Here is a 54,981-nt window from a genome sequence, read left to right on the forward strand (position 1 = left end):
CCGAGAAGCCGGAGGGCCGCCTGCTCACCGCCGAGCAGGCGAAGGCGGCCCTCCCGGCCGTCACCGATCTGCCGGGGCAGGGCTGGACGGTCACGGAGACCGGCACCGACACCACCCAGCCAACGGTGACACCGAAGTCTTGCAGTCCGTTGATGAACGAGTTCTCCACGGACTACCCCGGCTACAAGCCGAAACTGGCGACGAAGCAGACCATCACGTTCACGAAGGATTCCGCCGGTCAGAACGCGGTGGCGTTCGAGGTCACCTCGTGGAAGCAGGCGGCCGACAGCGGGCTGCCGCTCGCGGCCGGGCAACTCGTCGACAGCTGCCAGAAGTTCACCGCCAGTGACGAAGAGATGGCGATCGACTTCACCGCCGAGCGCGTGGCGCCGATCGCGATCGGCGAGAAGCAGACCGCAGTGCGTCTCACGGCGACCTACCAGGGCGCCAGCGTCCACCTGACGGTCTATGAGGCCCAGGTCGGCCACAACCTCATCTCGATGACGGTGTCCAGCCCCGAGCCCACCGACCAGTCCGCCGAGTACAAGCCCTTGCTCGACGGGATCATCACGAAGCTCCAGGCGTGAGCGGCTGGCCCGCCGATTCGTTCGGCGGGCCGCCGCCCGCTACAGGTCGTTCTCGATTACTACTTTGCCGAAGACGTCTCCGGACTGCAGGTGGGCGAACGCGTCCTTCGCCCGGGAGAGCGGGAACGTGGAGTCGACGATCGGGCGCAGGCCGGTGCGGGCGCACAGGTCGAGCAGCCCGGCCAGCTCGTCACGCGACCCCATCGACGTCCCGAGGATCGAGATGTCGAGGAAGAACACCCGCCGCAGGTCGACGCGCGGCAGGTGGCCCGACGTCGCCCCCGACACCACGAGCCGTCCGCCCGGCTTCAGCGACTTCAGCGAGTGGTCGAACGTCGCCTCACCGACGGTCTCGATCACGCAGTCGACACGCTGCGGCAGCCGCGCCCCGCTCTCCAGCGCGACCGCACCCAGCTTCTCGGCCCGCTCCCGCTTCGCCGCGTCCCGGCTCGTCGCGTACACGGTGGCCCCGAGCGCGGTACCGATCGCCACGGCCGCGGTCGCGACCCCGCCGCCGGCGCCCTGCACCAGCACCGAGGACCCCTCGCCGACCCGGCCGCAGGACACCAGCATCCGGTAGGCGGTGAGCCAGGCCGTCGGCAGACACGCCGCCTCGGCGAACGAGAGTTCGGCCGGCTTGGGCACCAGCGACTCCCGCGGCACCGCGACCTTCTCGGCGATCGTCCCGGGGAACTTCTCCGAGAGGATCGAGGTCTTCCCTGACGCGGGGTCGGCCACGACCGAGTAGACGACGACCTCATTGCCGTCCGGGTCGCGCCCGGCGGCGTCGCAGCCGAGGATCATCGGCAGCGCGTCGGCGCCCAGTCCGACGCCCTTCAGCGACCAGAGGTCGTGGTGGTTGAGCGCGCTGGCGACGACGTCGACCACGACCCAGCCGTCCGGCGGCGTCGGGTCGGGCACCTCGCCGGTCTCGAGCGCGGACAACGGATCGGCGTCATCGATACGTGCGGCGTATGCGGCGAACATCTCCCGACGCTACCGCCGGGTACTCGATTCAGGGCTGTGAGGCGGCGAACACTTCGGTGATGAACGGACGCAGCACGCGGGTGATCTCGCGGACCGCGTCGCCGCTGGCGACGGTGGCGTGGCTGATCGCGAGCCGGGCGACGGTCTCCGCGAACAGCCGGACGTCGCCGGGATCCAGGAACGGCCAGTGCACGCCGATCACCCCGATGAGCCGCTCGCGGGCGAGCTCGATCACCGGCAGGCCCTGGGTGGTGACCAGCGGCAGCAGGTCGTCGCCGCAGAGGATCGCCTTCACCATCGGGTTGTCAGCGGCGCCGGTGAGGAACGCGTCCAGCGCCGCCTCGACGGCCCGGTACGGATCGTCGGCAGAAGCCGCGACCGCGTCCTCCACCGTCCCCAGGAACCGGTCGGCCTCCCGCAGCACGTACTGCTGGGCGAGCTCGTCGCGCGAGCCGAACAGCTGGTAGACGGTCTGCCGGCTGACCCCGGCCGCGTCGGCCACGTCCGCCATGCGGGTGTGCTGCCAGCCGCGGTCGAGCACCAGCATCTCGACCGCGTCGAGTACGGCCTCGCGCATCCCCGCCCGGGCCCGCTCGACGTACCTCAAGGAGTCTCCGTGGCGAGGGTGCCGCCGGGGCGCGGGCCGTAGCGGGCGGCCAGGCGGGCGCGGGCCGGCTCGTGGAGGTTGGCCCGGTCGAGGTCGCCGTCGTAGTGCTCGATCACCCGCGGGTCCATGATGCGGCGCCAGAGCGGGGGGAAGAGCGCCACGACGATCATCGTGGCATAACCGGCGGGCAGCTGCGGCGACGTGTCGTACGTGCGCAGGATCTGGTAGCGCCTGATCGGGTTCGCGTGGTGGTCGCTGTGGCGTTGCAGCTGGTAGAGGAACATGTTGGTGACCAGCCGGTTGGAGTTCCAGCTGTGCTGCTCGTCGACCCGCTCGTAGCGCGAGCCGTTGAACGACCGGCGCAGCCCGTAGTGCTCCAGATAGTTGACGACCTCGAGGAACGAGAACCCGAGCACGGCCTGGGCCAGCAGGAACGGAATCAGGCCGGGGCCGAACGCCACGGTCAGGGCCACGAACAGCACGAGGGTCATCACCCACGCGTTGAGCACGTCGTTGCGCCACGTCCAGGGGTTGCGTTTGCGCAGCGTGAACCGGCTGAACTCGAGGTGCCAGGCCGACCGCGCGCTGCCGAGGACCGTCCGCGGCCAGAACCGCCAGAAGCTCTCGCCCAGGCGCGAGCTCGCCGGGTCCTCCGGGGTGGCCACCCGGCTGTGGTGCCCGCGGTTGTGCTCGACGTAGAAGTGGCCGTAGGCGGTCGGCGCGAGCGCGATCTTCGACAGCCAGCGTTCCAGGTTCTCCCGCTTGTGGCCGAGCTCGTGGGCGGCGTTGATCGCGATGCCGTTCACCGTGCCGACCGACACCAGCACGCCGGCCAGGCCGACCCAGCCGAGGTCACCGCGCTGCCACTGCCAGGAGCCGAGCACCAGGCCGCCGAGCTGCAGCGGCAGGTAGAGGTAGGTGAGCCAGCGGTAGTACCGGTCGGCCTGCAGGCCCTTCGCCAGGTCCTCCGGCGGGTTGCCGACGTCGTCGCCGCCGACCATGTCGACCAGCGGGATGAGCACGAACACCAGGCCGGGGGTGAGCCACCACCAGCCCTCCACGCCGGTCTGCGTCACGATGCCGTAGCTGAGGAACGGCAGGATCGGAACCACGACGGCCGACGGCCACAGGTAACGGCGCCCGTCGCGCCACGATGCGCTGGTCACTGGTCGTCCTCTCTCGAGAAAACCTCGACAACGCACGATGGCATCCGAGATACTCCGCTGACAAGAGGCAGCCAGATGTCAGCGACCCTGTCACGAGGAGGCGCCGTGTCAGACTTAGCCGGCGCGTATCGAACGCGCCCCGATCCGAAGCCGCCGTCCGGCCCGTGGCACGGCGCGCTCAGCTCCGCCCTGATCTTCGGCGGCGCCGTGTGGCTGCTCGTCTACACGCTGCTCGAGGTGCCGTTCGTCGAGGCACTCGGCCCCTGGAACTACGTGGGCGTGGCGGCCACCGTCGTCCTCACCACGCTCGTGGGCTACACCTGGCGCGGCTCCCCCTACGAACGCCCCACCCGCACCAGCCGGGTCTGAACACGACGGAGCCGCACCCGCGTCCGTGCGGGTGCGGCTCCGGACCGCTCGTTCTAGAGCCGGGCGACGCCGTCCGCGCGGGCCGCCGCGGCGACCGCGGAGGCGACGGCCGGTGCGACCCGGGGGTCGAACGGGCTGGGGATGATGTGGTCGGCACGCAGCTCGTCGGAGACCACCGCGGCCAGCGCGTCGGCCGCCGCGAGCTTCATGCCCTCGGTGATCGCGGTCGCCCGGACGTCGAGCGCGCCCCGGAAGATGCCCGGGAACGCGAGCACGTTGTTGATCTGGTTCGGGTAGTCGCTCCGTCCGGTCGCGACGACCGCGGCGTACTTGTGGGCGACGTCCGGGTGCACCTCGGGGTCGGGGTTGGCCATCGCGAAGATGAAGCAGTCCGGCGCCATCGTGGCCACCGCCTCCTCGGGCACCTGCCCGGCGGAGAGCCCGATGAACACGTCGGCGCCCTTGAGCGCGTCCTCCAGCGAGCCGGTGATCCCGGCCTTGTTCGTGATCGCGGCCAGCTCACCCTTGACCGGCGTGAGGTTGTCCCGGCCGACGTGGATGATGCCCTTCGAGTCCGCGACCGCGATGTCACCCACACCCGCGGCGAGCAGCATCTTCGTCACCGCGACGCCGGCCGCGCCGGCCCCGGAGACCACCGCGCGCAGGTCGCCGAGCGCGCGGCCGGTGAGCCGGGCGGCGTTCTCCATCGCCGCGGTGGCCACCACCGCGGTGCCGTGCTGGTCGTCGTGGAAGACCGGGATGTCGAGCCGTTCGGCGAGCATCGCCTCGACGGCGAAGCACCGCGGCGCGCTGATGTCCTCGAGGTTGATGCCGCCGAACGACGGCGCCAGACGCGCCACCGTCTCGACGATCTCCTCCGGGTCGGTGGTGTCGAGGCAGATCGGCACCGCGTCGACGCCGCCGAACTGCTTGAACAGGACGGCCTTGCCCTCCATCACCGGCATCGCGGCCTTCGGGCCGATGTTGCCCAGGCCGAGCACGGCGGTGCCGTCGGTGACCACGGCGATCGTGCGTGAGGCCCAGGTGTACTCGTCGAACAGCGCGGGCTCCTCGGCGATCGCGGTGCACACCCGGGCGACGCCGGGCGTGTAGGCGATCGAGAGGTCGTCCCGGTTCTCCAGCGGGATCGTGGCCGCGATCTCCATCTTGCCGCCGCGGTGGGCGGCGAAGACGGGATCGGGGACGGCCTCGGTGTCGCGGACGGACGGATTGATCTGCAGGGCGCTCACTTGGGGGCTCCTCGAATCGACTGTCGGGTGCGGCGACGGCGACGAGCCCGGGTTCATCAACAGGGCCCGTCGGCGATGCGGTGCGACAAGACCCCACGGTCTGTGGGTGCGGTCGCGTCACCCGGGGGTCGCCCGGAGATAACTCGAGATTCTCGCACGGTGGGACGATCAGGAGTACCACCGTGTGGGACTGCGTGCACTATTTCACTGCACGATACCGACCCGGCGCGGCGGCCAGCAGCGCACCACGACACGCCCGTAGACCTCGGCCGGCCCGTACCGGCGCGAGTCGTCGGTGACCGCCTCGTTGTCCGAGACCAGCCACCAGCCGCCGCCCTCGCGACGCACCGCACGCTTGACGACCAGCAGGTCCGGGCGGGCGGGGAACGACCCGACGACCACGTCACCGGGGCGGATGCGCCGGGTGCGGTGCACGACGACGTGGTCGTCGTGCCGGAGAGTCGGCACCATCGAGGGCCCGCTGACGAGGATGTGGATCAGCCGGCCACGCCCGAGAGACCGCTCAGCGGGCGTTTGCACGTCGTCCGCCGGGGTCACCCTGATTCACCTGCCAAGTAGCGGGAGTAGGGTTCTGAACGTAGTCGTTCGTAGGACGCTTCATCCCACCGGAGGACTGAGACCATGCGGTTGCCGCGCTTCCTTGCGCCGCGCACTGTCGCACATGCCCACTGCGACCTGCCCTGCGGCGTCTACGACCCGGCCCAGGCCCGGATCGAGGCGCAGTCGGTTAAGGCCATCATCGAGAAGTACCACGGGAACGAGGACCCGGTGTTCCGCACCCGGGCCATCCTCATCAAGGAGCAGCGGTCGGAGCTCGTCAAGCACCACCTGTGGGTGCTGTGGACGGACTACTTCAAGCCGCCGCACTTCGAGAAGTACCCGCAGCTGCACCAGCTGTTCAACGAGGCCACCAAGCTCGCCGGCGCGTCCGGCGGCAAGGGCACCCTCGACGTCGCGGTCGCCGACCAGCTTCTCGGCAAGATCGATGAGATCGCCGAGATCTTCTGGGAGACCAAGAAGGCGTGACGTCTCGCGCGGACGACACAGCGCCGGCCACCCCCGCGGAAGTGGGGGCGGCCGGCGCTGTTTCTTCGAGCCACCCCTCGATCTACCTGGTACGCCACGGCGAGACCGAATGGTCGAAGTCGGGGCAGCACACCAGTCACACGGACCTGCCGCTGACCGGGAACGGGGAAGCGGTCGCGCTGGCGCTCAAGCCCGTGCTGAGCGCGGTGCTCGGGGGCCGTCCCGCGGTGCTGGCGCTCTCCAGCCCGCTCGAGCGGGCCCGTCGCACCGCCGAGCTCGCCGACGTCGCGGTCGAGCTCGACGAGGACCTCCGCGAGGTCGACTACGGCGACTACGAGGGCATCACCACCCCGCAGATCCGTGAGCGCGACCCCGGCTGGTCGGTCTGGACCCACCCGAACCCGGGCGGCGAGACCGTCGAGCAGGCCGGTCAGCGCGTCGACCGCGTCCTGGACCGCGCCCGCGCGGCGCTGCCCGAGGGCAACGTCGTGCTGTTCGCCCACGGGCACATCCTGCGTGTGCTGGCGGCCCGCTGGCTGGGTCTGCCGGCCTCGGAGGGGCGCCTGTTCGCGCTCGACACGGCGACGCTCGGCGTGCTGGGCACCGAACACGACCTGCCGGTGATCCGCCGCTGGAACGCACCGGCGGTCTGGTGATCGTCCGCGAGGCGACACCGGACGACGTCGCCGACATCGTCGCGATGGTGCACGAACTGGCGGCCTACGAGAAGGCTCCGGACGAGTGCACGCTCACCGCGGCGCAGCTTCACACGGCTCTGTTCGGCTCCTCGCCCGCCCTGTTCGGGCACGTCGTCGAACGGGACGGTGCCGTCCTCGGGTTCGCGCTCTGGTTCCTGAACTTCTCCACCTGGCGCGGTGTCCACGGCATCTACCTCGAGGACCTCTACGTCCGTCCGGAGGCGCGCCGCGGCGGGGCGGCGCGCGCTCTGCTCTCCCGGCTGGCCCAGATCTGCCGGGAACGCGGGTACGCCCGGCTGGAGTGGTTCGTCCTGGACTGGAACACCCCGGCCCGCGACGCCTACGCCGCGATGGGCGCCACCGCGTTGACCGAATGGATCCCCCACCGCGTCGACGGAGCTGAGCTCGCCCGCCTGGCCGACAGCTGACCCACCGGACACGCCGATCACCACCGCTACTCGCGTGTGGACTCCCCTCCGACCCCGCCGGGTCGTAAAGTGCGGGCGGGGGAACACCGCATAGCGCGACAAACGGCCAGACGGCGACGGCGCACGGGGAGGGGTGGCGTGGAGGCGAGGGCGGCTCAGCACAGCGGCAGCGTCGGAGGTTCGGGCGTCTTGTCGCCCACGTCCGGCGCACTCCTGGCCGGCTACGTTCCGGGCACTCGTACGCCGGGCGACCCGTCGGCGGGCGACCCGACGTCGAGCAGCACGAAAGGGGACGGTGTGGATCCGGATGCGGACATCGTCCTGTTGACCCTGCCGGCGAACAGCGTTTACCTCTCCGTACTCCGTACCGCCACGGCCGGCCTGGCGGCGCGTCTGCACTTCACGCTCGACGAGATCGAAGATCTGCGGATCGCCGTCGACGAGGCCTGCGCGATGTTGCTCAACGGCGAGGAGCTCCCCGACTCGGAGCTGCACTGCCGCTTCACCCTCACCACCGACGAGATAGCCGTCACCGTGACGCTCCCCGGCGTCCGCCGCAGTCTGCCCCCGCAGAACACGTTCGCCTGGCAGGTGCTCACCGCACTGACCGGCGAAGTGGACGCCGAGGTCAGCGACGACCAGCTCACCATCGGGCTGGTCAAGCGGCGGAGCCGCACCTCGTGAGCGGCACCCGACGTCCCGCCGCCGCCAACCGAAGCTCGTCCGCCGAACCCGGGGTCAGACCGGCCGGTCGCCGTTCCACCCGGAGCGAGCCGACCGCGCACGACCCCTCCCGCGTCCCGGTACCGGCCGGGCCGGCCGACGACTGCGCCACCGACGAGACGCCGACCGACGTCGGCCCGCCGCTGCGCCGCGCGCCGATGCGGCGCCCGGCGCCACCCGACGGCGAGACGCTCACCCCGGCCGAACGCGACCGGCACGCCTCGCACGAGCTGTTCCGGCGGCTGCACGCGTGCGCGCCGGGAAGCGCGGAGTGGCGCACCCACCGCGACGAGCTGGTGCGACGCCACCTGCCGCTGGCGCACTACCTGGTGCGCCGGTTCGCCGGGCGCGGCGAGCCGATGGACGACCTCGTCCAGGTGGCCACGATCGGGTTGATCAAGGCGGTGGACCGCTTCGATCTCGAACGCGGGGTCGAATTCTCCACATATGCCACACCTACGGTGGTTGGTGAAGTCAAACGGCACTTCCGGGACCGCGGCTGGGCGATCCGGGTGCCGCGTCGCATGCAGGAGCACACGCTCGCGGTCTCCCGGGCCACCGGCGACCTGTTCGGCCGCCTCTCCCGCTCCCCCACGATCGCCGAGCTGGCCGGGTACACCCACCTGACCGAGGAGGAAGTGCTCGAGGCGATCGGCTCGGCACACGCTTACACAACCGTGTCACTGGACGTCGAGCTGGCCGACGACTCACCGGGCGGCGCCGCCCATCCGGCCGCGGGCGACGCCCAGGCGGCGCTCGAGAACGTCGAGCACCGGGCCTCGCTCCGCCCGCTGCTGAGCCGGCTCAGCTCCCGGGAACGACAGATTCTGGCCCTGAGATTCTTCGCGAACATGACGCAATCGGAGATAGCCGCGGAGATCGGCGTCTCACAAATGCACGTGTCCCGGTTGCTCAGCCGGACGTTGGCACACTTGCGTGAGGGTCTGGAGCACCGAGAGTAGTTGCCACTCGATGACAGAGGGTGATCGGTCGAACGGTCGATCACCCTCCGGTCGTTCAGGCGACCAGTGCTCGGCGGGACGCCGGAGCGACGACGAGCGCGACCGCGGCGACCACCGAGAGGGCGATCAGGGCGCCGACGACCCGCACCCAGGCGTCGTTGTCGCCGGTGATCATGAAGAACGCCACTGGGACCGCGCACAACTGGATCGTGACCGCGAGCCCCCGCCCGGCGAGCCGGCGGTTGATCAGCAGCCGTCCGGCGAAGAACAACGCCACCGCCGCCACCAGCGGGCCGGCGATGATCCACGCCGCCCACTCGAACTGGTCGGTGCCGTTGCGGATGAGCTGCACCAGCTCGACGACCGCGAGGAGCGCGACCAGCGCGGCCTGGATCCACAACACGAGGACGCCGACCCGGAGCGTCAGCGGGCCGTCGACGGCCTCGTCCTCCGGCGCGGTGGGATTCGGGCGGTCTGTCACAGCTCTAGCCTACCGACAAGTAGAGTCGCCACCATGCGTGCACTCCTGGTGGTCAACCCTACCGCCACGACCACCGGGCCGCGCACGCGTGAGGTGCTGGTCTCCGCCCTCTCGGCCCAGTTGCGCGACCTCGAGGTCGCGGAGACCACCCACCGGGGTCACGCGATCGAGCTGGGCACCAGGGCCACCCGCGAGGAATTCGACGTCGTGGTGGCGCTCGGCGGTGACGGCACCGTGAACGAGGTCGTCAACGGCATGCTCGCCGACGGCCCCGGTGAGCGCGTCCCGGCCCTCGGGGTGGTGCCCGGCGGCTCGGCGAACGTGTTCATCCGCGCGCTCGGCGCCCCCCGCGACGCCGTGGACGCGACCGGCCTGTTGCTGGAAGCCATCCGAGAGGGCCGTCGGCGCACGATCGGGCTCGGCCGGGTCAACGACCGCTGGTTCATCTTCTGCGCCGGCTACGGGCTCGACGCGGCCGTTGTCGGGCGGGTGGAGAAAGCACGCAGCCGCGGCCGCACCGCGACCCCCGGCCTGTACGTGCGTTCCGCGGTCACCCAATACACCGGTGGCACCGAACGTCGTGCGTCGAACGTCGAACTGAAAATCGAAACACCGGACCCGGGCCAGCCGGAGCCCAGCGGCCGTTTCGGCGCGGTGATCGTGCAGAACTGTTCACCGTGGACCTATTTGGGGCCACGCCCGGTCAATCCGTGTCCGGACGCGTCGTTCGAGACGGGCTTGGATTTGTTGGCGTTCCGCACGCTCGGCGTGACGACGACCCTGCGCACGGTCTGGCAGGCGCTTTCGCCGAGCCCCGACCCGCACGGCAGGAAAATTCTGCGTCGCCACGACCTGTCCGGCTTCGTCCTGCGTTCGGACCCTCCGCTCGCCGCTCAAGTGGACGGGGACTACCTCGGGGAACTGAGCGAGATGCGGTTCACTTCTGTGCCCGCGGCGTTGCGCGTCGTCGTCTGAGTCGGTCATTTTCCGACGCTTCAACAGATGACCACGGTGCGCTTATTCAGATGACCGCACAGTGTTGCGCACGCACACTGAACCCCGGACCTTAAAAATTCCTCGTGCCCGAACGTTTTAGGCGTTAAGAAGCGCGGAATCCCCCGCCGCATGAGCGTTCATGGCAGTGAGGGGCGTTACCGACACGGCAGTTGAGTCGGCTACTCCTCTGCGGATCAAGGTCGGCAGCCGACATCCGCGACACTCGGAGCCGCACACGCCTCGTGTCGGTACCGAGCGGAGCGGAGGCGGACGGTGGATGCGGAGCGTAACTCTCTCCGCGGCTTGAGCCTCATATGAGGGTGAAGTACACCGTTACTAGCGTATTGTCCGATCTAACCGCAGGTGAGTCGGCTCACGCACGGTTTAAATAAGGTTCACAACCCCTTGACATAGCCGTAGTTCGTGAAAGCATTCACAAGCAACACCACACATGAGCTTTTGAGTCCGCCGTCCGGCTCGGTGTGGGCAGGGACGGCGACCCAGATCAATACGAGGAGAGTTGGCATGGACTGGCGCCACCGCGCCCTCTGCCGCGACGAGGACCCCGAGCTGTTCTTCCCGATTGGGACGACCGGGCCGGCGCTGCTGCAGGTGGAAGAGGCGAAGGCTGTCTGCCGCCGCTGTTCGGTCACCGAGTCTTGTCTCGAGTGGGCGATCGAGTCGGGTCAGGACGCCGGTGTGTGGGGCGGTATGAGCGAGGACGAACGCCGGGCGCTCAAGCGTCGCAACCGGCAGCGGGCCCGCACCGCCTGAAACCTTCGCACGAGCCTGACCGGCCCCGGATTCCTCGAGAATCCGGGGCCGTTCACGTTCAGCGTGAGGGGATGAGCGGGACGACCAGGACGGCTTCGGTGCCGCCCTCGGAGCGGGGGCGCAGCTCGAGGGTGCCGTTGAGCTCGCCGGTGGCGAGCGTCCGGACGATCTGCAGGCCGAGCCGCTCGGAGCCGTCGAGCCGGAAGTTCGGCGGCAGCCCCCGGCCGTCGTCGGTGATGCGGACGTGCAGCCGCCCCCGCCAGCGGTGCGCGGCCACGATCACCTCACCGGCCTCCCCCGGCCCGTAGGCGTGCTCCACCGCGTTCTGCACCAGCTCGGTCGCGACGGTCACCAACGGCGTGGCGATCTGCGCCGACAGCACGCCGAACGACCCGACGCGCCGGACCACCACCTGCGACTCCGGCGCCGCCACCTCGGCCACCATCGAGATCACCCGGTCGACGATCGAGTCGAAGTCCACGGTCTCGTCCAGCGACGAGGCCAGCGTCTCGTGCACCATCGCGATCGACGCGACCCGCCGCACCGACTCCTCCAGCGCCGCCCGCGCGTCCGCCGTCGCCACCCGGCGGGCCTGCAGACGCAGCAGCGCGGCCACCGTCTGCAGGTTGTTCTTGACCCGGTGGTGGATCTCGCGGATCGTCGCGTCTTTCGTGACCAGCGCTTTGTCCCGGCGCCGGACGTCGGTGACGTCCCGGACGAGCACCAGCGCACCGATCGGGACGCCGTCGGGCAGCAGCGGGAGCGCCCGGATGAGCGCGGTCGCACCCCGCGCCTCCACATCGGTGCGGCCCTTCACCTCGCCCCGCACCGCCGCCTGGATGCGTGAGCAGACCTCTCCCCCGTCGAGCGGGTCGGTCGCCAGGCCGCGGGTGAGCGTCGCCAGGTCCTCGCCGACGAGGTCACCCGCCAGGCCCAGCCGCCGGTACGCCGACTGGGCGTTCGGGCTCGCGTAGGTGACCACCCCGAGCGAGTTCAGCCGCACCAGCCCGTCACCCACCCGCGGCGCCGACGCGGTCTTCTCCTCCACCGGCGGCGGCGGGAACGTCCCCCCGGCGACCATCAGGCAGAGGTCGTCGGCGGCCTGCAGGTAACTGAGCTCCAACTGGCTGGGCACGCGGGTGGCGGCCAGGTTGGTGACCCGGCCGACGACACCGATCACCCGGTCACCCCGGCGGACCGGGATCGCCTCCTGACGCGCCGGGACACCGTCGTGCCAGACCGGGTCGCCCTCCCGCCAGATCCGCCGCTCGATCATCGCGGTGGTCAGCTGGTCCACGACCGAACCGGTGGCCATCTTGCCGACCATGTCGTCGTGGTAGGCCGTCGGCGCCGTCGTCGGGCGGACCTGGGCGGCGCAGAGGAACCCGCTCTCCGCGACCGGCAGCCAGAGCAGGAGGTCGGCGAAGCTGAGGTCGGCCAGTAGTTGCCAGTCACCGGCCAGGCGGTGGAGGTGCTCGAGGTCTTCGCCGGAGAGCGACGTGTGTTCCTCGACGAGATCCCGGAGAGTCGACACCCCCCGATTCTGCACGTCCCGCTTCTGATCCTTCGAACGGGTGATTCCTCGTGCTTACGACCTCACGCTGTGTGTCGTCGCCCGTACGTTTGTGCCAAGTTTCCGAACGAAGGAGGGTGCGGTGCATGTCCGGAGCACCGTGACGGATCCCCTGCAGCGTCTGCGTGACGCGTATTCGGTACGGACGGTCTCGGGCCACACCCGCCGGCTGCGCCCCCGGACGGCCACCGGCGACGGTCTGGTCGACCTGGCCGGAAGCGACTACCTCGGGCTCAGCGCCGACGAGCGGGTGGTGTCGGCCGCCGCGGCGTCCGCGCTCACCTGGGGCGCCGGCTCGACCGGGTCACGGCTGGTCACCGGCACCACCGTTCTGCACGCCGACCTGGAGGCCGCGCTGGCCCGGTTCTGCGGGGCACCGGACGCCCTGGTCTTCTCGTCGGACTACCTGGCCGGCCTGGCCGCGGTGGCCGCGCTCGGCGGGCCGGACGTCCTGCTGGTGTCCGACGCGGTCAACCACGCCTCGTTCGTGGACGCCTGCCGGCTGACCCGGTCGCGGGTGACGGTCACGCCGCACCGGGACGTCGCCGCGGTGGAGCGGGCGCTCGCCGCCCGCCCGGAGGAGCACGCGGTCGTGCTCACCGACGCGCTGTTCGGCGTGGACGGCGATCTGGCTCCGCTGCCGGAGCTGCACGGTGTCTGCCGCCGTTCCGGAGCGCTGCTCGTGGTGAACGAAGCCCACGCGCTGGGTGTGGTCGGCGACCGGGGCCGGGGTGCGGTCTACGCGGCCGGCCTGGCCGGCGAGCCCGACGTCGTCCGCACGCTGACGCTGGCGACGTCGCTGGGCTCGCAGGGTGGGGCGGTGCTGGGTGCGCCGGAGGTGATCCAGGAGCTGATCGACCGGGGCCGGCCGTTCGCGTTCGACACCGGTCTCGCTCCGGCGTCCGCGGCGGCGGCGCTGACCGCGCTCCGGATCCTGTCGTCCACGCCGGAACTCGTCGCGGCCGTGCGCGCACGCGCGAGCGAACTCGCGTGGGCGGCCCGGTCGGCCGGCCTGCTGGTGACCAGACCCGACGGCGCGGTGCTCACGGTGCGCATCGGCGAAGCCGAGGATGCGCTGCACGCGCACCAGATCTTCGCCGAGTTCGGGTTCGAGGTCGGCTGCCTGCGCCCGCCCACGGTTCCCGACGGCCACGCCTGCCTGCGCCTCACCGCCAAAGCCACGCTGTCCGACGCCGATGTGGCCCGGGCCGCCCGCGCGTTCACCGCCGTGTCGCGCTCGCTGGGAACGCCCAGCCGCCACTGACGGCCCGCTACACCAGGGCCTTGCGGGACAGGAACGTGAAGGCGAGCCAGCCCGGGAGCACCGGGAGCCAGAACGTGAGCAGGCGGAACAGGAGAACGGACGAGACCGCGGTCGCGCCGTCGAGGCCACCGGCGGTCAGGCCGGCCGACAGCACCGCTTCGACCGCGCCGAGGCCACCCGGTGTCGGGGCCGCCGAGCCGAGCGCGGTTCCCGCGAGCACCACCACCGCGACGACCGACCAGGACAGCGACCCGCCGAAGCCCTCGATGCACGCGCTCATCACGAGCACCGTGGCCACCGACTGCAGGATCGTGCCGAAGACCCCGGCGCCGAGCCGGGCCGGGCGGGTGAACACGCTGGCCAGCCGGGGGGTGATCTGCGCCAGGTAGGGCCGTAGCCGGGCCAGCAGGAAGCGACGCCCCACCGGCACCATGAACACCGCGGCGACCACGGCCATGATGACCCCGAGCGTGATCAGCGCGCTGTCGGGCACCTCGAGGGAGCGCGCCTGGTCGTTGCCGGCGATCAGACCGACGACGATCAGCAACAGCACGGTGACCGCGACGGTGCCGATCTGCCAGAGCGCCACCGCGGCCACCGCGGCCGCCGCCGGCACCCCCGCCTGCTGCAGATAGCGGACGTTGAGCGCGGCACCGCCGACGCCGGCCGGCGCGACCAGGCCGAGGAACGACGACGCGATCTGCACGAGGAACGTCCGGGCGAACCGGAGCTTCTCGGCGACGAAACCGGTGAGCGCCACCGCCGCCCCGACGAAACGCACGGCACCGAGCAGCACCGCGACCGCGAGCCAGCGCCAGTCCGCGCTGGTGATGACCACGACCAGGTCGAGCCCGGCGATCTGGTCCAGGAGGACGTAGGCCGCGGCGGTGAGCGCGACGACCGAGATGATCGTGCGTGGACGCAGCCGCTCGAGCCGCACCGGTTCCGGCGGCACCGTGCCGATGACGTCGAGCACCCGGTCGCGCAGGGTGTCCAGCAGCGTCTTGTCGCGGCGGAGCGCCTGGCGGCTGGTGCGGCCGAGCGCCACCGGCTGCAGCGCCGACACCGCCTCGGCCAGGCGCCCGGTGCCCAACGCACGCAGCGCGCTGTCGACCGCACGATCGACGCCGACCTTGAGCGCGAGCGTCACCAGCAGCTGCGCCAGGTCGATGCGGAGCGCGGCGACGGGCGCGGCGATCAGGCCGGCACCGCTGGAGAACCGGAGCCCGGCGCCGCCGTCCGGCGGGAACACGATGCTCTGCCCGGCCAGGCCCCGGTGGGCGATCGCCCGGCGGTGCAGCAGCAGGATCTGCTCCCAGACCGCGTCCAGGCGCTCGTCGTCCAGTTGCTCGAGCGGGATCTCGTCGAGCGTCGGGCCGGGTACGTCCTCGTACGCGAGCACGACCGCGTCCGGCTCGACCGGCACCGCGGCCACCATCGCCTGCGTGCGTGCGCCCGCGGCGGCCATCGCGGCGCTGATCAGCGCCTCGTGCTCGACCGCGCGGCGCAGCGAGACCAGCGCTTTGCGCGCGGCCGGTTCCCGGAAGCGGACCGTGCGCCAGACCGCCTGCAGCACACCGGCGCCCTCGTGGTCGCGGTCGAGCACGTGGACGACGAGCGCGCGGCCGCCGGTGTCGAGTGCGTCGAAGTAGACCGGGTCCTCGGTGTCGAGGTGACGGGGCCGCAGCGACACCAGTTCCACCCCGGCCCGGCGCAGCTCCGCGACGACCGCACGCGGGCTCGGACGGGACGGGTTGGTGCCGGCCGCCCAACGCACGAACATGCCGACGACGCGGCCGATCAGCAGCGAGACGACGACCGCCACCGCGGTCGCGCCCAACGTGACCTGCGCGGTTCCGAACAGGACGAAGACGATGCCGGCCAGCACGCGCAGCCGGGGCTGACGTCCGATCTGCGCCACCGTGGCGATCGCGGCCACCCCGGCGCTGAAGCCGGTGATGCCGGGATCGGCGGCTTGCGCCGCGGTGAGCGACGCGGCGAGCGCGTCGGCGTTGGCGAGCTGGCGGAGCACCGACTGCAGCGCCGCGACCCAGGCGAGGCAGGCCAGGAACGCGAGCGTGCCGTCGGCGAGGATCCGCAGCCGACGCCGGATCAGCAGGTCGACGACGATCACCGCGGGCAGCGCGAGCATGAGCAGGCCCGAACCGGTCGTGATCAGGACGCCGAGCGCGGTGGGCAGCGGTTCGGTGGCGTTCGTGAAGTCCTTGTCGATGCCGGCCACGGTGTTCGTGGTGAACGCGCCGACGAGCATCGCGACGGCGAGGGCCACGACCGAGACGAGCAGGCGGACGAGGTCGAGAGGACGGTGGACACGGCGAGGCGGTTCGGGCGCCTCGATGACCGGCGCGGCGGGTTCGGCGACCTCTTCCTCGGTCCGCCCCGACGTCTTCATGGCAAGGATGGTGTCATCTGCCGTCGAGGCGGTGGCTCGGACCCTCAGCCGTCACCACTTTGAACGCTGCAAATCACGTCTGTCCGGATAGCCCCGCGGGCTACACGGAATCGACGGTGGAAGCGCTTTGCGACAATAGATTTGCGATCCCTATCTTGCCCACAGACATTTGCCGAACATCGACTTGCTCGCTGCATCTTGCACAGCGACAGATCCTCACCCATAATTCGAGTGAACGGGAGATGGGCAGCCCGTTGGAGGGGTTGAGTGCGATGAACACTCTTTGGGCACGCTTCCGCCGCGAAACCGTCTGGGTAGTCAGCGAGTCCCCGTCCGCACCGCAGGACGCCGTCGGGTTGCTGCGCCGGGTGGATCCACCTCGGCTTCCGCGCCGTACCGAGATCCACTGGCCCGCCGTGGAGAGCCGGCTCGGCACCGCACTTCCGGCCGATTACCGCCGGCTCATCGACGACCGCGGGCCGGGCGTCGTCGCCGACGTGGTGGTCCACGGTCCGAGCTCGCCGGGGGCCGCGCTCGACCTCGTCAACTGGTTGCACGGCATCGAGCGGATGGTGAGTGCCCTCCGCGCGATCACGTACGACCGCGTTCCGCCGCCGTTCCATCCCGAGCCGGGCGGCATCCTGCCGTGGGGTCTGCTCCACGACGGGCGGATCGCCGGCTGGGCCGTGACGTCCGACGACCCCGACGCGTGGCCGGTGGTGGTACTGAACAGCGAACTCGACGGGTTCACCCGGTACGAGACGTCCGCGACGGAGTTCCTGCTCGCGCGGGTGCCGGGGCCGGAGGTGCGAGAACTCACGATCGGCTGACCGGGGCAGTCGCCGCCCCGGTCAGCTCCGGCCCAGGGGCCGGGCCGAGAAACGGCTGTTCCCTCTGCGCAACCTCGTCCTGCGCAGAGGGAACAGTCGTTCGTGGTGCGGTGAGCCGCTCAGCGGCTCGGTGGGTCGAAGCGCCCGCCCTTCGTGTCCGCAAGGAAGTCACTCCATACCGACGTGGTAAAAGCTAAGACCACTCCACCCGGAACCGTTTTGGAGTCCCGCATCCGGACGCCGACGTTATCCACGGCGACTTCGACGCAGTTGCCGATGCCGCTGTAGGTCGACTTCCGGAATTCCCCGTCCTTCTTCGCCACGCTCCACATCCCCTCCTCATGACCCGGCGGCCACATCCCACCCCATGCGTGCCATTACGGGTCCTCGGACCTTCGAGTATCCCTCATTTCGAGCGTCGAGACAGCTCACCATCCGAATACTTGAACACAAGGAATTCAGAAACCTCACGCGTCACATCAGCGACTGGAAGAGAGGCGCTGCACTCGACTTTCCGGAGTTCTCTCGAATCCGCGAGATCCTCCGCGGTCGGCCAACTTCACGACACCTAGGATCATCTCATCGTACGCAGGCAATTACTCAGCGCAAGAGCTAGAAATATCGAGCTTACGAATTCACGACTTCACGCAGAACTCGAGCCGAATTCATGCGCAGCCGAGGCGGAACACCTCGCCGAACCCGTGCGGATCATCGGAGGCGTTCCACCCCGGCTGAACTGAATCAGCTTTCCTTTAGTGATTCGATCCAGGAACGGAAGATGGCCGGCGACACCGTGAGGTGGCCGGCGGTCGGACGCTTGCTGTCCCGGATGTCCACTTCTCCGGCACGCGTTCGCACTTCAACACAGTTCCCCAGCGCGCTCGCCTTGGCTTTACGCCATGGCCCAGCGAGCTCTTCCCCCCGAGACGATTCCGTGGACACGGTAACCAGCCCTTCAGCGTAGTGATCGAAAAATGCACCTGGCCCCGCCGCTCTCGACCGCAACAGGGCTCCTGTCACAGTCAGATACCGCTGGGGCCGGGCCCTCGATCTCGCCGAACGCCGGCACCCGCACAAATCCCCGCATAGCCGCGCCATCGCGCAGCTGTACGGGGACAGGTGTTCCTAGCCAGCACGGCCGACCGCCGGGTGCGGACGACGGAAGCTGGCAACTCTTCGACTCCACCGCCGGGCGACCGGCAGTCTCTCGAGAGTGCCGAAAAGCATGTTGCACAACGTAGCTTGCAACCGGTACGCGAAACAAGTACCGAGGGTAAGGTACCGACCGTTCGATCGAGAACGAGCCCACGGACGGCCCACCGGGTGTAGTTCGTCAGCCGACCCTCATCGAGCTGCGGTCTTAGCGGAACGGTGGTACCGCTTGACCGGCCGGGCTACGGGCGCTCGCCGCGCGGATAACCGGTTAAGCAAAAGATCACTGTGCGTGAGATCGGAGTTCAGGAGCCGTAGGAGTCACGCACGTCGAGCAGAAGGCGCTCGGAGAAGTCGCGGCCCAGGGCCTCCTGCTGGACACCGTCGAACACGCGGCCGTAGAAACGTACGCTCTCGGCGTCGTTGAGGAGGACCCCCTCGTTCACCACCTCGAGGTAGACCACGTTCGGGTCGTCTTTGTGAGGCAGGTCGACGACCGTGAACGCCCCGTTCATACCGGGGTGCAGCCCGTGCTCGAACGGAAGGACACGAATAGTGATGTTCGTGCGATTGTTCAACTCGAGGAGCCTGTCGATCTGTCCCCTCATGACCTCGGCGCGCTTTTTCCCACCTGCTGGGCGTCGCAATGCCGCTTCGTCGACGATCGCGACGTACTCGACGGGTTCCTCCGCCCGGGTCAGAATTTCCTGACGGGTCTGACGGAGTTTGAGCGCCTCGTCGAGGTCGACGTCGGTGCTTTGGAAGACGCGCTCGAAGGCTTTCAGAATGGCTCGCGCATAATCTTCGGTCTGCAGCAGGCCGGGCACGATCGTCGGCTCGTACGTGCGTATCCGACGCGCTTCCGCCTCGAATCCGACGAAGTCCCGGAAACTCCGGATCGGGGTGCGGTCGTTGACCCGCATCCACCACGCCGTCTCCCGTGACTCGCGCCCGAGTTCCAGCATTCCGCCCCGTCGATCCGGGTCGGTCACACCGTAGACGTCGAGCAGTGCGCGCAAATCGACGGTGCCGACCTTGATCGCGGTGGTCTCGATCCGGCTGACTTTGGACGGCGACCAGTCGAGCTCTTTGGCGACCGCTTCGACGGTCAGACCGGCGCCTTCGCGGAGCGACCGGAGTTCCTGCCCGAGGCGACGGCGGCGCACGGTAGGACTCGGACGTGGCATGGTTTTCTCGCCTCCAGCGTGACTGACTCAGTTGATCGTAGACCTGCGCGCCACTTTGGTAGGTACCAAAGTCCAACAGTTGACGTCTTCTCGTTATCGACGTTCCGACGCCGGCGGCCCGTTGTCGCGGTCGCGCCGTCGTAGGGTGGCCGATCGTGGGCATTGTTGCCGTCAGTGAAACCTCGATCGGTGCCGGAACGACTATTACTACTGCCGCGATCGCCGCGCTCGCCGGAACGCGAGGGCTGACCGTCGCGGTGGTGAAGCTCGCGCAGACCGGGGTGCGCCCCGGCGAACCCGGCGAGCTGACCGAGATCGAACGGCTCGCGCCCGGCGTCGCCACCTACGAATACGCGCGCTACCCCGACGCGCTCTCGCCCGAAGCGGCCGCGCGCCACACCGGCGACCGGCCCCTGCGCCTGACCGCGGTCGCCAAGAGCGTCGCGGCGCTGGACACCGAGTTCGACCTCGTGCTGGTGGCGGGAACCGGGAGCCTGCTGGAGCGCTTCGGGCCGGACGGGTGGACGCTGGCCGAGCTGGCCTGGTCGGTGCAGGCCCCGGTGCTTCTCGTCACCGGCACCGGCCGCGACGCCCCGAGCCACACCGCGCTCGCGGCGGAGGCGCTCACGGCCCGCGGTGTGCGCCTCGCCGGCCTGGTGGTCGGCTCCTGGCCGCACGACCCCGATCTGGTCGCCCGCTCCAACGTCGCCGACCTCGAGTCGATCGTCGGACGCCCGCTCACCGGCGCCCTGCCTGCCGGTCCGGGACCCGACGGCTTCTCCACCGTCGCCCGGGCCGGGCTGGACGCCGCCTGGGGTGGCGACTTCGACGCCGCCGCGTTCCGCGATCGTGCCGATCCCACCCCCGCTGGGACGTCGATCACCGGTTGAGGGCAGTTCTCCCAACTTTGTGGCGGTCAGTACTGCACTGAGCCAGTCAATGGACGCCGTCGCTCTGGTACACAAGCGTTGTGACAACGTCGTCCCACCCGCCGCCCGTCGGCGTGATCACCATCCGCACGGCCCTGCCGGCCGAGTACGCGGCGATCGGTGAGCTCACGTACGACGCCTACGCGACCGACGGCCTGCTGGCCAACGATTCCGGTTACGCCGACGAGCTCCGCGACGCCGAGCACCGGGCCACCCACTGCGACCTCCTGGTCGCGATCGACGAGCAGGGCCGATTGCTCGGCACCGTGACGTTCTGCCTGCCCGGCTCGCCGTTCGCCGAGCTCTCCCGGGAAGGCCAGGCCGAGTTCCGCATGCTGGCGGTCGCACCCGCCCACCGGGGGCGCGGCGTCGGCAGCCGCCTCGTCCGGGAATGCCTGGACCTGGCCACGCGCCACGGCGCCCGGAGCGTCGTCCTCTCCACCAAGCCGCAGATGGCCAGTGCGCAGCGGCTCTACGACCGGTTCGGTTTCAGCCGGTTGCCGCAGCTCGACTGGGCTCCGATGCCCGGCGTGGAGCTGCTGGCCTACCGCAAGTCGCTGTAGTCGGAGCCCCCGTGAAATGCTGGGGGTTCGACTACGGAAGGAGGCCGACATGGCTCGGCGCGCTCGTAAGAAGAAGGCCCGCAAGAACAAGAAGGCGAACCACGGTCGCCGTCCGAACAGCTAGACAAAAATGAACGCCCCCGCCGTAGCCGGCGGGGGCGTTGTCATGCGCGGCGGCTCAGGCTTCGCGCCGGACCTCGATCGTCGTCTCCTCGTAGACGGTGCGCGTGCCGTCCTCGGAGACCACCGCTTCGCGGATCGTGGTGATCAGCCGCTTGCGCAGGCCGTCCGGCGCGACCTCGCCGCCGCAGCAGCGGGCCACCAGCGCCTTGACCTCCTGCTCGATGCCGTACTCGCGCAGGCACGGCCCGCACTCGTCGAGGTGCTCGGCGATCTTCTCCCGGCTCTGCGAGCCGTCCTCCGCGTCGAGATACAGCCAGACCTCGGCCAGCACCTCGGCGCAGTCGACCTCGTGCGGTCCACCACAGCTCACGACGACACCCCCTCGGGTGCGGCGCGGACGATTCCGCGGTCCAGCGCGTACTGCTCCAGCTGCCGACGCAGGTTCCGACGGCCGCGGTGCAGCCGCGACATCACGGTGCCGATCGGCGTCCCCATGATGTCGGCGATCTCCTTGTAGGAGAAACCCTCGACGTCGGCGAGGTAAACCGCGAGGCGGAACTCCTCCGGCAGCGCCTGCAGCGCGTCCTTGACGTCGGAGTCGGGCAGCCGGTCGAGCGCTTCGACCTCGGCCGAGCGCAGACCGGACGACGAGTGCGACTCCGCGGCCGCCAGCTGCCAGTCCTCGATCTGCTCGGTGGGGCTCTGCTGCGGCTGCCGCTGACGCTTGCGGTAGTTGTTGATGAAGGTGTTCGTGAGGATGCGGTACAGCCAGGCCTTGAGGTTGGTGCCCTCCTGGAACTGGTGGAAGGCCGCATACGCCTTCACGAACGCCTCTTGGACGAGGTCCTCGGCGTCGGCCGGGTTCCGCGTCATCCGCAGGGCGGCCGCGTACAACTGGTCGAGGAACGGCAGCGCGTCCCGCTCGAACCGGGCATTGCGCTCAGCCGCCGTCTCTTCGGACCCGGTCGGCGCCGCCTCGACGGCAGCGTCCGGACCAGGCTGAGTGTCGACGCCCGCGGCGTCGTCAGGCTGGGGGGCTGTGGGCAAGTCTTCTCCCGGATGGATGGGCGTCGGGGCCGAACCCGACCGGAGCACCGATACCGGGCTCGCCATCGAGGATAGGCCGATCACGCTCCCCGTGCCGTAACCCGGATCACCGCTGACGGTAACGAGACCGTCCAGGCTAGGCGACCCGAAATTCACCGCCTTGGGGTCGGACACGTCCCCCAGCACCCAAGTCGGTGCCGAGCGTTCCATCGATGCCAGCCCTGCTGGCCTACTCAGCTCTTCCCACACGCTCGGAGAACACACCTGTCCGAGCAAATGTTCCGCCGTCTACGATCCCGCCATGGCCGGCCGAGGAACTCCCGCGACGCAGGCGCTGAGCCGAGCGCGTGCCGACTTCACCGTGCACGAGTACGCGCACGATCCCGCGTCCGGCTCGTACGGCCTGGAGGCCGCGCAGGCGCTGGGCGTCGCGCCGGAGCGGGTGTTCAAGACGCTCGTCGCGCAGATCGACGGCGCGCTGCACGTCGCGGTCGTACCGGTGACCGGGGAGCTGGACCTCAAAGCGCTGGCCGCGGCCGTCGGCAAGAAGAAGGCCGCGATGGCCGACCCGACGCTGGCCGAGCGCACCACCGGCTACGTCCGCGGCGGGATCAGCCCGCTCGGGCAGCGCAAACGGCTGCCCACGGTGATCGATCGGAGCGCGGAATCGTTCGCCACCGTGTTCGTCTCGGCCGGCCGGCGCGGTCTGGAGGTGGAGGTCTCCCCCGCCGACCTGGTGCGCCTCACGAACGCGACCGTGGCCGCTCTCGCGGCGGGCTGAGCCGGCCGCACTCGCGGCGGGCTGAGCCGGCCGCACTCGCGGCGGGCTGAGCCGGCCGCACTCGCGGCGGGCTGAGCCGGCCGCACTCGCGGCGGGCTGAGCGGTCCCTTCGCGGGCAGCCCTAGCGCGCCGGAACGGGACCGCCTAAGTCGCCCAACCGTTCGCGCGGAGAAAGCTGAGCACGAATCCGGCGACCGGCTCGACCGCCTTCTTCAGGGAGTGATCCGCGCCCGGCACCACGTGCAACTGCACCATGCCGACGACCGGCGGCACGCCGAACGGATCGCGGTCGCCGTTGACCACGAGCGTCGGCCGGTCGAGCGGTAGTTCGTCGACGCGGAGGCGTTCGGGCTTGCCCGGCGGGTGGGTGGGGAACGCCAGCGCGACCACGCCCACGGCCCCGAGTTCCGCCGCCGTCCGGCACGCCACCCGCGCCCCGCTGGAGCGCCCGCCGAGCACGAGCGGCCCGGCCGGAGCCAGCGAACGGACGACGTCCACCCAGGCCTCGTCGAGGTGACCGGCCGGAGCGGGTGCGCGTCGCCCGGCCACCCGGTAGGGCTGCGTCACCCGCGCCACGGTCACCCCGAACGGCACGACCGCGGCGGTGACCGCCTCCAGGTCCGGTGCGTCGACGTCCCCGCCGGCGCCGTGGCCGAGCACCAGCAACGACCGGGACCCACCCGCGGGTGGGTCGAGACGGACCCGAGCCGGACCGCGCCGGGTCGGGACGTCCGACAGGAGCCCCCCGGCGGGCTCCTCGGGCGTCAGCCCTCCCGGTGAACGGTGTCCGCCCGTTCCGCCCGGGCGCGTGCGCTCGTGAACGACGTCGGTGCGCCCGCCACTCCGGTGCGATTCCGCCATGCCACCAGCATGGCGCGCCGCTCCCGGGGTGTCGTACCGCCCCAGACCCCTTCGCAGTCGCCGGCGTTCAACGCCGCCGCGAGGCAGTCCGCCTGCACGTCACAGGAATGGCAGAAACTGAGCGCCGGATCCGCCGGTTCGGTGGGGAGTGGGAAGAACGTCTCCGGGTCGACGGTGCGGCAGCGTCCGCGTGTGCGCCACGTGGGGTCGGCGGGGCGTGCCGCCCTCGCCGCCAGCAACCGGGGATCGCGGCTCGCCGCGAGCACCTCATGTGGCCTCGGCAGCCTGGCCCGAGTCACGTGTCTGCTCTCCTTCCTGCACGGGGTACGTGCCCTGTACCGGTGTCCCCGTGACATGCGCGCAACCCCCGGAGGAAGCGCCGGCCTCTCCAACCGATCTGCCACGGGCCGAACTCGCTACGTCACAGACAACGAGGCGAGAGGAGGGGCGTTACGGGGTTTCGCCAACCCGCTCAGAACAAGGTGTCGAGTGACACCGGAGTGACCGCTTCGACCCGTTCCCTCAGCTGCGGGCCGGTGTTCTTCACGTTGCCGACGGCCGGCCCGACCGGCCGCAGCTCCATGCCGGCCAGCAGTTCGCCGGACGGGGGCGCGAGCAACGCGGCCGGATCGGCGGCCGACTCACCCAGCCACTCCGCCCACCGCTCACGCGGCAGCTGCAGTGGCATCCGGTGGTGCACGGACGCCAGCGGACCGAGCGCGTCGGTGGTGACGATCGAGCAGGTGGCCACTTTGTCGTCGCCCTTGCCCCAGACCTCCCAGAGCCCGGCGAAGACGCACAGCCCACCATCGGCCCGGGTGAGGTACCAGGCCTGCTTGCCCGGCCCGTCGGGCCGCGGGGACCACTCGTACCAGCCGTCGGCGGGCACCAGGCACCGGCGCCGGGCGAACGCGGACCGGAACGCCGGCTTGGTGGCCACCGACTCGGCCCGCGCGTTCATCATCCGGGCCCCGCCCGACGGATCGGCCGCCCAGGACGGCACCAGGCCCCAGCGCAGTGCGTCGACGACCCGGCCGCCCTGCGAGCCCGAGACGCGGACCACCGGCACGGTCGTCGTCGGCGCGACGTTGTAGTCGGGCCGCAACGGCTCGTCGAACGCGGTGCCGACCGCGTCGAACTCGGCCACCAGGTCGTCCGCGCTCCGGCTGGAGGCATACCTACCGCACATGGCCGCCACGTTACTGAGCCCCACCGACACTTCCGGCAGACTGACAACCATGCAGATCGATCCCTGGCCGGCCCCGCGCGCGACCGCTCCGGTCGTCGGCACCGTCACGATGCCCGGAAGCAAGTCGGTGACCAACCGTGCGCTGATCCTCGCCGCGCTGGCGTCCGGGCCGTCCGTGCTCCGCGCTCCGCTGCGCAGCCGCGACTCGGAACTGATGGTCGGCGGGCTGCGCGCGCTGGGCGTGGAGGTCACGGGAGACGACGCCTGGCACGTCACGCCGAACCCGTTCCGTGGCCCGGCCACCGTCGACTGCGGCTTGGCCGGCACGGTGATGCGCTTCCTGCCGCCGGCCGCGGTGCTCGCCGACGGGCAGGTCACGCTCGACGGCGACCCGCGGGCACGCGAACGGCCGATGGGCCGGCTGATCGACGCGCTGCGCGGCCTCGGCGCCGAGATCGCGGACGACGGCCGGGCCGCGCTCCCGTTCACGGTGGCCGGCACCGGCGCCCTGCCCGGCGGCAGCGTGACGATCGACGCGTCGGCGTCCTCGCAGTTCGTCTCCGGGCTGCTGCTCTCCGGCGCGCGTTACGACAAGGGCGTGGTCGTGCACCATGACGGAGAACCGGTCCCGAGCCTCCCCCACATCGACATGACGGTCGCGATGCTGCGCGACGCCGGCGTCACGGTCGACGACAGCGAGGCGAACACCTGGCGGGTCGAGCCGGGCCCGATCGCCCCGCTCGACCTCGCGATCGAACCCGACCTCTCCAACGCCGCGCCGTTCCTCGCCGCGGCGCTGGCCACCGGCGGGCGCGTCACGGTCACCGGCTGGCCGGCACGCACCACCCAGCCCGGCGACGCACTGCGCGACCTCTTCACCCGGATGGGCGCCCTGGTGACGCTGGACGAGCACGGGCTCACCGTCGCCGCCGGCGACCGCCTCACCGGCCTCGACGCCGACCTGCACGACGTCGGCGAGCTGACGCCGGTGCTCGCCGCACTCGCCGCACTCGCCGAGACCCCGTCGCGGCTGCGTGGCGTCGCGCACCTGCGTGGGCACGAGACCGACCGGCTGGCCGCGCTGGCCACCGAGCTGAACAACCTCGGCGGCGCGGTCACCGAGACCGAGGACGGCCTGGCGATCGAGCCCCGCCCGCTGCGCGGTGGGGTGTTCGGCAGCTACGAGGACCACCGGATGGCGCAGGCCGGGGTACTGATCGGACTCGCGGTGGACGGGGTGGCGGTGGAGAACGTGGCGACGACGGGCAAGACGATGCCGACGTTCACGACCGTCTGGACCGAGCTGGTGAGTCCCCGCTGAGCCCCCGGCGCGAGCTCGACGAGGACGACGTCCGGGTCCGGCCGGGGCGTCGTGGCTCGCGGCCGCGTACGCGCACCAGGCCGAGCCACTCCGACGCGCAGGAGGCCATGGTCGTCGGCGTGGACCGCGGCCGCTACACGTGCTGGCTCGACGACCAGGTCGTCGTCGCCATGCGGGCCCGGGAGCTGGGCCGCAAGTCCGTCGTGGTCGGTGACCGCGTCGCGCTGGTCGGTGACCTGTCCGGCGGCCCGGACGCGCTGGCCCGCATCGTCCGGATCGCGGAGCGTCGCAGCGTGCTGCGGCGCACCGCCGACGACGACGACCCGTACGAGCGGGTGATCGTGGCCAACGCCGACCAGCTCGTCATCGTCACCGCGCTGGTGGATCCGCCGCCCCGCACCGGGTTCGTCGACCGCTGCCTGGTCGCGGCGTTCGACGCCGGCGTCGACCCGCTGCTCTGTCTGACCAAAGCGGACCTCGCCGCCGACGGCGCGGCCGAGGAGTTCCGCCGGCACTGGTCGGCGCTCGACCTGCCGGTGGTCACCACCCGCCGCGACGACGAGCCGGTGGAGCTCGAGGAGCGGCTGAACGGCCGGCTGTCGGTGCTGATCGGGCACTCCGGCGTCGGCAAGTCCACGTTGGTCAACCGCCTGGTGCCCGACGCCGAGCGCGCCACCGGTGGGGTCAGCGCGGTCGGCAAGGGGCGGCACACGTCCACGTCCGCGGTGGCGCTGGCGCTTCCGGGCGGCGGCTGGGTGATCGACACTCCCGGCGTCCGTTCGTTCGGGCTCGCGCACGTCTCGCCGGCCAGCCTGCTGGCCGGGTTCCCGGATCTGGCCGAGGGCGCCGAGGAGTGCCCGCCGGGCTGCGAGCACCGGTCGGCCGAGGAAGGGTGCGCGCTCGACGAGTGGGTGGCCGAGGGACACGCGTCGCCGGAACGACTCGCGTCGTACCGCTATCTGCTCGCGAGTCGCGGAGATTTTGTCTCCTAATAACGTGGCGAAAAGACACTGGTAAGGCCCCTGTCGACCACTGTCGGAATCGATTCTCCGCGCTATCCGACGACCGGCCGATCTGTCCCCCTCCACCCGGTTCCAATGTCGCCGTGCCCCGTGCAACCGAATTCCCTCCGGCGGTACAGTGCGGGCCGCGGGGGATCGTCGCGGTCGGCCCGTACGCGCGGAGCCACCCAGAAGTAGGGACACTAAATTGGGATTCTTCTCCCGCAAAAACCCCTTCGCGATGGCGGACGTTTCCGAACACGTCGTCGTTGCGCGCTTCCGTCTCGAGGCCGGGCCGAGCGGCACGGCGACGAACCTGCACAACGTCTACGCGTTGGAAGAGCAGTTGGCGTCGGCGATCGAAACCGCGGGCGCCGGTGAATTCGAGCCACCGCAGTTCGGCGACGACGAGCTGGTGCTCTCCGCCTACGGCCCCGACGCCAACCGGCTGTTCGCCGCGATGGAGCCGGCCCTGCGTTCGTTCCCGGCGCGGCCGGCCTCGGTGCTGCTGCGCTACGGCGCGTACGACGACCCGAACGCGGCGGAACAGCTGGTTCGGCTCTGAGCGGTAGCCTCCAGTCCATGTCCCGCTACTCCGACGATCTGGCGTTCGCCCACGTCCTGGCCGACACGGCGGACCGGATCACCACCGCGCGCTTCAAGGCGCAGGACCTCCGGGTCTCGTCGAAACCGGACATGACTCCGGTCACCGATGCCGACACGGCCGTCGAGCAAGCACTGCGTTCGACGCTCAACCGGGCCCGCCCGCGGGACGGGATCATCGGTGAGGAGTTCGGCGAGGTACCCGGCCACGGCGTCCGGCGGTGGGTGATCGACCCGATCGACGGGACCAAGAACTTCGTCCGCGGCGTCCCGGTCTGGGCGACGCTGATCGCGCTGCTGGAGAACGACGAGCCGGTCGCCGGGATGGTGACCGCGCCCGCGCTGGGCCGCCGCTGGTGGGCCGCGAAGGGCTGCGGCGCCTACGCCGGGCGGCGCCCGACCGCGGGCACCCCGATCCACGTCTCGGCGGTAGGCAACCTCGCCGACGCGTCGCTCTCCTACTCGTCGCTCTCGGGCTGGGAAGAGCAGAGCGCGCTGGGCGAATTCGTCGATCTCACCCGATCGGTTTGGCGCACCCGTGCCTACGGGGACTTCTACAGCTATGTACTGCTGGCCGAGGGCGCGGTCGACGTCGCGTGCGAACCGGAGGTCTCCCTGTGGGATCTCGCCGCGCTCGCCGCGATCGTCGCCGAGGCCGGGGGCACGTTCACCGATCTGTCCGGGAAGCCCGGACCCGCCGGTGGCAGCGCGGTAGCGACGAACGGATTGCTGCACGAATCCGTGTTGAAGATCATCGGCACCGATCCGGGCCGACTTTAGCTATCTGATCAGGGAGCCGACCGCACCCATCGCCCGAACGGCCGGTGCGGAAGCCTCCGCGAGCGACTCGTGAGGTGGGGGCTTATCCTCGCAGGAGTGTCCTTCGGATGGATTTTCCTGGGCGCTTCGGTGGCCGCTTACGGCGTGGCGAACTTCTTGCAGTCGGTCGCCGCGGCTCGCGTCACCGTGCACTCGAAACTCGATCCGGGCCTGTTGCTGAAACTGGCCGGCCACCGGGTCTACCTGGCCGGGCTGCTGTGCCAGCTGCTCGCGTTCGCGTTCGCGTTCTTCGCCCGGCGTGATCTCCCGCTGTTCCTCGTCCAGACCGCCGTGGCCGCCGGGCTCGGCGTCACGGTCCTGCTGGGTGTGGCCTTCCTCAAGTGGCGACATCCGGTCTCCGAGGTCGTGCTGCTGGGCACGCTCGTCTTCGGCCTGGCGGCGCTGATCATCTCGGCCGAGGTCAGCCAGTCCCGGCCGCTCAACGGCGTCGAGGTCTGCGCGCTGGCGCTCAGCGTGCCGATCGTCGGGCTGCTGGGGCGGGCCGCGGTGCCACTGCACGGCGCACCGGGGTCGGTCGCGCTCGGCGCCCTCTCCGGGCTCTCGTTCGGCGCGGTGGCGATCGCGTCGCGCCCGCTGGCCGGCGCGCACTCGATCGGGGCGTTCGTCACCGATCCGCTGCTCTACATCCTGCTGGCGCACACCGTCGTCGGGCAGCTGCTGCTCGGGCTGGCGATGCAGCGCGGCTCCACCACCGCGGCCGTCGCGTCGATGGACGCCGCCGCCGCGATCCCGCCCGCCCTGGTCGGCCTGCTGCTGCTCGGCGACCGCATCGCGCCGGGACGGGAGTGGCTCGCCGCGATCGGCTTCGTCGCCGCGCTGGGATCGGTGCTGCTGCTGACGCGCTACGCGGAGCCGCAACACCACGTCCGCGAACGGTACGAGGAGAAGTCGCGGAAGCGGTGTGCCAAATCGAAGACCACCGCTACCGCGCGCGCGTCAGCCCGGTAGCTCGTAGCGGAGCTGGTGGCGGTCGCCGGGAAGCACGGTCCTGGTCAGGCGCACCGGCCGCGCCACGCTCAAGCCGGTGCGGACGTGCTCGATCACCGGCACACCGACGCCGATCTCCAGCAGCCGCGCCTCGTCCGGGCCGGGCATCCGGGTGACGATCTCGTCGGTGTAGCGCACCTGCCGGTGCCCCAACGCCGCGAGCAGCGGCACGACGCTCGGCACGATCTCCTGGGGCTCGAGCACCGGCGTGCCCTCGACCAGCGACAACGGGTAGTACGACTCGGACAGGTGCGACGGCGCGCCGTCCAGGAAGCGCACCCGCCGGCGCCGGACGAGCCGCTCGTCGGCCGGCACCTCGAGCCGGGTGGCCCACTCGGGCCCGGCGGGCACGATCGACACCTCGATCTCCTGCGTCGGCGTGCGGCCGTTGCGGTGCGCCTGGTCGGCGAAGCTGTCCGGGCCGCGGAACCGGGCGGCGCCGAGATCCTCCTCGACCCGGTGCGTCAGCACGAACTGTTCGCGCCGCCGCACGATCCGGCCGGCACGCGCGCGACCGGCCGAGATCAGGCCCTCGTTGGCGAGCGCCAGCAACGCCATCCGGACGGTGTTGCGCGAACAGTCGTAGGCGGCCGCGAGGTCCTTCTCGGTGGGCACCTGGGCGCCGGGCAGCAGCTCACGCCGCTGGATGCGGCTGCGTAGATCGTTCGCGATGACCTGGTATTGCGGCTGGTCGGATTGGCTCTGGTCGGCTGCCATGGCCGCCTCCACCCTTGACCCCGAGCTCCGAACAAGGCACTATCTTTTGTAGGTACCTTAATTCTCTATCGTCGGATCGATAGTTAACCGTACCGCGACTCGAGGCGCCAGCACCACCGACTACCCCATCTCCGATCGCCCCGAACGGGGGACGCCATGATGCACGGCCGCTTCCACCCCGACCAGATCACCGCCGCCGCCCGGCTCCGGGTCATCCCGGCGGACCCCACCGAGCCGGTCCGCCCTACCCAGGGGGTCGCGACACCCCACCCCGCCGACCACCGACCCGTCGCCGAGGCCGGTCACGACGGACGGTCGAACCTCTTCGACCGGCTCGAAGCCCGGCTCGCCGCCGGCCTCCGTCGGCGCCGGGGACAGCCGGACGGCTGGTACACCCGGGCGGCCTGACTCAGGCCAGCGGGCCGCTGCGGTCCCAGTCGGGCATCCGCATCTGCAGTTCCAGATCGAGGTTGCGCACCTCGTCGCCGCAGTGGCGGCAGACGTAGAGGCCGTCGAGCACCTCGCCGCAGCTGTGGCCGATCGCCGCCGGCGGGTCGCCGGCCAACCACCGGTCACCCCAGCTGCGCAGCGAGTCCATCACGGTGGACAGGTCCCGCCCGGCCGGCGTGAGGTGGTACTCGAACCGCGGCGGCCGCTCCGAGTAGCGCTGCCGCTCGACCACCCCGGCCGCTTCGAGACTCCGCAGCCGCGCGGCCAACCGGTCGCGCGGAGCGCCGGTGTTGCGGGCGATCTCGTCGAAGCGGTGATTGCCCCAGAAGATCTCGCGGACCGCCAGCAGGGCCCACTTCTCGCCCACCAGCGACAGCGCGGCCGCCATCGAACAGGGCCGGCCCGGAAGCGTCGTGGCGTCGAAGTCCAACACGTCGTCACTCACGTCACCCAAGGTTGCCATGTCAAACCGAGGTCGGCCACCGGCACCAATCCCCATCAACCCGGTCCGAACGACGGGAACCACGGTGGAGTCGGCCGATCACACGCTGTCCTGTGGCAGGCTGGCGGTCGCCCATTCCCCCTTAGTCGCTCGGGAGGATCCGTGCCCGAACTCCGTGACCCGTACCCCGCTCTGGCCCGCCGCGCCTGGCAGGTTCTCGAGGTCGTCCACGTGCTGAGCTACTTCGCCCCGGAGACCCGGCAGGCGACCGACGCGCTCGGACTCAAGGGTTACTGGATGGGCTACTTCGGCTGCCGGGCCGCTCCGCTCGGCGCGGTCTCCGCCGCGACCGTGACCGCCACGTTCCACAACTTCCACCCCGGCATGGTGCAGCGCGCGGTGCCCGACGTGTGGGGCTACGCCTCCCCCGAGCAGCTGATCGAGGCCCGGCTCGCGGGTGTCGACGCGTCACTGCGCCGCCTGTTCGGCGACCAGGTCGCCGCCGACCCGAACGTCGGCCGCGCCACCGAGCTGGCCGTGGAGGCCGCTTCCGCGGTCCGTGGCGCCGAGGTGTCCGGCCGGCCGCTGGCCGCCGCCAACGCCGCGCTCACCGTGCCCGACGAGCCCCATCTGGCGCTCTGGCACGCGCTGACCGTGCTCCGCGAACACCGCGGCGACGGTCACGTCTCGTTGCTGGTCACCGGCGAGATCGGCCCGGTCGAGGCGCACATCCTGGCGATCGCCTCCGGCCGGTCGTCGGCCGAGTTGCTGCGTACCGCACGCAAATGGTCGGACGAGGACTGGGACGCCGGCGTCGAGAACCTGGTCGGGCGCGGCTGGCTGCGCGAGGACTGGACGCTCACGCCGCAGGGCGTCGCGGCCCGCGAGACCCTCGAGGACGACACCGACCAGCTGGCCTCGGGTCCCTACCGCGTGCTCGGCACCGAGGCGACTGCCGAGCTCACGGAGTTGCTCACACCGCTCGCGACGACGATCGTGGCGGCCGGGGTGCTTCCGTTCCCCAACCCGGTCGGCGTTCCCGCCCCCGGGACCGACTGACCGAGGAGGGGCCATGGGTCTGTTCGACAAGGCCAAGGAGTTCGTCGACAAGCACGACGAGCAGGTCGACAAGGGCCTGGACAAGCTCGGCGACATCGTCGACGAGCGCACCGGTCGCAAGCACAGCGCCAACATCGACAAGGCCGTCGACGCCGCGCAGAAGTACACCGGCAAGGGCGACACCGCCCGGAACGGATAACGATTCCCGGCTCCGGAGCCGGCGACGTCGGCTCCGGTGCTCCGGGTGATCAGGGACCGCCGACCCCCTCGACCGGGCGACGAACGCAGTGGTCCGGAACGCATTCCTGAATGCGAACGAGATCGACGCTGGTAACACGGTGCGTTTGTCGGCTTGTGGACCGGCCGATAATGGCGAACACTCGATGAGGTGATCGAGGAGACGATCGAGCTCCGGCTCGACGAGTCCGGCCTGGCAGTCGACCTTCCTGCTCCGGCGCACCCGAACGACCGCGTTGAGGGGGTGCCGTACCGTCCGGTCCAATTCCGCGACGACGACCTCCCCACCGCGCTCGAGCGCGCAGCCGCCTGGCTCCGGGAAGCCGAGACCTGGTTGGCGGAACCGGTGGACGTCATCGCCATCCATTTGGATTACGACGATGCGGAGGGTGCTCCCTACTACGAAGTCAAGTTGCTCTGCAACGAAGAGGACCTGGCTGGAGCCCCTTTGGCGGTTCGGAAACGCGCGGACAAACCCTAGGCCACTTCAGGCGCTGGACGCCGCAGCGCGTGCTACCGTTACCGCCGTTGCAGTCTTTGGTTCGCATGAAAAGAGCGCCTGGGGTTGTGATCCAGGCGCTCTTTTGTTTGTTCTGGCCTCCTTTTGAAGCTGGGCGAGCACGACCGCAACACGGGACCCACGAAGTGTGGGTTCGACAAGGCCCGCCAGAGGGAGAACGTGCATGGCTACCGGCACCGTCAAGTGGTTCAACGCCGAAAAGGGTTACGGCTTCATCGCGCCGGACGGTGGAGGCCCCGACGTCTTCGCCCACTACTCAGCGATCCAGGTCCAGGGTTACAAGGAACTGTCTGACGGCCAGCAGGTCGAGTTCGACGTCACCCAGGGCCAGAAGGGCCCGCAGGCGGCCAACATCCGCCCGATCTGACCCTTCAGCATCCGCTGACCAGGGCGGAGGCCAGCACCCACGGTGCCGGCCTCCGCTTTTTAGTGTTCCCGACATCAAAAAGCGGCCCGGACGAATACCTCGTCCGGGCCGCTTCGATTGGTAGCGGGGGCAGGATTTGAACCTGCGACCTCTGGGTTATGAGCCCAGCGAGCTACCGAGCTGCTCCACCCCGCGCCGTTGTCGTGCTCCCCAACCATAGCGCGGCGTTCGACGGATCCGCAAAGCGGCCCGCCACGCTGCCTGTTTGTCCGGCATCGTCACGGGAATCCGCACTCCATGACGAACTCGTTCCGTAAGGGTGACCGGGTGAGCTGGAAGAGCCACGGCGGCGAGGCCGTCGGCACGGTCCAGAAAAAGCTCACGAGCGACACCGAAGAAGCCGGCCGCACGGTCAGAGCCAGCGCCGACGATCCGCAGTACCTCGTCAAGAGCGACAAGAGCGGCGGCACCGCCGTCCACAAGCCGTCCGCGCTCACGCGCGTCCACGACTGATGGGCGAACGACCCGACCAGGCCCACCAGCGGCCCCCGGGCGTCGGCGACGAGACCGTCGCGGCCGTCGGCAAACTCAGCGAGGCGCTGGAGACGATCGAGCAGGCGCGTGGCCACCTCTACGCGCTGCACCAGTTGACCGGCCACGCCGATCTGATGCTCGACGAGGCCACCGAGCTGCTGCGCAAGGCCGGCCACGACGGCCTCGCCGAGCGCGTCGGGACCGAACTGATCGGACGCAACCTCATCGAGGGGCGCTGGACGTTCCAGATCGTCGAGGAGTTCGACGACGGTTACTACGCGGCGTTCCGCGGCCTGGAGGCCGACGCGCGGAACGAACTGCTCGCCGGGCGCAGGCACGTCTTCGAATCGGAGATGAAGGAGAAGCGCCGGACGCACGGGCGGCGCCACCACGAGGCCCGGCCCTGAAACGGAGAAGGCCCCGCCCGGTGGGCGGGGCCTTCTCGTCTCAGCCGGTTGGTCGTGGGGTCGGGCTCGTACTGGCCCTCGCCCTCGCCGCCTGCCAGGCGTTGACCGCGTTCTGCAGATCCTGGGTGGCCTTACCGATCGCGGCGAGGTCACCCGTGCGTTGCGCGGCCTTCAGATCGGCGTTGGCCTTCTCGACCGCGGCCGCGGCCGTGTCGACGTTGCCACCCGGTGCCGGTGCCGTGCTCGGCGTCGGGCTCGCCGGCGCACTGGGGCTGGCCGACGTCGACGGCGTCGGTGTCGCCCCGGGCGACGGGGTGGTGGTGCCCGGCGACGGGGTGGTACTCGGCCGGTCGCCCGGTTGCTGACCCTCGGGCGCGTCCTGGGACGCCCCCTCACCGAACAGGCTGTCGAGCGCACCGCCCAACGTGGACTGGTACGCGACCTTTTCCCCGTAGAGCATCAGCACGTTCTGGAACAGCGGGATCGAATCCTGCCCACTGGCTCTCTGGTAGATCGGTTCGACGTAGAGCAGTCCGCCGGCGACCGGCAACGTCAGCAGGTTGCCGTACACCACTTGGGAGTCACCCAGGTCGAGCACGTTCAGGTTGTTACGGACCGTGTCCTCGCTGCGCATCTTGTTCTGCGCCTGAGTGGGACCGGAGATCTGCGAGTCACCCGGTAGCTCCAGCATCTGGATCACCGGTTTGTAATTGTCGTCGTAATGCGCGCTGATCAACGCGGTCAGGTTGTTCCGCCGGTTGGCGACCATCGGCGTGGTGATCTGGAACGTCGGCTTCGCCTGGTCCGGCCATTGCGCGACGACGTAGAACGGCGGCTGCTTACCGCCGCGGCCCGGCGTCGGGTCGTCCGGCACCTGCCAGAAGTCCTGCCCGTTGAAGTAGTCACCCGCGGTGCTGACGTGGTACTTCGCCAGCAGCGACCGCTGGACCTTGAACTGGTCCTCCGGGTACCGGAAGTGCTCGGCCAGCTCCGGGGGGATGTCCTTCTTCGGCTTCACGATGCCGTCGAAAGCCTTGTTCCAGGCCTTCAGCACCGGGTCGGTGTCGTCGAACTGGTAGAGCGTGACCGTGCCGTCGTACGCGTCGACGGTGGCCTTCACCGAGTTCCGGATGTAGTTGATCTGGTCGTTCTGCTGCGCGACCGTTCCCGCGCCCGTCCGCGAGTCGACGGCGGTGGCGCCGAGCGTCTCACGCTGCGAGTACGGGTAGAAGTTGCTGGTCGTGTAGCCGTCGATGATCCACTGGATGCGACCGTCGACCACGGCCGGGTACGGGTCGCCGTCGAGCGTCAGGAACGGGGCGACCTTCTCCACCCGCTCGCGCGGGTTCCGGACGTACATGACCTTCGAGTTCTCGTTGAGCGCGCTGGAGAGCAGGAAGTTGCGCTCCCGGAAGTACAGCGCGAACAGCGCCTTGCGGGTCAGCGAGTCGACCGCGACGCCACCCTTGCCGTCGTAGGTGGAGCTGACCTGCTCGCTCTCGTCACCACCGGAGGTGGCGGGACGGTCGAACTCCCGGTCCTCGCCGCCGGGCGCCTTGCCGACCACCGCGTAGTCGCTGGCCAGCTCGCCGTAGTAGATCCGCGGCTGGCGCACCGGGTTGTCGCGGTTGAACGCGGCCCGGAGCTTCGCGCCCTGCTCGTCGGACTGCTCCGCGTCGACGGTGGGTGCCTCGCCGAGCGAACCCGAGACGAAGTACGGCTGCCCGGCGTCGGTGACCTGGTTCGCCGGCGCGGCGACGAAGCCGTTGCCGTGCGTGTAGTTCAGGTGCAGGTTGATCCAGTTCTGCTGCTGCTCGTCCAGCCGGCTCGTGTCCATCTCGCGCAGCGCGACGATGTAGTCCTGCAGCTGACCGTCGACGGTGTACTGGTCGATGTCGAGGCTGGAGTTGAACCGGTAGAACGACCGGACCTGCTGGAGCTGCGTCCAGGTGTCCGAGAGCACGTTCGGGTCGAGCAGCCGCGCGTTGGGAACCGTGCCCGATTCCTGGGCGACCTGCTGTGCGGACGCGGTGGTGTTCGGCGTGTAGTTCTGCCGGTCGATGTCGTCGATGTCGTAGGCATCCCGGGTGGCCGCGATGCTGCGCTCGATGTACTCGGCCTCACGCTCGGCCGCGTTCGGCTTGATCGTGAACTGCTCGGCCAGCGCCGGCACGGCACCGCCGATGACGACGGCCGAGATGCCGAGCAGGATCAGCGCCATGGCCGGTGGCAGCACCCGCCGGAAGCCCAGGTTGGCGAAGAACACCAGCGCGCACAGCGCGGCGATCCACAACAGGATGTTCTTCGCCGGTAGCAGGAACTCGATGTCGGCGGCCGAGGCTCCGTGCGTCTTCGTCGCGTCGTTGTAGCCGAACAGCATCCCGAAGCGGTCGAAGTAGTACGCGACGGCCTTCAGCGCGACGAACAGGCCGAGCAGGACGGACAGGTGCCCGATCACCGCGGTGCCCAGGCGACCGCCCGAGCCGGCCTGCAGGCGGATGCCGCCGAACAGGTAGTGGACGACGAGCGCGCCGATCACCGAGAGCACGATCGCGGTGAACGCGACGCTCAGCACGTAACGCCAGAACGGGTACTCGAACACGTAGAACGAGATGTCCCGGCCGAACTGCTCGTCGTCCTGGCCGAACGGCGTGGAGTTGAGGAACAGCAGCCAGGTGTCCCACTGGCCCTGGGCCGAGAGCCCGGTGATCACGCCGACGACCGCACCGGCGGCCAGCGTGAGCAGGCCGAACCGCGGCGCGATGGCCATCCGGTACCGCTCGAGGTTCTGCTGCTCCAACGACATCGGCGCGAAGATCGGCCGCAGCCGGTACGCGACGTAGAGGTTGACCGCGACGATCGCGCCGGTGATGACGCCGAACAGGACGAACAGCAGCAGCTTGGTTTGCAGCTGCGTGGACAGGACACGGGTGAGGCCGATCTCGTCGTACCAGAGCCAGTCGGCGTAGAGGCTGCTTCCGGCGGTGAGCACGAACAGCAGCACGACGGCCGATACGAGAACGATGACGACACGCCGGGCGCGTCGGCTCACCGACGGCAGCGGCGAACGCATGACCACGGGCATCTCCCGGTGTGGATTGCGGCAAAGCGTGGAGGTAAACCTACCTTGCATCTACCAGCCCGCAGGCTGCGCACCACGCCTGTCACAGCTCCGTGCCAGCATTGGGCGCATGACCGACGTCCACTCCGGCGTGAACGGGGTACCACTCCCCGACCCCCTGCACGCCGTCGTCCTCGAGCTCGAACGACACGCTGACGCGGGCGGCTGGGACCAGCCACCCGCGCTCTACGCCCTCGTCGACACCGCCGAGTTGCTCGCCGCCGAACCGGGCCTGGCCGACCAGGTCGGGATCTCCGCGGAGACTCTCGAACCCGGGTCGATCACGCCGGTCGAACAGGAGTCGATCGGCGACGCGCCGCTCGACGAGACGCTGGCCCGGATCGCCTGGCCCGACTCGGTGCTGGGCTGCGCGCTGGTGCAGGAGGTGCTGGTGCTCCCACCGGACGCCGAGGACTCCCGGCCCGACGACGCCGACCCGGTGGAGTGGGCGGCCAACCACGCCGACCGGCGCGAGGTGCGCATGGTCGCCGGCGTGCTGCGTGACGGCACGAGCGCGTGCGCGCTGCGGATGCGGCCCCAGGACGCGACCGACGCCACCGAGGTGGTCTACGGCGCCGACCTGGCCCCGAACCTCGTGGTGGCGCTCCGGGCCACGCTGGATTAGGGCCTAGCAGCCGCGGGGGTGGCGGCCGGCGCGGATCTCGGTGAGCGCGGTGAGGGCTTCGTCGAGCGTCTGCACGCGGGCGAGCTCGAGACCGTCGGGAGTCGCGCCGACCGCCTCCAGGCAGTTGTCGGCCGGCACCAGGAACGTGGTCGCGCCGGCCCGCCGCGCGGCCACCATCTTCTGCGCGATGCCGCCGATCGCGCCCACGTTGCCGTCGTCGTCGATCTCACCGGTGCCGGCGATGAACTTGCCGCCGGTGAGGTCCTCCGGCTTCACCTTGTCGATCACGGCCAGCGCGAACATCAGCCCGGCCGACGGGCCGCCGATCTTGTCCAGGTCGAACGAGACCTGGAACGGGTGCGGCTGCTCGTCCTTGGTCTCGATCTTCAGCAGCGGGCGCCCGTCGCCGTCGCCGCGCGCCAGCGTGACCGACGCGGTGCCCGCGACCGCGCCCCGCCGGTAACCGATCTTGACCACCTGCGTCGGCTGCTTCGTGGCCAGCAGCGCACGCAGCTTCGTGCCGCTGGTGACCACGGTGTCGTCGACCGAGGTGAGGACGTCACCGACGGCCAGCTTGCCGGTGGACGGCGACCCGGGCGCGACCTTGGAGACCGTCACCTTCACCGGGTAACCGAGCTCACGCAGAGCAGCGGTCTCGGCTGACGTCTGCGAGTCCTTGAACGCCTGGGCGTTCTCCTGGTTGACCTGCTGCCTGCTCTCCCCCGCCGGGTAGACGACCTCGCGCGGCACCACCGCCACCGAGCCGTCGAGCCAGCCCACCAGCGCGTTCCCCAGGTTCAGGTCGGGGCTCACCGAGACCGTGGTGAGGTTCAGGTGGCCCTTGGACTTGCTGGTGGGGGTTCCGGTGATCGTGACGATCTCGTGGCCGTCCCGGCTACCGAGCGTGTTGACCGTCGGCCCGGGCCCGAGCGCCACGTACGGCACCGGGAGCAGCGCCATGCCGAGCGAGAGCAGCAACGCGAGAATGGCGCCAACGAACACCGTCAAGCCGCGCCGCAACATCATGGCCGTCAGCGTATCCGCCAAGGTCTCACCGGCGGGACCGACGGTTACGGCGGGCCCGACGCACCAGCGCGGCGGTGCCGACGAGAGCGACCGAGACGCCCGCCGCGGCGCCACCGGCCACCGCGGCGCCCTTCACCGTGATCCGCAGCGGCAGCAGCGGCCGCCCCTGCGCCCAGCTGCTCAGCGCCTCCTCGTTGGTGTACGCCGGCTCCCAGCCGGCGGCACGCAGCTCCCCGGCCTCGACCGCCCACGGGTGCATCAGGTAGTCCAGCTGCGTCGCCGGATCGCCGCTGACGCCCTGTGCGTGCAGGCGGGTCGCGGTGCCGACCGCGGCGTCGGCGGGCAGCTCGACCCGGCGGCGGCCGAGGATCCGCTCGACCTCGCCCTGCTCGATCCAGCCCTCGGAGCCGACGTTGAGCGGCCCGGTGAGGCGGGCGAGCACGGTGGTGAGCACCGCACCGGCCAGGTCCTCGGTGTGGCAGAACTGCCAGATCGGCTTGGTGCCCCGCACCACCAGCAGCCGCGGTCCGTCGAGCGCACCGCCGGCCGGCCGGTCGATGCCCCGCCCGACGACCACGGCCGGACGCAGCAGCGCGGTCTCCACCTGCGGATACATCCGGGCGGCCCGGGCGGCGAACTCCTCGACCGCGAGCAGGTCGTCCAGCGCGCTGCCGTCCGGGCGGGCCCGCACCGGCGAGGAGTCCGGGAGCGGCACCGGGTTGTCGGCGTACGCGCCGTAGACCCGCGCCGAGGACAGCAGCACGACGTGGCGGACGCCGGTGGCCGCCGCGGCCGTCAGCGCGACCGAGGCACCGGTGACCGTGCGCCGACGCTGCTCGGCGCGGTCGAGGGCCGGGTCGTCGGCGACCGCGAGGTGCACGAGCGTGTCGACCTTGTGCAGCGCGGAGGCGAGCGTGGGGTCGGTCGGGTCGGCCTTGCGCCACCGGACGTTGGGCACGCCCGGCTTTTTCGCGTCGAGCGCAATCACCTGCCGAATTCCCTCAGCGTTGGCCAAACGCCGACAGATCGCCTGGCCGATGGGAGACGCCGCCCCCGTGACCGCCACGGTGAGGCCCGCCGGCGGGGCCGCAGCGGCACGCGCGGCACGAAGCGGGCGGGTCATCGCGGGCCTACCAGGGATACGGTTGACAGCATGGTGAGCCAGTCATGACCGACATCCCGTTCGGCTTCGCGCTTCCGGGGGGTCAACCCAACCCCAACGACCCGCAGTGGGCAGCGATGATGGCTCAACTGCAGCAGATCCTCTCGTCGTCGCAGTCTGGCGGAACGGTCAACTGGGACCTCGCCAAACAGGTCGCCACCGGGTTGGCGCGGGAGAGCGACCGCTCGCTCACCGCCACCGAACGCACGGAGGCCGTCGACGCTCTCCGACTCGCCGACATGTGGCTCGACCTCGTCACCAGTCTGCCTTCTGGTGTCTCGCACGCGGTGGGGTGGAGTCAGCTCGAATGGATCGACGCCACGATTCCCGCCTGGAAACGGCTGTGTGATCCGCTCGCCGAGCGTGTGGTCGGCGCGATGAGCAAGATGCTGCCCGAGCAGGCGGCCGCCCAGCTCGGCCCGATGACCGGGATGCTGGCCGGCATCGGCGGCATGATGTTCGGCGGCCAGGTCGGGCAGGGCATCGGGCAGCTCTCCGGTGAGGTGCTCACGTCGTCCGACATCGGCCTTCCGCTCGGTCCGGCCGGCACCGCGGCGCTGCTCCCCACCAACCTGGCGAAGTTCAGCGAAGGGCTGGAGCAGCCCACCGAGGAGATCCGGCTCTACGTCGCGCTGCGCGAAGCCGCACACGCCCGGCTGTTCGGGCACGTCAACTGGCTGCGCGCGCACGTGCTCGACGCCGTCGACGCGTACGCGCGGGGCATCCACGTCGACCCCGACACGATCGAGCGCGCGATGCGCGAGATCGACCCGAACGACCCCGAGTCGATGCAGCAGGCGCTGAGCGGCGGGCTGTTCACCCCCGAGGACACGCCTGCGCAGCAGGCCGCGCTGGCCCGCCTGGAGACCGCGCTCGCGCTGGTCGAGGGCTGGGTGTCGCACATCGTCGACAAGGTGGCGGCCGAACGCCTGCCGGGCGCCGCGGCGCTCACCGAGACGTTCCGCCGCCGCCGCGCCGAGGGCGGCCCCGCCGAGCAGACGTTCGCGACGCTGGTGGGCCTGGAGCTACGCCCCCGCCGCCTGCGCGACGCGGCCACCCTCTGGAACGCCCTGCTCGAACACCGGGGCGCCGAAGGCCGCGACGCCGTCTGGGGCCACCCGGACCTGGTGCCGACCTCGTCCGACCTCGACGACCCGGAAGCTTTCGCCCGCCCGGACGAGGGGCCGGACTTCGACATTTCAGACTTGGACAAGCTCTAGATCGACGCCTGCCGGGCGCGGCTCACCTCGTCCGCGACCGCCGGCGCCCCCGACCCACCGGTCGCCCCGCCCGCGCGAGGGTGGTTGCTCACCCACCCTCTCGCGCCGGGGGTGTGCAGGGCGGGCGCCCACCCCCGAAGCCTCCGAGGCCGTCGGGCCCGCTGCACCGTCGGACCGCACCACACCGTCGTCGAACCCTGCGCCAGCCATGCGGCTCCGCACTGGAACCCGTCGTGCGACTCCGCACCGGAACCCGTCGTGCGGCTCCGCACCGGAGCCCGTCAGGGCGCTGCCGCGGTGGGGCTCACGCCGCTCTGCTCGGGCTCCGCGCCGGACGGCTCGGAGAGTGCAGGCCGGGCCCGGGACCGGTGCAGTGGTGGCCCGCGCGCCGTTCAGGTGCTGTGCCTTCAGAACGGGAGCATGCCGGTCAGCACCACTCGGGGCGGCGCAGCGGCGGCCTCTCACATCCCTAGTTGCTCTACCTGCGAAAACCTCGGCGCACCACAATTCAGGCGCCACCCCAGCGAGCCCGCCACCGCCACCCGGCGGGCACCGCACCCGGCGGCCACCGCACCCGGCGGAGCACCCCACCCGGCGGAGCACCCCACCCGGCGGAGCACCCCATCAGCTAGCCCGGCATCCCACGAGCCGGGGCACCCTGTACCGCGAGCCCGACACAGCACCAGCTGGAGCACCCCATAGCCGCCAGCCCGGCATCGCATCTGCCAGGGCGCCCCACCCAGCCAGCCCGGCAGTCCATCGGCCGGAGCGCCGTAGCCGCGAGCCCGGCAGCGCGCCGCATGGGCCGGCCGCTGCGCGTGCGGGCCCCAGCGCTGCACGGGTCGCTGCACCTGGCGCGGTCACCAGTGAGGCTCCCCCGGCCCCGAAAGCGCATCTTTCCGGGCCTACGACAACTCATCGGCCTTACCGGAGGCCCCGTAGCCCCGAAAACTCGTCGCTGACCACGGCGACGCACCGGTCGGAACGGTTACACCGCTAGCCCGGCACCGCGCACTCGGGCGCCGCACCTGGCGTGCCCGCGCCGCACCACCCGGGGCGCGGCAGCAGCGACCACCGCACCAGACGAGCCGTCCTCCCCGACACCGAACAGCTGGGCCAACCCCGGACCACGCGGACCACTCAACCCGCGGAGCGGACCCTTCCACCCGGGCCGATCTACACGCGCAACCCACGTACCCCACCGCTTCGGGCCACCGGGCCCGCCCAAGCCAGCTCCCCGGACGGGCCTCGCTACCTGCGCGTCCAGGCACCCCCTCCAGCCGTTGAGCCCGTCCAAGCCAGCACCCCGGCCGAGGCCCGGTACCTGCGCGTTCAGGCACCCGCTCCGGCCGTTGGGCCCGTCTACGCCAGCTCCACGCCCGGGGCCCGCTAACTACGCGCACTCGGGCACCCTTCGGCCGCTGGCCTGCGGCGTCAAGCTGCGGAGCCCACGGCATCCCGGCACCGCACGCATCGGGGTCACACGCAGGTGACAGCTGGTGCCGTACTCGGGGGTTATGCGCCCAGGGCTGGGTCGTTCTCGTCGCTGAGGTCGAGGCTGGCGGCGGCGGCGACGCCCTCCAGATAGCCCCGGGCTCGCTGGGCGCGGGGGTAGCGCTCCACCAGGTCCCAGAAGTCCTGACCGTGGCCGGGGATCTGCAGGTGCACCAGCTCGTGCACCAGCACGTAGTCGATCACCCAGTCGGGCATGCCGCGTAGCCGCGACGAGAGCCTGATGGTGCCCTCGGCCGGGGTGCACGAGCCCCAGCGGCCGCGTTGGTTGCTGACCCACCGGACGCTGACCGGGCGGACCTCGTCGCCGAGATAGGTGGCGGCCAGACGGAGGGCGCGCGCCTCCAGCTCGGCGTCGCCGCGCGGGCGGCGGGAGCGACGGTCACGGGCGTCGAGGCGAGCGAGCATCTTTTTCACCCACTCGCGCTCTTCCACTGCGCTGAAGCGCGCGGGGATCAGCACGACGACCGTGTCACCATCGCGGTACGCCGCGACCGTGCGGCGCCGGCGCGCGCTGCGCCGGACCTGCACGGAGATCTGGTGTCCGGGGTCCATGAAGGCACGCTAGCCCTCGATCGGCTACTCCGTCAGCCGTGTCGTCAATCCTGTGGACGAGCCTCCCCCACAGGGTGGATGTCCGTCGCGATCGCTGTCACGAGCCGCGGTTGATCGGTCCCGACGTTGACGCACGGGGCGTTCCGGCCTAGCGTCTCAAGAGCCCCTGTGGCGACCGTCCGCCCCGGCACGTGGGGAAGGTGACGGGACGGGCGCCGCCCAGGGGCCCTTCGCTGCCCAGGCGACCGTCCGACTCCACCCCCAGAGGAGGACGCCGCCCAAGGGCCCTTCGCTGCCCGGCAGCGCTCATTCACCGCACCCGAACAAGCCCGTGCTCGATTGACACCGGTGTAATTTTCCCGGCGAGCCTCCTGTCGGTTATGCCCGTTTTGCCGGATAAGGTCGGTCGACCCGGCGGACCTGTCCTCCGTCGGCCGACCATGTCCAGCCGAGGAGGCACTGTGGCCGACACGTACAACGGCTACTGCGTGAAGTGCAAGGAGAAGCGTGACTTCGAAGGTGAAGTCACGACGAGCGAATCCGGGCGCCGGATGGCGAAGGGCTCCTGCCCGGTATGCGGGACCAAGATGAACCGCATCCTCGGCAAGGCCTGACTCCGCCGCACCTCTCGCGGGCGGCCCGCCGTTACGGCGGGCCGCCGCTAGCACCCCCGGGCTGTGGACGACCGGAGCGGCCCGACCGCCCGGGACGGCACCCTCTTCAGACATGCGCCCGCTCCTCCTGCCCGCCCTGTCCCGGCTCTGGCGGGACGCCACCACGCTGCAGCTCGGCGTCGATCCCGAGCGCGCGACCGTCCTCACCGCCGTCGATGCCGGCCTCGCCACGTTCCTCACCGCGCTCGACGGCCGGCGTTCGCTCCCCGAGGTGCTCGCCACCGCACCGGCCGGTGTCGCCGGTGAACAGCTGATCCAGCTCCTGGTGGCCCGGGGCGCGGTGGTCGACGCCGATCACCTGGTCCCCCGCGCCGGCGCCACGCTCCCGCCGCTCCCGCCGGAACTGGCGTCGGCCCTGCTCACCCACGGTGCCGCGGCCGTCGACCGGGTCCGGGCCCGGCGCCACGCGCACGTCCTGGTGCGGTGCCGCGGGCGCGTGGGGCCGGTGATCGCCGCGCTGCTCGCCGCCGGTGGGGTCGGCCGGGTCGTGGTGTCCGGCGCCGGCGTGGTGACGCCGGATGACGTGACGGTCGGTGGCCTCCGCCCCGACGACGTCGGCCGCCCCTACCTGCTGGCGGCGATCGACGCGGTGCGGCGGGCGGCACCGGCGGTCGAGACCCGGCCGGGCGACGCGGCGCCGGACTTCGTGGTGCTCGCGGCCGGGCCGGTGCCGCTGCCCGCGGATCGGGTGCGCTGGATGTCCGACCGTGTCCCCCACCTGCCGGTGCTGCTCCGGGACGGGGTGGCGATCGTCGGGCCGCTGGTTCTGCCCGGGCGCACCGCGTGCCTCACGTGTGTCGAGGCTCACCGCCGCGATCGTGACCCGGCCTGGCCCGTGCTGGCCGCGCAGCTCGCCACCGACCCCCGCCCCGAGCTCGCCGAAACCGTCGTGATCAGCGCGGCCGCCGCCCTCGCGGCCACCGAGGTCATCGGCCGGTTGGAGGGCGTGGCCACCGCGGCGCTCGGGGTCACGTTGGAGGTCGGGCCACCCGGTGTTCCCCTCCGGCAGCGCGTCTGGACGCCCCATCCACGATGTGACTGCCTCCGCGACGGGCAGGTCGGGGCAGAGCGCGCGACAATGGTCAGGTGACCGACATCCCCCGGCGGGCGCTCACCCGCACGGCCAAGCTCGCGGCGCTGCCGCTGGGAATGGCGGGCCGCGCCACCCTCGGTATCGGTAAGCGCCTCGGTGGCGCACCGGCCGAAGCCGTCGCCCGCGAAGTCCAGCAACGCACCGCCGAGCAGCTGTTCAGCGTGTTGGGCCAGCTCAAGGGCGGCGCCATGAAGTTCGGCCAAGCGCTGTCGATCTTCGAAGCGGCGTTCCCCGAAGAGGTGGCGAAGCCCTACCGGGCGGCGCTGACCAAGCTGCAGGAAGCGGCGCCACCGATGCCCGCCGCCACCGTCCACGGCGTTCTCGCCGAGGAACTGGGGCCGGAGTGGCGCACCAAGTTCCGTGAGTTCGACGACAATCCGGCCGCCGCGGCGAGCATCGGGCAGGTGCACCGCGCGGTCTGGTCGTCCGGCCGGAACGTCGCGGTGAAGATCCAGTACCCCGGCGCGGGCCCGGCCCTGCTCGCCGACCTCAACCAGCTCGGGCGGCTGGCCCGGCTGTTCACGGTGCTGCAGCCCGGCCTGGACATCAAACCGCTGGTGGCCGAGTTGAAGGCGCGCGTGGCCGAGGAGCTCGACTACCAGCTCGAGGCCAAGGCCACCCGCGCGTTCGCGAAGGCCTTCCGGGACGATCCGGAGATCGCGGTGCCCCGGGTGCTGGCCGGCACGTCCCGGGTGCTGGTCACCGACTGGATCGACGGCACCCCGCTCTCCGAGGTGATCGCGAACGGGTCGCCGGAGCAGCGGAACCTGGCCGGCGAACGGATGGCCGTTCTGCACTTCTCCGCGCCGGCACGCACGAAGCTGCTCCACGCCGATCCGCACCCGGGCAACTTCCGGCTGCTTCCCGACGGGCGGCTCGGCGTGCTCGACTTCGGTGCGGTGGCCCGGCTCCCGAACGGGTTGCCGGAACCGGTCGGCCGGCTCGCCCGGCTGGCGCTGGAAGGTGACGCCGAGGGTGTGCTCGAGGGCCTGCGTGACGAGGGCTTCGTGAAACGCGACGCCGACGTCGACGCGAAAGAGCTGCTCGAGTACGTGCGCCCGATGCTCGACCCGATGGCCGAGGACGAGTTCCAGTTCTCCCGGGCCTGGCTGCGCAAGGAGGCCACCCGGCTCGGTGATCCGCGCAGCCCCGCCTACCAGCTGGGGCGGCAGCTCAACCTGCCGCCGTCGTACCTGCTGATCCACCGGGTGACGCTGGGCTCGATCGGGGTGCTCTGCCAGCTCGAGGCCAAGGCGCACTACCGCGCGGTCGTCGAACGCTGGCAGCCCGGCTTCGTCGACCCCGCGGCCGCCGAACCGACCGAATAAGAAAGGCCCGCCCCGAAGGGCGGGCCGACCAACTACATGCGGTCCCGAAGACGGGCAGCAGCCGCGGCTACGACGCGGGCCGGCCGACGGGCACCCGAACGGGCGCGTCGCGGCGCGGCCTGTTGCATTCGGGATCGGGCCAGGGCTTCGTTCAGAAGTAACATCTCGAAACTCCAGGTCGGTTCGTGGTTCAACGCAGTGCTCATCTCGGGGGCTGCGGGGTAGGGGGCGAGTCCGCGACCGATCCGACCGGACCGGTAGTGCGCGGTGTGGGCGCGGCTCATCAGGCTGCGACCGTGTTCTTGCGCGGACGACCACGGGGCCGCTTCCGTGCGATCACGGCTCCACGCTCGAAGATTTCGCCACCCCAGACGCCCCAGGGCTCACGCCGCTCGAGCGCACCCTGCAGGCACGCCTCACGGAGCGGGCACTCCTGGCAGTGGGCCTTCGCTACTTCGAGGTCAGCGGGGGTTTCCGCGAACCACAGCTCAGGGTCTTCCCGCCGGCAGGGCAGCGCTTCGTCCGGGTCGATCACCCCGAAGTCCGGGGCGAGATCGATTGCCGTCATGACCGGATCTCCTCTTTTGTCGTGCATGCGTTGTCAGTCGGTTGGACGGGGACAAACAAAAAGGCCGTGGATCCCGGTATGGGATCCACGGCCTCGAGGAGTGCCGCCGGTCTTTTAGACCGGTTCACCTCGAGGCGGAGATCCCGCTCGACCCTCGACACGCGTGGCGTCGACACTGAGCTGGGTCTGGACCTGGGTACCGAAGGGCTCGACCGCATCGGCCGAGACCGCCAACAGGGCAGAGTTCGCCTCATTGACCAGGGACATGTGCTGCGCAGCGCAGACGACATGCGCGTACGCAGGCGCGCCGGACGGCGCGATCCGCTTCCGTGCTGCCGCGACACCGGTGGTCATGGCTTTGCCTGCCGGCGCGGCCAGAACTGCGGACGGGCCCTCAGCAAGACGCCACGACGGCATGGCGGTGCCCGGCAGCTTCGGAGTCACGAAGCTAATCACTGGGACCACCACCCTTCGGTGCGCTAATAAGCCCGGCCAAAACCAGACTCCTGGAATCGGCGCGCCGGTTCCCCGGCGCACAGGCAGGTTAAGCCCGGGCCGGGTTCCTGGCCAACCTATTTTTCGGCCAGACCTCGACAGCTGTCTGCCACCCGACAGTCAGTACGGCGCGTCGCCCCCGACACGCCGCAAAATCCGTCGTAAAACGAACTCAATCCGCGTCGGAAATTGTCACCAGCGACGCCGGATCGGCTCCGCCGACGATTGCCAGCAGCGCCGCGCCGTACAACGTCAGCTTGCGCGGGCCTACGCCGGCGATCTCGGCCAGCTGCGCCTCGCTCGAGGGCTGCAGCTCGGCCACCGCGGTCAGCGTCGCGTCGGTGAACACGACGTACGGCGGCAGTTTCTGCTCGCGGGCCAACGCGCCGCGCCACGCCTGGAGCCGCTCGTACAGCTCCTCGTCGTAGTTGGCCGGGCATTCGCCGCAGCGGCGCAGCTTGCGGTGCCGCGGATCGAACAACGCGACCCCGCAGATCCGGCAGGTGGGCAACGACCGGGCCGCGGGCCGGGAGCTCGGCTTCACCGACGGCGCCACCGAGGTGCCCGGCACGCCGGCCGGGAGCGCTCCGGCGGGGAGGAAACGGCACGGGCGCCGGCTTCCCCGCCCGCCCGGCGAGCGGGCCGCGGCCCACGACAGCCAGAGATGCTCCCGCGCCCGGGTGACGCCGACGTAGAGCAGGCGGCGCTCCTCCTCCAGCTGGGCCGGCGTCTTGGCGTACGTGATCGGCAACGTGCCCTCGGCCAGGCCGACCAGGAACACCGCATCCCACTCCAGGCCCTTCGCCGCGTGCAGCGAGCCCAGCGTGACGCCGTCCACGGTGGGGACGTGCTGCGCGGCGGCCCTGGCCGCCAGTTCGTCGACGAAACGCGGCAGGCCCTCCGCGGCGGGCGTGCCGGCGCCGACCGTCTCCTCGGCCAGGCGGAGCAGGGCGGCGATCGACTCCCAGCGCTCGCGGGCGGCCCCACCGGACGGGGGCGAGTCGGCACGCCAGTCCAACCCCGACAGCGCGCCGGTCACGGCGTCCACGGTGGAGGAGGCTTCGTCGCTCTGGGCGGCCCTGGCCGCGCCGCGCAGGAGCAGCATCGCCTCCCGGACCTCGGGCCGCTCGAAGAAGCGCTCGCCGCCGCGGACGACGTAGGGCACCCCGACGTCGGCCAACGCCTGTTCGTACGTCTCGGACTGCGCGTTGGTGCGGAAGAGCACGGCGATCTCGGCCGCGGACACCCCGGAGCGCAGCAGCTCGCGGCAGCGGGCCGCGACCGCACCGGCCTCGGCCGGCTCGTCGGGATAGTGCGAGACGCGGGGCTTGGGGCCGGGCGCGCGCTGCCCGATCAGCTGCAGCCGGACGGCCGCCTCGACGCCGCGCCCGGCCGCGATCACCTCGTTGGCGAGCCCGACCACCTGGGGCGTCGAGCGGTAGTCGCGCTCCAGCCGGATCACGACCGCGCCCCGGTGCCGCCGCGGGAAATCGATCAGGTACGACGCGTCGGCGCCGGTGAACGAGTAGATGGTCTGGCTCGCGTCGCCGACGACGGTCAGGTCGTCGCGCCCGCCGCACCACGCCTCGAGCAGCCGCTGCTGCAGCGGGTTCACGTCCTGGTACTCGTCGACGACGAAGTGCCGGTACTGCGCCCGGATCTGCTCGGCGACGTCGCGGTGGTCCTCGATGGCCCAGATCGTCGCGCGCAGCAGGTCCTCGAAGTCGATGACGCCCATCCGGCGCTTGAGCTGCTCGTAACCGGCGTAGACGGCGGCGACCTGGTCGGGCGGCAGCGGCGTCTCCCGCGCCGCGTCGGTGGCGGCGACCGCGTAACCGTCCGGCTCCACCATCGCGGACTTCGCCCACTCGATCTCGGACGTCAGGTCGCGGACGCCGGTGCGGTCGAGCTTCACCCGCTGGTGGGACGCCGCCTGGCCGACCACTCGTGCCTTGGTCTCGAGCAGGTCCGGCATCGCCCGGCCGTCGAACACCCGGGGCGCGAAGTAGCGCAGCTGGCGCAGCGCCGCCGCGTGGAACGTGCGGGCCTGGACACCCGCGACCCCGAGCGCACGCAGGCGACCACGCATCTCCCCCGCCGCTCGCGCGGTGAACGTCACCGCGAGTACGTGATTAGGAGCAGTTGCCTGGGTCAACACTCCATGAGCGATGCGATGCGTGATCGCCCGGGTCTTACCGGTGCCCGCGCCGGCGAGGATGCAGACCGGCCCGCGGGGGGCCAGCACCGCCGCCCGCTGTTCGTCGTCCAGACCGGCCAGCACGGCAGCGGGATCAACGAGGCGGGTGTCCACGGACGCGGCGGGGGTGACGGTCACCCGTCCGATACTGCCACTGCCCGCTCAGCGGGAAGGGGCTGTTCCCAGGCGGTGTTACGTGACCGGTGACTTAGCAGAGAGGATGTCCGTATGAGCACCCTGACGATGTACTCGACGACGTGGTGTGGCTACTGCCGGCGGCTGAAGAGCCAGTTCGCCCGCGAAGGCATCGAATACAACGAGGTCGACATCGAGCTGGACCCGAAGGCCGCCGAGTACGTGATGAGCGTCAACGGCGGGAACCAGACGGTGCCGACGGTGCAGTTCCCCGACGGCTCAGCGCTGACGAACCCGAGCATCGCCGACGTCCGGGCCAAGCTCGGCCGCTGAATCTCCCGACGCCTTCCCGGTGGCCGGCGGATCGTCCGCCGGCGCCGGAGCGGGTGGTAACGCCCACCCCATCGCCCGGCTCGCCGACACCGCGCCGGCCACCGTGCGCGCGGCTCCGTCGGGGTCGGAGGCCGGGCCCCGCCCGGCCACCAGCAGGTAGCCGGCCGCCAGCGCCGTGCCGCCGGCCATCACGCCGAGCAGGTAGCGGTAGTCGATGATCGCCACCAGCAGCGCTCCCAACGCGACCGAGACGGTCTGCGGGATGCCGATGACCAGGTACGCCGCGGTGGTGACCCGGCCCATCAGCGGGCCGCTGGCGCTGCGCTGCAGGCTGGTGACGAAGCCCACCAGGACCAGCGGCAGCCCGAACCCGGCGAGCACGACGCCCGCCGCGAGCAGCGGTAACCAGGGCGCCACCATCATCACCGCGCCGACCGAGAACACCGCCAGGCCCAGCACGACCGTGCGCACCTCGGCCGCGCCGCGGATCAGCCACGTCGCCGCGAATCCGCCGACCACCGCCCCGACCCCCTGGATCGCGACCACGACGCCGACGAACTCCGGCGGCCGGCCCAGCGACTCGACGATCGCAAACACCACCGACTCGGCGATGCCGACGACCAGCAGCGCCATCCCGAGCGCGATCGTGACGTGCAGCAGCGGCCCGGAATTCCAGAGGAAACGCAGTCCGACGACCAGTTCCTCACGCATCGACTGACGGCGCGCGACCGGTTCGGGCTCGGCGACGGCGAGCGCGCTCAGCACGATCGCGGCCCCGACGAACGTCACCCCGTCGAGCACCGCCACCCCGCCGCCGCCCACCACCGCGTAGAGCGCGGCCCCGGTGAGCGGCGCGATCAGCCGCAGGGCCTCCTTGACCGTCTGTAGCACCGCGTTGGCCGAGCCGAGCGCGCTCTCCGGCAGCATCGTCTTGAGCAACGCGTTCAACGCCGCGACGTGCAGCACGAGGAGCATTCCGTAGAGCGTCGCGACGGCGTAGATCAGCCACACGTGCGCGGCCGAGCGCACCGCCAGCAGCGGCAGCACCGACAACGCCGAGCAGAGGTTCGTCACGACCAGGAACGGACGCCGCCGGACCCGGTCGATCAGCCAGCCACCGAGCGGCCCGACGAGCGACGGCAGCGCGACGAACACGAGCGTGAGACCGGCCATGCCGTTGCTGCCGGTCAGTTCCTTCACCCAGATCGCCAGCACGAGCAGCATCGCCGAGTCGCCGAACATCGACAGGGCCTGCCCGGCGAAGAGCAGCCGGAAGTCCGACCTCCGTAACAATGCGGCGAGCCTCATCGTCACCCCCGGTCGTGACGTAACGCCGGTCAGCCACGACCGTCCACGTGGGGGAACATAGTCGCCCGATATCGCCCGTTCAACGCGATCAGGACTATCGGAGTACGTTTGGGCAGGTGAGCGAGCTGACCGAACAACCGGTTCCGGTGACGCCGGAGGCCCTGGCCGATCTTCTCGCCGAGCTCTGCCTGACTGCGGGTAACCACCTGCGCGTCGCGATCGACGGCGCGGACGCGGCCGAGCCGGGGCGGCTCGCCGACCGGATGGTCGAGCCGTTACGGGCCGGCGGTGTCGCCGCGGTGCGGGTGCACGCGCACGACTTCCTGCGTCCGGCGTCGCTGCGGTGGGAGTTCGGCCGGACCGACCCGGACTCGTTCTACGACCGTTGGCTCGACACCGGCGGCCTGACCCGCGAGGTGCTCACCCCCTGGGCCGCGGGTGAGCGGTACCTGCCCGCGCTCTGGGACGCCGCCGCGGACCGGGCGGTGCGGGCCGACTACCGCCCGGTGCCGCCGCGGGCGGTGCTGCTCGTCGACGGGCCGCTGCTGCTCGGCCGCGGTCTCGACTTCGACCTGGCGGTGCACGTGCGGCTCTCGGACCCGGCGCTCCGGCGGCGCACTCCGGCCGAGGAGCACTGGACGCTCCCGGCGTTCGAGCGGTACGCGGCCGAGGTCGGGCCGGAGACGGTCGCCGACGTCGTGGTCCGCGCCGACGACCCGCGGCGCCCCGCCGTCGTCGTCAAGAGTTAGGGCGGCGGCCCAGCATCGAACCGGCGATGAGCCCGGCGGCGGCCACGGTCGCGGCGATCGCCCACACCACCGCGATCCGGGTCGCGGTTCCGGTCCGGCGCACCACACCCTGGTCGGGGTCGGTGAGTCGCACCGCGGTGGACTTCGTCGACGACGGCGACGGCCAGGTGTAGACCAGGTAGGTGACGTCCTGCACCCGGTCGGGGCTCGGGGACGGCGTGGTGTCGGAGGGCCGCACCACGACCGGGACGGTGCCGGCGTCGTCCCGGCTCGCGGCCAGCGTCGCGCCGGCCGTGGCCCCGACGACCACCGCGGTCATCAGCGCGCCCGCCGCGACCCGGCGGACCACGGGAACCGTCCGCCGGACTTCGGGTTCCGGTAACCGCAACGCCCGCGGCTTCGGTGGAACAACAGTTCTCTGCATCGCTGACCTCCCCGGTGTGAAGGGCCGCCCCGTCGAGAGAGGGGGCTCACCGGGGCGGCCACAACTACACAGAGCAGCGGCCGGGGGCCGTGATACAGCGATTTCTCAGCGACGTTCGTCCCGCCAGCTGGTCAGCAGCTCGTGGGCGATCGAGAGCGGCGGCGGCACGATCGGTGCCTTGCCCGGCCCGCGCCCGCGCAGCTCACCGCGGGTGAACCAGCGCGCGTCGGCCAACTCGGCCTCCTCCACCGTGACCGGCTGGTCGGAGTCGGCGAGCGCGTAGAAACCGAGCATCAGCGACGCCGGCAGCGGCCAGGCCTGGCTCGCCAGGTAGGTGCACTCGCGGATGCGGACGCCGGTCTCCTCGGCGACCTCGCGGAACACCGCGGCCTCGGCGGCCTCGCCCGGTTCGACGAAGCCGGCCACGCACGAGTACCGGCCCTCGGGCCAGGTGAGCCCGCGGGTCAGCAGGCACCGCCCCTCGTCGCCGGGCACGCCGTCGTGCACGAGGACGATGATCGCCGGGTTGGTACGCGGATAGACGACCTCCGACCCGTCGACCGCCTCGGCCTCCCAGCCCCCCGCCCGCCACCCCAGCCGGGTACCGGTGCGGGGACCGTACCGGTAGTCGCGGTGCCAGTTGGCCAGACCGATCGCCTCGGTGAGCAGCGCCGACTCCAGCGGACCGAGCTGTGCGCCCACCTCACGCAGGCTCGCCGGACGCTGCGCGGCGTCGGTGACCGATGGCAGCTCGGTGAGCAGCGCGAAGTACGGCACGCCGTCTTCCTCGGCGAGGAACAGCCGCTCGCCGTCGGAGGCCGTCGCCGCCTGCGTGGCGGCGAACCAGACCAGCCGCGGCGCCTCCGGGCTGCCCTCGACCAGCACCCGCCCCTTCTCGTCCAGCAGAAGGATGCGGGCGCGCGTCCAGGCCTCGTCGAGCCACGGGCCGTCCAGCCGGTGGTAGGCCGCCCGGTCGGGCATCGCCCGACCGAGCGCGAGCTGCCGCCAGACCGGCAGCTCGGCCACCGCCGGATCGACCGCACCGGGCGCGCTGGTCTCCCACGCCGCGGTGCGCTCGCGGTCGATCTCCGGAACGCCTTCCGCACCCTCGGTCTGCTCCGGGCCGCCCTGCCCGGTGCCGGTGGTGGTCACGACCGGTCGACGGCGCCGAGCGCGCCCAGCGGGCCCGCCACCACCCCGGCGTCACCCAGCACCACGGTGACCCCGCCGGACGGCGCGAGGTGGCCCGCCGCCGCGGCGGCGACCTCCTCCAGCGTCACCTTGGCCAGCCGGATCGGATGTTCGGCCAGCCACTCCAGGTCGAGGCCGGTACCGGCCAGCGCGATCAGCATCCCGGCCAGGCCGGCCTGCGACGAGATCGACAGCGCCAGCGTGCCGATCGCGTACTGGCGGGCCTGCTCCAGCTCCTCCGCGGTCGGCGGCAGCGTGGCCATCCGCCCGAGCTCGTACTGGATCTCCAGCAGCGCCGGCGCGGTGACCTCGGTCGCGACGTCGGCGCTGACCAGCGTCAGCGAGCCGGCGGCGGAGTGGTCGACGCCGGAGTGCGGCGAGTAGGTGTAGCCCTTGTCCTCGCGGATGTTCTCCACCAGCCGGGACGAGAAGTACCCACCGAAGATCAGGTTCGCGAGCTGGAACGCCGCGTAGTCGGCGTGGCCCCTCGGCAGCGCCGGCAGCGCCACCCGCAGCGACGACTGCACCGACCCCGGCCGGTCGACGAGCAGCAGCGGCCCGGTGGTCAGCGGCGGCGCCGGCGGGGTGCGGTGGGCCGAGCCGGTCGGCGACCAGCCATCCAGCGCGTTCTCCACCTGGTCGAGCGTCGCGGCCGGGTCGATGTTGCCGACGAGCACCAGCACGCTGCCGGCCGGCAGCACCCGCTCGGCGTGCAGCGAGCGCAGCGCCGCGGACTCGATCGCGCGCACCTCGTCGGGCTCCGGCGTCTCCACCGCGTACGGGTGGCTGCCGT

At 71.1% G+C, this 54,981-nt stretch carries 62 protein-coding genes and 1 tRNA gene (1 of these 63 running past the window's edge); 33 read left to right on the plus strand and 30 right to left on the minus strand.

Annotated features, from left to right (window positions below; genetic code table 11):
- Positions 1–626: 626 nt before the first annotated feature.
- The 3 genes from ABD437_RS41555 to ABD437_RS41565 are packed head-to-tail and all read right to left on the minus strand — an operon-like array spanning position 627 to position 3,347.
- Positions 627–1,574: a zinc-binding dehydrogenase gene (locus ABD437_RS41555; protein WP_344654500.1), complete on the minus strand. Its 948-nt coding sequence runs from the start codon at positions 1,572–1,574 to the stop codon at positions 627–629.
- A 28-nt stretch (positions 1,575–1,602) separates the two neighbouring features.
- Complete coding sequence (locus ABD437_RS41560) at positions 1,603–2,181, minus strand: TetR/AcrR family transcriptional regulator (RefSeq protein WP_344654501.1); 579 nt, start codon at positions 2,179–2,181, stop codon at positions 1,603–1,605.
- Positions 2,178–3,347 carry an alkane 1-monooxygenase gene (locus tag ABD437_RS41565; RefSeq protein ID WP_344654502.1) on the minus strand — a complete coding sequence of 390 codons (1,170 nt, stop codon included), beginning with the start codon at positions 3,345–3,347 and terminating at the stop codon, positions 2,178–2,180. The genes ABD437_RS41560 and ABD437_RS41565 overlap by 4 nt, the downstream gene beginning before the upstream one ends.
- Positions 3,348–3,452: 105 nt before the next feature.
- Between ABD437_RS41565 and ABD437_RS41570 the strand changes: the two genes are divergently transcribed.
- Complete coding sequence (locus tag ABD437_RS41570; RefSeq protein WP_344654503.1) at positions 3,453–3,716, plus strand: cell division protein CrgA; 264 nt, start codon at positions 3,453–3,455, stop codon at positions 3,714–3,716.
- 53 nt (positions 3,717–3,769) lie between these two features.
- On the opposite strand, the gene ABD437_RS41575 is transcribed toward ABD437_RS41570, so the two are convergent.
- A complete protein-coding gene (locus ABD437_RS41575) occupies positions 3,770–5,023 on the minus strand; it encodes an NAD(P)-dependent malic enzyme (RefSeq protein WP_425558370.1) in 1,254 nt (417 codons plus the stop codon).
- 147 nt (positions 5,024–5,170) lie between these two features.
- Positions 5,171–5,437 (minus strand): S24 family peptidase, encoded by a 267-nt coding sequence (locus tag ABD437_RS41580; RefSeq protein ID WP_425558371.1) that lies wholly within the window; start codon positions 5,435–5,437, stop codon positions 5,171–5,173.
- Positions 5,438–5,608: 171 nt separating this feature from the next.
- Here ABD437_RS41580 and sodN point away from each other — a divergent pair, with 171 nt between their 5' ends.
- From sodN to ABD437_RS41605, 5 genes are all read left to right on the plus strand, one after another.
- Positions 5,609–6,013, plus strand: a complete 405-nt coding sequence (gene sodN / locus ABD437_RS41585; protein ID WP_035857444.1) for a superoxide dismutase, Ni — start codon at positions 5,609–5,611, stop codon at positions 6,011–6,013.
- Between the two features lie 80 nt (positions 6,014–6,093).
- Complete coding sequence (locus tag ABD437_RS41590) at positions 6,094–6,669, plus strand: histidine phosphatase family protein (protein ID WP_425558384.1); 576 nt, start codon at positions 6,094–6,096, stop codon at positions 6,667–6,669.
- A 44-nt stretch (positions 6,670–6,713) separates the two neighbouring features.
- Positions 6,714–7,139 carry a GNAT family N-acetyltransferase gene (locus ABD437_RS41595; protein ID WP_486304014.1) on the plus strand — a complete coding sequence of 142 codons (426 nt, stop codon included), beginning with the start codon at positions 6,714–6,716 and terminating at the stop codon, positions 7,137–7,139.
- Between the two features lie 297 nt (positions 7,140–7,436).
- Positions 7,437–7,823 carry an ATP-binding protein gene (locus tag ABD437_RS41600; RefSeq protein ID WP_344654737.1) on the plus strand — a complete coding sequence of 129 codons (387 nt, stop codon included), beginning with the start codon at positions 7,437–7,439 and terminating at the stop codon, positions 7,821–7,823.
- On the plus strand, positions 7,820–8,824 hold the full coding sequence (locus tag ABD437_RS41605; protein WP_344654506.1) for a SigB/SigF/SigG family RNA polymerase sigma factor: 1,005 nt from the start codon (positions 7,820–7,822) through the stop codon (positions 8,822–8,824). Before ABD437_RS41600 ends, ABD437_RS41605 begins: the two co-directional genes overlap by 4 nt.
- 55 nt (positions 8,825–8,879) lie before the next feature.
- On the opposite strand, the gene ABD437_RS41610 is transcribed toward ABD437_RS41605, so the two are convergent.
- Positions 8,880–9,305, minus strand: coding sequence for a hypothetical protein (locus ABD437_RS41610; protein WP_344654507.1), 426 nt, complete (start codon positions 9,303–9,305; stop codon positions 8,880–8,882).
- A 33-nt stretch (positions 9,306–9,338) separates the two neighbouring features.
- Here ABD437_RS41610 and ABD437_RS41615 point away from each other — a divergent pair, with 33 nt between their 5' ends.
- Both ABD437_RS41615 and ABD437_RS41620 read left to right on the plus strand, forming a co-directional pair.
- Entirely contained in the window at positions 9,339–10,280 is a 942-nt protein-coding gene (locus tag ABD437_RS41615) for a diacylglycerol/lipid kinase family protein (protein ID WP_344654508.1), read from the plus strand.
- Between the two features lie 546 nt (positions 10,281–10,826).
- Entirely contained in the window at positions 10,827–11,075 is a 249-nt protein-coding gene (locus ABD437_RS41620; RefSeq protein ID WP_344654509.1) for a WhiB family transcriptional regulator, read from the plus strand.
- 58 nt (positions 11,076–11,133) lie between these two features.
- On the opposite strand, the gene ABD437_RS41625 is transcribed toward ABD437_RS41620, so the two are convergent.
- Positions 11,134–12,609: a sensor histidine kinase gene (locus ABD437_RS41625; RefSeq protein WP_344654510.1), complete on the minus strand. Its 1,476-nt coding sequence runs from the start codon at positions 12,607–12,609 to the stop codon at positions 11,134–11,136.
- Between the two features lie 139 nt (positions 12,610–12,748).
- Between ABD437_RS41625 and ABD437_RS41630 the strand changes: the two genes are divergently transcribed.
- A complete protein-coding gene (locus ABD437_RS41630) occupies positions 12,749–13,912 on the plus strand; it encodes an aminotransferase class I/II-fold pyridoxal phosphate-dependent enzyme (protein WP_344654511.1) in 1,164 nt (387 codons plus the stop codon).
- A 7-nt stretch (positions 13,913–13,919) separates the two neighbouring features.
- On the opposite strand, the gene ABD437_RS41635 is transcribed toward ABD437_RS41630, so the two are convergent.
- Positions 13,920–16,325, minus strand: a complete 2,406-nt coding sequence (locus ABD437_RS41635; protein ID WP_344654512.1) for a flippase-like domain-containing protein — start codon at positions 16,323–16,325, stop codon at positions 13,920–13,922.
- Between the two features lie 272 nt (positions 16,326–16,597).
- On the opposite strand from ABD437_RS41635, the gene ABD437_RS41640 reads away from it, so the two are divergent.
- Positions 16,598–17,155: a hypothetical protein gene (locus ABD437_RS41640; protein ID WP_344654513.1), complete on the plus strand. Its 558-nt coding sequence runs from the start codon at positions 16,598–16,600 to the stop codon at positions 17,153–17,155.
- Positions 17,156–17,274: 119 nt separating this feature from the next.
- Here the strand turns inward: ABD437_RS41640 and ABD437_RS41645 are convergent, their stop codons facing one another.
- From ABD437_RS41645 to ABD437_RS41655, 3 genes are all read right to left on the minus strand, one after another.
- Positions 17,275–17,478, minus strand: a complete 204-nt coding sequence (locus ABD437_RS41645; protein ID WP_344654514.1) for a DUF397 domain-containing protein — start codon at positions 17,476–17,478, stop codon at positions 17,275–17,277.
- A gap of 418 nt (positions 17,479–17,896) precedes the next feature.
- Positions 17,897–18,253, minus strand: a complete 357-nt coding sequence (locus ABD437_RS41650; RefSeq protein WP_344654515.1) for a DUF397 domain-containing protein — start codon at positions 18,251–18,253, stop codon at positions 17,897–17,899.
- A gap of 359 nt (positions 18,254–18,612) precedes the next feature.
- Positions 18,613–19,473 (minus strand): helix-turn-helix domain-containing protein, encoded by an 861-nt coding sequence (locus ABD437_RS41655; RefSeq protein WP_344654516.1) that lies wholly within the window; start codon positions 19,471–19,473, stop codon positions 18,613–18,615.
- Positions 19,474–19,649: 176 nt separating this feature from the next.
- Here ABD437_RS41655 and bioD point away from each other — a divergent pair, with 176 nt between their 5' ends.
- From bioD to ABD437_RS43230, 3 genes are all read left to right on the plus strand, one after another.
- Complete coding sequence (bioD, locus tag ABD437_RS41660) at positions 19,650–20,384, plus strand: ATP-dependent dethiobiotin synthetase BioD (RefSeq protein ID WP_344654517.1); 735 nt, start codon at positions 19,650–19,652, stop codon at positions 20,382–20,384.
- 80 nt (positions 20,385–20,464) lie between these two features.
- Positions 20,465–20,986: a GNAT family N-acetyltransferase gene (locus ABD437_RS41665; RefSeq protein WP_344654518.1), complete on the plus strand. Its 522-nt coding sequence runs from the start codon at positions 20,465–20,467 to the stop codon at positions 20,984–20,986.
- Between the two features lie 49 nt (positions 20,987–21,035).
- The gene (locus tag ABD437_RS43230; protein ID WP_376981713.1) at positions 21,036–21,110 is read left to right on the plus strand and encodes a 50S ribosomal protein bL37; all 75 of its coding nucleotides are present in this window, start codon (positions 21,036–21,038) and stop codon (positions 21,108–21,110) included.
- Between the two features lie 54 nt (positions 21,111–21,164).
- Here ABD437_RS43230 and rsrA read toward each other — a convergent pair whose 3' ends face one another.
- Complete coding sequence (gene rsrA / locus ABD437_RS41670; RefSeq protein ID WP_035857460.1) at positions 21,165–21,479, minus strand: mycothiol system anti-sigma-R factor; 315 nt, start codon at positions 21,477–21,479, stop codon at positions 21,165–21,167.
- Positions 21,476–22,156: a sigma-70 family RNA polymerase sigma factor gene (locus tag ABD437_RS41675; RefSeq protein WP_344654519.1), complete on the minus strand. Its 681-nt coding sequence runs from the start codon at positions 22,154–22,156 to the stop codon at positions 21,476–21,478. Before ABD437_RS41675 ends, rsrA begins: the two co-directional genes overlap by 4 nt.
- A 301-nt stretch (positions 22,157–22,457) precedes the next feature.
- Between ABD437_RS41675 and ybaK the strand changes: the two genes are divergently transcribed.
- Positions 22,458–22,937, plus strand: coding sequence for a Cys-tRNA(Pro) deacylase (ybaK, locus tag ABD437_RS41680; RefSeq protein WP_344654520.1), 480 nt, complete (start codon positions 22,458–22,460; stop codon positions 22,935–22,937).
- Between the two features lie 144 nt (positions 22,938–23,081).
- Here ybaK and ABD437_RS41685 read toward each other — a convergent pair whose 3' ends face one another.
- The 3 genes from ABD437_RS41685 to ABD437_RS41695 all read right to left on the minus strand — a co-directional run bounded on the left by ABD437_RS41685 (position 23,082) and on the right by ABD437_RS41695 (position 24,987).
- Complete coding sequence (locus tag ABD437_RS41685; protein WP_425558386.1) at positions 23,082–23,705, minus strand: alpha/beta hydrolase family protein; 624 nt, start codon at positions 23,703–23,705, stop codon at positions 23,082–23,084.
- Positions 23,702–24,097 (minus strand): WhiB family transcriptional regulator, encoded by a 396-nt coding sequence (locus tag ABD437_RS41690; RefSeq protein WP_344654522.1) that lies wholly within the window; start codon positions 24,095–24,097, stop codon positions 23,702–23,704. Before ABD437_RS41690 ends, ABD437_RS41685 begins: the two co-directional genes overlap by 4 nt.
- A gap of 173 nt (positions 24,098–24,270) precedes the next feature.
- Positions 24,271–24,987, minus strand: coding sequence for an SOS response-associated peptidase (locus ABD437_RS41695; RefSeq protein ID WP_344654523.1), 717 nt, complete (start codon positions 24,985–24,987; stop codon positions 24,271–24,273).
- Between the two features lie 49 nt (positions 24,988–25,036).
- Here ABD437_RS41695 and aroA point away from each other — a divergent pair, with 49 nt between their 5' ends.
- The 5 genes from aroA (at position 25,037) to ABD437_RS41720 (ending at position 29,700) form a co-directional block, all read left to right on the plus strand.
- On the plus strand, positions 25,037–26,308 hold the full coding sequence (gene aroA, locus ABD437_RS41700; RefSeq protein ID WP_344654524.1) for a 3-phosphoshikimate 1-carboxyvinyltransferase: 1,272 nt from the start codon (positions 25,037–25,039) through the stop codon (positions 26,306–26,308).
- 107 nt (positions 26,309–26,415) lie between these two features.
- Positions 26,416–27,300, plus strand: a complete 885-nt coding sequence (gene rsgA / locus ABD437_RS41705) for a ribosome small subunit-dependent GTPase A (protein ID WP_425558372.1) — start codon at positions 26,416–26,418, stop codon at positions 27,298–27,300.
- Between the two features lie 250 nt (positions 27,301–27,550).
- The gene (locus ABD437_RS41710; protein ID WP_344654525.1) at positions 27,551–27,874 is read left to right on the plus strand and encodes a hypothetical protein; all 324 of its coding nucleotides are present in this window, start codon (positions 27,551–27,553) and stop codon (positions 27,872–27,874) included.
- A 17-nt stretch (positions 27,875–27,891) separates the two neighbouring features.
- Positions 27,892–28,692 (plus strand): histidinol-phosphatase, encoded by an 801-nt coding sequence (gene hisN, locus ABD437_RS41715; RefSeq protein WP_344654526.1) that lies wholly within the window; start codon positions 27,892–27,894, stop codon positions 28,690–28,692.
- Positions 28,693–28,788: 96 nt separating this feature from the next.
- Entirely contained in the window at positions 28,789–29,700 is a 912-nt protein-coding gene (locus ABD437_RS41720; RefSeq protein ID WP_344654527.1) for a hypothetical protein, read from the plus strand.
- Here the strand turns inward: ABD437_RS41720 and ABD437_RS41725 are convergent.
- Positions 29,689–30,456, minus strand: a complete 768-nt coding sequence (locus ABD437_RS41725; protein WP_344654528.1) for a GntR family transcriptional regulator — start codon at positions 30,454–30,456, stop codon at positions 29,689–29,691. The genes ABD437_RS41720 and ABD437_RS41725 overlap by 12 nt on opposite strands.
- Before the next feature lie 156 nt (positions 30,457–30,612).
- Here ABD437_RS41725 and ABD437_RS41730 point away from each other — a divergent pair, with 156 nt between their 5' ends.
- Complete coding sequence (locus ABD437_RS41730; RefSeq protein ID WP_344654529.1) at positions 30,613–30,864, plus strand: hypothetical protein; 252 nt, start codon at positions 30,613–30,615, stop codon at positions 30,862–30,864.
- 1 nt (position 30,865) lies between these two features.
- Here ABD437_RS41730 and ABD437_RS41735 read toward each other — a convergent pair whose 3' ends face one another.
- Positions 30,866–31,351 carry a winged helix-turn-helix transcriptional regulator gene (locus ABD437_RS41735; RefSeq protein WP_425558373.1) on the minus strand — a complete coding sequence of 162 codons (486 nt, stop codon included), beginning with the start codon at positions 31,349–31,351 and terminating at the stop codon, positions 30,866–30,868.
- Between the two features lie 159 nt (positions 31,352–31,510).
- On the opposite strand from ABD437_RS41735, the gene ABD437_RS41740 reads away from it, so the two are divergent.
- The 4 genes from ABD437_RS41740 to ABD437_RS41755 all read left to right on the plus strand — a co-directional run bounded on the left by ABD437_RS41740 (position 31,511) and on the right by ABD437_RS41755 (position 33,531).
- Complete coding sequence (locus tag ABD437_RS41740; RefSeq protein ID WP_344654530.1) at positions 31,511–32,407, plus strand: SCO6745 family protein; 897 nt, start codon at positions 31,511–31,513, stop codon at positions 32,405–32,407.
- Between the two features lie 13 nt (positions 32,408–32,420).
- Positions 32,421–32,606 (plus strand): antitoxin, encoded by a 186-nt coding sequence (locus ABD437_RS41745; protein ID WP_344654531.1) that lies wholly within the window; start codon positions 32,421–32,423, stop codon positions 32,604–32,606.
- 189 nt (positions 32,607–32,795) lie between these two features.
- Entirely contained in the window at positions 32,796–33,125 is a 330-nt protein-coding gene (locus ABD437_RS41750; protein WP_344654532.1) for a hypothetical protein, read from the plus strand.
- Between the two features lie 202 nt (positions 33,126–33,327).
- A complete protein-coding gene (locus ABD437_RS41755; protein WP_035857471.1) occupies positions 33,328–33,531 on the plus strand; it encodes a cold-shock protein in 204 nt (67 codons plus the stop codon).
- A 118-nt stretch (positions 33,532–33,649) separates the two neighbouring features.
- Here the strand turns inward: ABD437_RS41755 and ABD437_RS41760 are convergent.
- A tRNA-Met gene (locus tag ABD437_RS41760) sits at positions 33,650–33,726 on the minus strand.
- A gap of 102 nt (positions 33,727–33,828) precedes the next feature.
- On the opposite strand from ABD437_RS41760, the gene ABD437_RS41765 reads away from it, so the two are divergent.
- Both ABD437_RS41765 and ABD437_RS41770 read left to right on the plus strand, forming a co-directional pair.
- Positions 33,829–34,044, plus strand: a complete 216-nt coding sequence (locus ABD437_RS41765; protein ID WP_344654533.1) for a hypervirulence associated TUDOR domain-containing protein — start codon at positions 33,829–33,831, stop codon at positions 34,042–34,044.
- Positions 34,044–34,472: a hypothetical protein gene (locus ABD437_RS41770; protein ID WP_344654534.1), complete on the plus strand. Its 429-nt coding sequence runs from the start codon at positions 34,044–34,046 to the stop codon at positions 34,470–34,472. Before ABD437_RS41765 ends, ABD437_RS41770 begins: the two co-directional genes overlap by 1 nt.
- A gap of 40 nt (positions 34,473–34,512) precedes the next feature.
- Here the strand turns inward: ABD437_RS41770 and ABD437_RS41775 are convergent, their stop codons facing one another.
- Positions 34,513–37,545, minus strand: a complete 3,033-nt coding sequence (locus ABD437_RS41775) for a UPF0182 family membrane protein (protein WP_344654740.1) — start codon at positions 37,543–37,545, stop codon at positions 34,513–34,515.
- Positions 37,546–37,663: 118 nt separating this feature from the next.
- Between ABD437_RS41775 and ABD437_RS41780 the strand changes: the two genes are divergently transcribed.
- Positions 37,664–38,218, plus strand: a complete 555-nt coding sequence (locus ABD437_RS41780; protein ID WP_344654535.1) for a PPA1309 family protein — start codon at positions 37,664–37,666, stop codon at positions 38,216–38,218.
- A gap of 3 nt (positions 38,219–38,221) precedes the next feature.
- Here ABD437_RS41780 and ABD437_RS41785 read toward each other — a convergent pair whose 3' ends face one another.
- Entirely contained in the window at positions 38,222–39,241 is a 1,020-nt protein-coding gene (locus tag ABD437_RS41785; protein WP_344654741.1) for a YlbL family protein, read from the minus strand.
- A 28-nt stretch (positions 39,242–39,269) separates the two neighbouring features.
- Positions 39,270–40,367, minus strand: coding sequence for an NAD-dependent epimerase/dehydratase family protein (locus tag ABD437_RS41790; RefSeq protein WP_344654536.1), 1,098 nt, complete (start codon positions 40,365–40,367; stop codon positions 39,270–39,272).
- Positions 40,368–40,411: 44 nt separating this feature from the next.
- Here ABD437_RS41790 and ABD437_RS41795 point away from each other — a divergent pair, with 44 nt between their 5' ends.
- Positions 40,412–41,626, plus strand: a complete 1,215-nt coding sequence (locus ABD437_RS41795) for a zinc-dependent metalloprotease (protein WP_344654537.1) — start codon at positions 40,412–40,414, stop codon at positions 41,624–41,626.
- 1,515 nt (positions 41,627–43,141) lie between these two features.
- Here ABD437_RS41795 and ABD437_RS41800 read toward each other — a convergent pair.
- Entirely contained in the window at positions 43,142–43,693 is a 552-nt protein-coding gene (locus ABD437_RS41800; RefSeq protein WP_344654538.1) for a M48 metallopeptidase family protein, read from the minus strand.
- 440 nt (positions 43,694–44,133) lie between these two features.
- Here ABD437_RS41800 and ABD437_RS41805 point away from each other — a divergent pair, with 440 nt between their 5' ends.
- The 3 genes from ABD437_RS41805 to ABD437_RS41815 all read left to right on the plus strand — a co-directional run bounded on the left by ABD437_RS41805 (position 44,134) and on the right by ABD437_RS41815 (position 46,788).
- Entirely contained in the window at positions 44,134–44,307 is a 174-nt protein-coding gene (locus tag ABD437_RS41805) for a DUF5679 domain-containing protein (RefSeq protein WP_342673840.1), read from the plus strand.
- Positions 44,308–44,419: 112 nt separating this feature from the next.
- Positions 44,420–45,457, plus strand: coding sequence for a TOMM precursor leader peptide-binding protein (locus ABD437_RS41810; RefSeq protein WP_344654539.1), 1,038 nt, complete (start codon positions 44,420–44,422; stop codon positions 45,455–45,457).
- Positions 45,454–46,788: an ABC1 kinase family protein gene (locus tag ABD437_RS41815; RefSeq protein WP_344654540.1), complete on the plus strand. Its 1,335-nt coding sequence runs from the start codon at positions 45,454–45,456 to the stop codon at positions 46,786–46,788. Before ABD437_RS41810 ends, ABD437_RS41815 begins: the two co-directional genes overlap by 4 nt.
- 283 nt (positions 46,789–47,071) lie before the next feature.
- On the opposite strand, the gene ABD437_RS41820 is transcribed toward ABD437_RS41815, so the two are convergent.
- The 3 genes from ABD437_RS41820 to ABD437_RS41830 all read right to left on the minus strand — a co-directional run bounded on the left by ABD437_RS41820 (position 47,072) and on the right by ABD437_RS41830 (position 50,132).
- Entirely contained in the window at positions 47,072–47,356 is a 285-nt protein-coding gene (locus ABD437_RS41820) for a WhiB family transcriptional regulator (RefSeq protein WP_051571348.1), read from the minus strand.
- A 114-nt stretch (positions 47,357–47,470) separates the two neighbouring features.
- The gene (locus tag ABD437_RS41825) at positions 47,471–47,812 is read right to left on the minus strand and encodes a hypothetical protein (RefSeq protein WP_344654541.1); all 342 of its coding nucleotides are present in this window, start codon (positions 47,810–47,812) and stop codon (positions 47,471–47,473) included.
- Between the two features lie 211 nt (positions 47,813–48,023).
- A complete protein-coding gene (locus ABD437_RS41830; protein ID WP_344654742.1) occupies positions 48,024–50,132 on the minus strand; it encodes an ATP-dependent DNA helicase UvrD2 in 2,109 nt (702 codons plus the stop codon).
- 144 nt (positions 50,133–50,276) lie between these two features.
- Between ABD437_RS41830 and ABD437_RS41835 the strand changes: the two genes are divergently transcribed.
- Complete coding sequence (locus tag ABD437_RS41835; protein ID WP_035857480.1) at positions 50,277–50,516, plus strand: mycoredoxin; 240 nt, start codon at positions 50,277–50,279, stop codon at positions 50,514–50,516.
- Here the strand turns inward: ABD437_RS41835 and ABD437_RS41840 are convergent.
- Positions 50,463–51,824 carry an MFS transporter gene (locus ABD437_RS41840; RefSeq protein WP_344654542.1) on the minus strand — a complete coding sequence of 454 codons (1,362 nt, stop codon included), beginning with the start codon at positions 51,822–51,824 and terminating at the stop codon, positions 50,463–50,465. The genes ABD437_RS41835 and ABD437_RS41840 overlap by 54 nt on opposite strands.
- Before the next feature lie 116 nt (positions 51,825–51,940).
- Between ABD437_RS41840 and ABD437_RS41845 the strand changes: the two genes are divergently transcribed.
- A complete protein-coding gene (locus ABD437_RS41845) occupies positions 51,941–52,573 on the plus strand; it encodes a nucleoside/nucleotide kinase family protein (protein ID WP_344654543.1) in 633 nt (210 codons plus the stop codon).
- Here ABD437_RS41845 and ABD437_RS41850 read toward each other — a convergent pair.
- The 3 genes from ABD437_RS41850 to ABD437_RS41860 form a co-directional block, all read right to left on the minus strand.
- Positions 52,563–52,922 (minus strand): hypothetical protein, encoded by a 360-nt coding sequence (locus tag ABD437_RS41850; protein WP_344654544.1) that lies wholly within the window; start codon positions 52,920–52,922, stop codon positions 52,563–52,565. The genes ABD437_RS41845 and ABD437_RS41850 overlap by 11 nt on opposite strands.
- A 180-nt stretch (positions 52,923–53,102) precedes the next feature.
- Positions 53,103–54,149, minus strand: a complete 1,047-nt coding sequence (gene nudC / locus ABD437_RS41855; protein WP_344654545.1) for an NAD(+) diphosphatase — start codon at positions 54,147–54,149, stop codon at positions 53,103–53,105.
- Positions 54,146–54,981, minus strand: partial view of a M16 family metallopeptidase gene (locus ABD437_RS41860; protein ID WP_425558374.1) — the 3' portion only. 508 nt of this gene lie beyond the right edge of the window; the window shows 836 of its 1,344 coding nt (coding positions 509–1,344); the start codon falls outside the window, past its right edge — the gene reads right to left on this strand; it ends in the stop codon at positions 54,146–54,148. Before ABD437_RS41860 ends, nudC begins: the two co-directional genes overlap by 4 nt.

It is taken from the genome of Cryptosporangium japonicum (genome assembly GCF_039524755.1).
GTDB classification, from domain to species: Bacteria; Actinomycetota; Actinomycetes; order Mycobacteriales; family Cryptosporangiaceae; genus Cryptosporangium; species Cryptosporangium japonicum.

Excerpts from the sequence above, each read along its gene's own strand:
- ABD437_RS41580 (WP_425558371.1), bottom strand. The coding sequence starts at position 5,437 with ATGGTGCCGACTCTCCGGCACGACGACCACGTCGTCGTGCACCGCACC.
- ABD437_RS41615 (WP_344654508.1), top strand. The coding sequence starts at position 9,339 with ATGCGTGCACTCCTGGTGGTCAACCCTACCGCCACGACCACCGGGCCG.
- ABD437_RS41795 (WP_344654537.1), top strand. The coding sequence starts at position 40,412 with ATGACCGACATCCCGTTCGGCTTCGCGCTTCCGGGGGGTCAACCCAAC.
- ABD437_RS41710 (WP_344654525.1), top strand. The coding sequence starts at position 27,551 with ATGGCGGACGTTTCCGAACACGTCGTCGTTGCGCGCTTCCGTCTCGAG.
- ABD437_RS41770 (WP_344654534.1), top strand. The coding sequence starts at position 34,044 with ATGGGCGAACGACCCGACCAGGCCCACCAGCGGCCCCCGGGCGTCGGC.
- ABD437_RS41730 (WP_344654529.1), top strand. The coding sequence starts at position 30,613 with ATGATGCACGGCCGCTTCCACCCCGACCAGATCACCGCCGCCGCCCGG.
- ABD437_RS41785 (WP_344654741.1), bottom strand. The coding sequence starts at position 39,241 with ATGTTGCGGCGCGGCTTGACGGTGTTCGTTGGCGCCATTCTCGCGTTG.
- ABD437_RS41695 (WP_344654523.1), bottom strand. The coding sequence starts at position 24,987 with ATGTGCGGTAGGTATGCCTCCAGCCGGAGCGCGGACGACCTGGTGGCC.
- ABD437_RS41725 (WP_344654528.1), bottom strand. The coding sequence starts at position 30,456 with ATGGCAGCCGACCAGAGCCAATCCGACCAGCCGCAATACCAGGTCATC.
- ABD437_RS41555 (WP_344654500.1), bottom strand. The coding sequence starts at position 1,574 with ATGTTCGCCGCATACGCCGCACGTATCGATGACGCCGATCCGTTGTCC.
- ABD437_RS41755 (WP_035857471.1), top strand. The coding sequence starts at position 33,328 with ATGGCTACCGGCACCGTCAAGTGGTTCAACGCCGAAAAGGGTTACGGC.
- ABD437_RS41765 (WP_344654533.1), top strand. The coding sequence starts at position 33,829 with ATGACGAACTCGTTCCGTAAGGGTGACCGGGTGAGCTGGAAGAGCCAC.
- ABD437_RS41745 (WP_344654531.1), top strand. The coding sequence starts at position 32,421 with ATGGGTCTGTTCGACAAGGCCAAGGAGTTCGTCGACAAGCACGACGAG.
- aroA (WP_344654524.1), top strand. The coding sequence starts at position 25,037 with ATGCAGATCGATCCCTGGCCGGCCCCGCGCGCGACCGCTCCGGTCGTC.
- hisN (WP_344654526.1), top strand. The coding sequence starts at position 27,892 with ATGTCCCGCTACTCCGACGATCTGGCGTTCGCCCACGTCCTGGCCGAC.
- ABD437_RS41810 (WP_344654539.1), top strand. The coding sequence starts at position 44,420 with ATGCGCCCGCTCCTCCTGCCCGCCCTGTCCCGGCTCTGGCGGGACGCC.
- ABD437_RS41835 (WP_035857480.1), top strand. The coding sequence starts at position 50,277 with ATGAGCACCCTGACGATGTACTCGACGACGTGGTGTGGCTACTGCCGG.
- sodN (WP_035857444.1), top strand. The coding sequence starts at position 5,609 with ATGCGGTTGCCGCGCTTCCTTGCGCCGCGCACTGTCGCACATGCCCAC.
- ABD437_RS41635 (WP_344654512.1), bottom strand. The coding sequence starts at position 16,325 with ATGAAGACGTCGGGGCGGACCGAGGAAGAGGTCGCCGAACCCGCCGCG.
- rsgA (WP_425558372.1), top strand. The coding sequence starts at position 26,416 with ATGGTCGTCGGCGTGGACCGCGGCCGCTACACGTGCTGGCTCGACGAC.
- ABD437_RS41595 (WP_486304014.1), top strand. The coding sequence starts at position 6,714 with ATGGTGCACGAACTGGCGGCCTACGAGAAGGCTCCGGACGAGTGCACG.
- ABD437_RS41620 (WP_344654509.1), top strand. The coding sequence starts at position 10,827 with ATGGACTGGCGCCACCGCGCCCTCTGCCGCGACGAGGACCCCGAGCTG.
- ybaK (WP_344654520.1), top strand. The coding sequence starts at position 22,458 with ATGGCCGGCCGAGGAACTCCCGCGACGCAGGCGCTGAGCCGAGCGCGT.
- ABD437_RS41650 (WP_344654515.1), bottom strand. The coding sequence starts at position 18,253 with ATGGCGCGGCTATGCGGGGATTTGTGCGGGTGCCGGCGTTCGGCGAGA.
- ABD437_RS41800 (WP_344654538.1), bottom strand. The coding sequence starts at position 43,693 with ATGGACCCCGGACACCAGATCTCCGTGCAGGTCCGGCGCAGCGCGCGC.
- ABD437_RS41820 (WP_051571348.1), bottom strand. The coding sequence starts at position 47,356 with ATGACGGCAATCGATCTCGCCCCGGACTTCGGGGTGATCGACCCGGAC.
- ABD437_RS41775 (WP_344654740.1), bottom strand. The coding sequence starts at position 37,545 with ATGCGTTCGCCGCTGCCGTCGGTGAGCCGACGCGCCCGGCGTGTCGTC.
- ABD437_RS41840 (WP_344654542.1), bottom strand. The coding sequence starts at position 51,824 with ATGAGGCTCGCCGCATTGTTACGGAGGTCGGACTTCCGGCTGCTCTTC.
- ABD437_RS41780 (WP_344654535.1), top strand. The coding sequence starts at position 37,664 with ATGACCGACGTCCACTCCGGCGTGAACGGGGTACCACTCCCCGACCCC.
- ABD437_RS41575 (WP_425558370.1), bottom strand. The coding sequence starts at position 5,023 with ATGAACCCGGGCTCGTCGCCGTCGCCGCACCCGACAGTCGATTCGAGG.
- ABD437_RS41805 (WP_342673840.1), top strand. The coding sequence starts at position 44,134 with ATGTCCAGCCGAGGAGGCACTGTGGCCGACACGTACAACGGCTACTGC.
- ABD437_RS41790 (WP_344654536.1), bottom strand. The coding sequence starts at position 40,367 with ATGACCCGCCCGCTTCGTGCCGCGCGTGCCGCTGCGGCCCCGCCGGCG.
- ABD437_RS41640 (WP_344654513.1), top strand. The coding sequence starts at position 16,598 with ATGAACACTCTTTGGGCACGCTTCCGCCGCGAAACCGTCTGGGTAGTC.